We start from the raw sequence: 55,195 nt of genomic DNA, 5'->3' as shown, positions 1-55,195 counted from the left end.
GCGTGGAGTCGAGATAGCCCTGCGCCCACATCGCATCCTCAAGGAAGGCGAGCTGTGAGGCGTTGATGAAGAGTTGCAGCTCGCCCGCCTCGGTGAAATCGGTCTGCGCCGCCAACAGGGTGATGCTGGCCAGCCGCTCGTCATGCTCGCGCGCCATGGCGGCGGCGGCGATGCTGAGCAGCGTGCCGCCCAGGCAATAGCCGGTGGCGTGGATCTTCGGCGCGCCGCAGATCGTGGTGATGGCGTCGAGCGCCGCCATCACGCCGAGGCGGCGGTAATCATCGAGGCTGGTGTCGCGCAGGCTGATATCGGGGTTGCGCCAGGAGATGCAGAACACCGTGAAGCCCTGCTCGACCAGGTAGCGGATCATCGAGTTATGCGGCGAGAGGTCGAGGATGTAATATTTCATGATCCAGGCCGGCACGATCAGCACCGGCTCGGGGCGCACCTTGCCGGTGGCGGGGCTGTATTGGATCAGCTCGATCAGCTCGTTGCGGAACACCACATTGCCCGGGGTGATGGCGACATCCTTGCCCGGCTGCATCGGCAGGGTCTGGGTGGTGCCGCTGCCCGTGGCCTGCAGATCCTCGATGAAATGGCGCATCCCCTCGCGCAGGCTGTCGCCCGAGGTGGCCTGAAACTTGGCCAGCACCTCGGGGTTGAGCATCGGGAAGTTGGAGGGCGCCATCATGTCCATCAACTGGCGCGCGACGAAATTGACGATGCGGCCATTCTCTTTCGATAGCCCGTGTACGCCGGTGGTCGCCATGTCCCACAGCCGTTCGGCGCGCAGGAAGGCCTGCACCGCGAAGGCTGGCGGGCCGTGCTCCCAGTTTGGGCTGGTGAAGCGGTGATCCTCCGGCTCGGGGACCAGTTTTTCGGCGGGCAGGCCGAGGGCGAGGCGGGCCAGCTCCGCCCAATCGGCCGCCGCCTGCCGCGCCAGGCTCACCTGCCGGCCCGGCTGGTCGCCTAAATGCAGGAACCAATCCGCCCAGGCCAGCGCCAGCGATGACGGCGACAGCCCGCCGGTCAGCCGCGCTTGCGCGGCGTGCAGGGCGCGGTCCAGGTCGCGGTTATTCAGAGTGTTCTCGTTCATGGTCCGCTCCAGGCTTTAGGCGAGCAAATGTTGGCCGCCATCGACGGGGATGATGGTGCCGGTGAGCATCCCGGCGCCGCCGCCGGCCAGGAAGGCCGCGAGCGCGCCGACATCCTCGATGGTGGCGAGGCGCCGTTCCGGAGCATTTTCGGCGGCGTCCAAGAGCTCGTTAAATTTCTCGATACCGCTGGCGGCGCGGGTGGCGATGGGCCCGGGCGAGATGGCGTTGACCCGGATGTTCTTGGCCCCCAGCTCGGCGGCGGCGTAGCGCACTGCGCTTTCCAGCGCCGCCTTCACCGGGCCCATGACATTGTAGTTCGGCACCACATGCTCAGATCCCTGAAAGGTTATCGTCATCAGCGAGCCGCCATCCGGCATCAGCGGCTCGGCGAGCCTGGTCATGCGCAGGAAGGAGTGGCAGGAGATGTCCATGGCCTGGGCGAAGCCCTCGGGCGAGGTATCCACCACCCGGCCGTGCAGATCCGCCGCGGGGGCGAAGGCGATGGCGTGCAGCATGAAATCCAGCTTGCCCCAGCGTTGGGCGGCTTCGCCGAACACCGCTTCCAGCTCGCCTGGCTTTTCCACATCGCAGGGGAGCAGGAAGTCGCAGGGGAGCTCATCCGTCACCGCCTGCACGTGGGGCTTGGCCTTTTCGTTGAGATAAGTGGCGCCGAGCCGCGCGCCGCAGGCGGCGAAAGCGCGGGCGCAACCCGTGGCGATGCTGTGCTCGTTGGCGATGCCGACGACGAGCCCCCGCTTTCCGGCGAGGCTGAACGGGGAGGGCGTGCTGGTGATGCAGTTCATGGGGCCGACGTGTCGGGCTTATGGGCGGCGGCGCTTGGGCGTTCCTCGGGCTTGCCCGAGACCGCGGCCAGCGGGCGCTCCATCAGCGAGGCCATCAACGAGGCCTGGGCGCGCATCAGCGCCTGATTATAGGCGATCTGGGCCTGGGTGACATTGCGCATATATTCGGCCAGCTGCTCGAAAACCTTGCCCGAGGGCAGGAATTTTTGCTGCGCGGTCAACAGGTCGCGGGAGATCTGGAACATCTCGAACGGGTCGGTAGATTTGTCGCTCATGCCGCTCTCCTTTTTGGGCGTGGTCCGGCAACCGGTAATGCCCAGCCCCGGCGGACTTGGCGTTGACCTCCGTCAATCGGCGGCCCGTGTCACCCTAAATTCATGTTGCAGCGCGAAAGGTACTCCAGATCCGCCGCCAGATCAGCCACATCCGTGTGACAATTCGCTACAATTTTCCGGTCTTGGTCTCAAACTTATACGGGCTGGCGCTGGTGGTCTGCGGGTCGATGGAGAGCCGGTGCGCGATGGGCGGAAAGGCGCGGGAGCGGCAATCCTGGCGTTCGCACAGCCGGCAGGAGAGGCCGATGCCCACCGCCGCCGTGGCCAGGTTCAGCCCGTCGCCATAAACCAGCTCGCCGGCATGGGCGACATCGCAGCCCATGGCCACCACATGCACCGGCGGCGGCTCGCCCCAGCGGGCCGGGCGGCCGGTGATGGCGCGGGCGAAGCAGAGGAAGGTCTCAGTGGCCGAGAGCTGCGCCACCTGCACACGGACAGCGCCGGGCGTGGCGAAGGCGGAATGCACGATCCAGCGCGGGCAGGTGCCGCCGAAGCGCATGAACGGGAAGCCCGCCGCCGAGAAGCGCTTGCTGACATTGCCCGCGGCATCCACGCGCAGGAAGAAAAACGGCACGCCGCGCGCGCCCGCCCGTTGCAGGGTGGAGAGGCGGTGACAGGCCTGCTCATAAGACACGCCGAAGCGCGCGGTCAGGGCGTCCACATCGTAGCGGCGCTCGCGCGCGGCGGCGAGGGTCGGCTCATAGGGCATCAGCAGCGCCCCGGCGATGTAGTTGAGCAACCCGATGCGCAGCAGCTCGGCGGCGTCGCGCGTGGTCGGGTTGGCGCGTTTGACGATTTTTTCCACCGGCTCGCGCGCCTCCAGCAAGGCGAGCTGGAAGGCCATCTGAAACCCCCGGCTCTCGCGCGGCAGGTCTTCCGACAGGGTGAGCATGCGGCTGGCGGCGTCGTAAACGCGCAGCGCGCCGGGTAGGGGGCGTACGCTCACCACCAGCCCGTGCTGGCGGCGCAGGCGCTCGGCCAAGGCGTGGCTGGTGCCGACGCTGGCGGTTTCCAGCCCGGCGCCGATGCGCTCGGCCTCGTCCTCCAGCGCCGGGAAATGGTTTTCGTGATCGTGGAAGAAATCCCGCACTTCCTCGTTCGGCAACAGGATCTTGCGGCCCGAGGGCAGGGTGATGCCGCCGCCCGCCTCCTCGCGCGCCCCGGCCAGAGCGCGATGCAGGGCGAGCACGGCGCGCGCCGCGTTGGGGGCGGCGGCCAACGTCTGGATCTCGGCATCTGGCACCGGCTCGATCGCCAGTACCGGATCGGCGAAGGCCTCGCGCAGAGCCACCTCGTATTCACGCTCCTGCACGCCTGAGAGCGCGGCGAGATCGACCTTCAGGATGTCGGTGAGCTTGAACAACAGCGAGGCGGTGACATTGCGCTGGTCGTGTTCGACAAGATTCAGATAAGACGTTGAAATACCGAGCTTCTGCGCGAAGCCTTGCTGGGTGTAGCCTTGCTCCATGCGAAGCCGGCGAATGGTCTTGCCGATGGCTGCTTTTGACATATTTTACAAATAGCAAAAATTTACAGTAAAGTCACGCACAGATTTCGCGGAACTCCGTCAGATTCCGCTGTTCATCGCGCCGCAATGTAAATAGTTTGACCTCACGAGCTTCCCGCGGCGCCTCTCTCTCAATCGCAATCCCCCCCGGCGCCGTGGGAAGCCAACCACAAGAATTGATACAGGAGTTCATCATGCGTCATCAGCTGACCCCGACCTTCTCCCCGGATGGTTTTGGCGGACACGCCGCGGCCCAGCGCCAGCGCGAAGCTGGCAACGCGGCGGTGATCCAGGCCCTGAACGCCGCGAAGGAGGCACGCCATGACTCTGCTCGCCCTGAGCATCGCGATTATGACGACGGCCTCGTGCATGGCCATTACTGGGCCAAGACTTCAACCACGCGGTAATCAACAACCACAACGCCGAGTTTAGGGAGACTGCGCCCCGGGCCTCACGGCCTGGGGTTTTTTGCGGCCACATCACGGCGCTTGGCAAATTCCGCGCGGATATGCGAGGTCTTGGGCATGTCCGCGCGGCCCTTTCATCTCACCACCGATCTGCTGCTCCGCGCCTATCAGCTTGGCTTGTTCCCCATGGCCGAGGCGCGGGAGAGCCGCACCCTGCATTGGCTCGACCCGGATGCGCGCGGCGTGTTGCCGCTGCATGGGTTTCACATCCCCCACAGCCTGATGAAGACGCTGCGCGGCGCGCTCTTCACCGTGACCGCCGATGCCGCCTTCGCCGCCACCATCGCCGCCTGCGCCACCTCGCGGCCGCACCGGCCCGAGACCTGGATCAACGAGGAAATCGAGCGGCTGTTCAACGAACTGTTCACGCTCGGCTTCGCGCATAGTGTCGAGGCCTGGCGCGATGGCGAATTGGTGGGTGGGCTGTATGGGGTGGCGCTGGGTGGAGCGTTTTTTGGCGAGAGCATGTTTTCCACCGCCACCGATGCCTCGAAAGTGGCGCTGGTGCATCTGGTGGCGCGGCTGCGCCTGGGCGGATTCACGCTACTCGACACGCAATTCATCACCTCGCATCTCGCCCGCTTCGGCGCGGTGGAGATCCCGCGCGGGGAGTATCACCGCCGCCTCGCCATCGCCGTGGAGCTGCCGGCACGGTTTCCCGTCAGCCCTGATGCTGCCGCATTGTGGAGTGAAATAGAGGCGATGCGAAAGGAGGCCCCATGACCAACGCCATGAAACGCTCATTGTCCGCCGCCGTGCTGCTGGCGGCGCTGCCCGCCGCCGCGCTGGCCGCGCCGGTGATCCTGCCCTCGCGCGATGTGGCGGTGACCTATTCGCTCACCGCCCAGGGCAAGGCGCCGGCCACGTATCAGCTGGCCTACGACGCCACCGACCAACTGGCCCGCGTGCAGAGCCAGAGCGGCTATTATGTGCTCGCCAATCTGCCAGCCGGGCAGGCTCAGGTGGTGGTGCCGGCGCTGCACGCGGTGGTGCAAGCGCCGGATTTCTCGGCCCTGACCGGCGAGATCTACAATGCCGATGGTGCGCAATTCACGCCGCTGGGCACCGGGCATTACGCCGGGCTGGATTGCGAAAAATATCTGGTGATGGATCAGAAGGGCACCGGCACCGCCTGCATCACCCCAACCGGGGTGACGCTGCATTTCTCGGGCCATGATGCGCAGGGCAGCGCGGATTTGACGGCGCTGTCCGTCTCCTTCGCGCCGCAGCCCGCGGGTGATTTCACCCCGCCCACCGGCTATTCGCAGCTCAACCTGCCGCCCGGTGCGCTGCTGGCGCTGCTCAACCCGCAATGAGCGAGCGGCGCGCCCTTTGGCTGTTCATCCTGCTCACGCTGGGCGGCGGGCTGGGGGTGGGTGCGCTGAGCCTGCCGGGTGCCTGGTTCGCCGGGCTGCGCGAACCCGCGTTCAACCCGCCGGGCTGGGTGTTCGGGCCGGTATGGAGCGTGCTGTATGTGCTGATCGGCATCGCCGGCTGGCGGTTATGGCGCGTTCCGGGCGCGGGCCTGGCACGGCGGCTATGGTGGGCGCAGCTGGCGCTGAATTTTCTCTGGCCGCCGGTGTTTTTCGACGCGCATGATCTGCGCCTCTCGGTCGCGGTGATCGTCGCGCTGCTGCTGGTGGTGGCGGCGCTGGTGCTGGCCGCGCGGCGGCAGGATAAATTGGCGGCGTGGCTGCTGCTGCCGTATCTCGCCTGGGTCGGGTTCGCCACGGTGCTCAACAGCGCGGTGCTGGCGCTGAACTAGCCGAGCTCCGGCACCGCCACCGGCCCGGTGATCAGGAATTTCTTCTCGCGCGAGGTTGCTCCGGCGGTAAGGGTGATGGCGGCGGGTTTCACCCCCAGCCAATCGGCCAGCGCGGCGATGATCGCGGCATTGGCCTTGCCATCCTCGGGCGCGGCGTTGATGGCGATTTTCAGCCGCGCTTCCGGCCAGCCCGGCGCCGGGGCGGCGGGCAGCACGGGGCCGATCTGCACGCGCTTGGCCCCGGGCTGCGCCTTGACGGCGAGGATGAGCCCCGCCGCCGTTCGCAGGTGAAACGTCACACGCGTTCGAGGATGACCGCGATGCCCTGGCCGCCGCCGATGCACATGGTGACGAGCGCGTAGCGGCCGCCGGTGCGGTGCAGCTCATACATCGCCTTGATGGCGATGATCGCGCCGGAGGCGCCGATCGGGTGGCCGAGCGCCACGGCGCCGCCATTGGGGTTGACTTTGGCTGGGTCCAGCCCGAGATCGCGCGAAACCGCGCAGGCCTGGGCGGCGAAGGCTTCGTTGGACTCGATCACGTCGAGATCCGCAGCTTTCAGCCCGGCCTTGCGCAGCGCGTGCTGGCTGGCTGGGATCGGGCCGAGGCCCATCACCTCCGGCGCCACGCCGGCATGGCCATAAGACACGATGCGCGCCATCGGCTTCAGGTTGCGCGCCTTCACCTCGGCGCCCGAGGCCAGCACCAGCGCCCCGGCGCCGTCATTCAGGCTGGAGGCGTTGCCGGCGGTGACGGTGCCGTCCTTCTTAAAGGCGGGTTTCAGCCCAGCCAAAACGTCCTGCGTGGTTTCGGCGCGCGGATGCTCATCGGTGTCGAAAATGGTCACGCCCTTGCGCGCGGGCAGTTCCACCGGGCAGATCTGCTCCTTGAAATGCCCGGCGGCGATGGCGGCGGCGGCGCGGCGGTGTGATTCGGCGGAGAAGGCGTCCTGCTCCTCGCGGCTCAGGCCATATTGCGCGGCGATGTTTTCGGCGGTGATGCCCATATGGCCGTGGCCGAACGGGTCCTGCAGGGCGCCGACCACCATGTCCACCACCTTGCCGTCGCCCAGACGGGCGCCCCAGCGCTCGGCCGGGAGCAGATAGCCGCCCCGGCTCATCGACTCAGCGCCGCCCGCCACGGCCAGCGCGGCATCGCCCAGCATGAGGCTCTGCGCCGCCGAGACCACGGCCTGCAGGCCCGAGCCGCACAGGCGGTTCACGGTCATGGCCGGGGTTTCCACCGGAATCCCCGCATTCACCGCGGCGACGCGGGAGATGTAGGCGTCCTTGGGTTCAGTGTGGATCACATTGCCCAGCACCACGTGCTGGATGTCCTTGGCGTCGACGCCGGATTTGGCCAGGGCGGCGCGGATCGCGATTTCGCCCAGCTTGGTGGGCGGCACGTCTTTCAGCGCCTTGCCGTAATCACCGATCGCGGTGCGCTGGCCGGAGAGGATGAACACATCTGACATGACGGATCCTTATACTGTGTTTGTGCGTTGCGGCGAGAATAGACCCAAGTTTGACATGACGCAAATTCGGCAAAAACGGTAATTTAATTGAATTTTTGCGTAGAATTAGAGCTTTATTTTTATAGATATCGACAGAACAACGCCCATTCTCCGCAGATAAAAAAACCCGCCGGCACCTCATGGGCCAGCGGGTCAAGTCAACAGGGAGGCTTCACGTCTGGGAGACGTTGGGACCGAGGTCCCAATCCGGCTCCAAGAGCCGGACGATGCCCGGCTCGCACCGGGCATGTTGTATATAAGCCACATCGCGTAAAAATCTAAGTGTTAAAACCGTAATGCGCTTGCTTTTTTGTATCTATTTGTTCCAGCGCGGCGGCGGAATCTAGGAAAACCGCCGATTTCAGGGCTTTAGCGTGTTACGTTCGGCAAGAGAATTCACCAGAAAGTCACGGAATACGGCAACGCGCTTGGAGTTCCGCAACTCTTCCGGGTAGACGAAATACATCTCGATCGAGGGCTTCTTGATATCTGGCAGCACCGGAACCAGCCCGGTCGTGTCCTGCACCAGATAATCCGGCACCGAGCCGATGCCCACGCCGGAGCGGATGCAGGCGAGGATGGCCTGCAGCGAGTTGATCTCCAGCGCGCCGCGCCGCGCCGTGCCATCCTTGCGGCCGATCTCGCCCAGCCAGTTCACATCCGGCACCGGGGGCTTGCGGTCCCCGAACAGGATGAGCTTGTGCTTGTCGAGGTCATCCACCGTCTCCGGCAGGCCGTTGGCCTTCGCGTATTCGGGCGAGGCCCAGATCTGGCTGCGGATTTTGCCGAGATGGCGCTGGACCAGATCCGGCTGGCGCGGCGGATGCATGCGGATGGCGACATCGGCCTCGCGCATGGCGAGGTCGAGATCGGTGTCGTCGAGCAGCAGCGAGACGGTGACATCCGGGTGTGCGGACAGGAACTGCTTCAGCCGCGGCGCCAGCCAGGTCACGCCGAAGCTGTGCGTGGTCGTCACCTTCAGCCGCCCGGCGGGCTTTTCCTTGCTTTCGGCCAGCAGCGCCTCGGTCATCGCGAGCTTGGCGAATACCTCGCGCACGGTGCGGTTCAGCGCCTCGCCTTGCTCGGTAAGGATCAGCCCGCGCGCATGGCGGTGGAACAGCGGCACGGAGAGCGCTTCCTCAAGCGCTGAAATCTGCCGCGAAACCGCCGATTGGCTGAGGTTCAGCGTATCCCCCGCATGCGTGAAGCTGCCCGCCTCCGCCACCGCGTGGAACACTCTCAGCTTATCCCAGTCCATTTTTTGCCCGGTCATGTTATGCGGCCTCGTTCACGTGGAGCTCAATGTGGCTCAAATATTTCTCGGCTTCCAGTGCGGCCATGCAACCCGTGCCGGCCGCCGTCACCGCTTGACGGAAGATTTTGTCCTGCACGTCGCCCGCGGCGAACACGCCGGACACCGAGGTTTCGGTGCTGCCCGGGCGGGTGAGGATATAGCCCTCGGCATCGAGATCGACCTGCCCGGCAAACAGCGCCGTGGTCGGCGAGTGGCCAATGGCGATGAACACGCCCTCCACCCCAATCTCCTTGCTGGCCCCGGTCTTCACGTTTTTCAGCCGCAGGGCGGTGACCACCTCAGGCGCGCCGGCGCCGAGGATTTCGTCCACCGTATGGTCCCAGATGACCGAGATCTTGGGGTTGGCGAAGAGCCGCTCCTGCAGGATGCGCTCGGCGCGCAGGCTGTCGCGCCGGTGGATGAGGGTGACATGGCTGGCGTGGTGGGTGAGGTAGAGCGCTTCCTCGACCGCGGTATTGCCGCCGCCGATGACCGCCACCGCCTTGCCGCGATAGAAGAACCCATCGCAGGTGGCGCAGGCGGAGACGCCAGCGCCCTGATATTTCTGCTCGGAGGGCAGCCCCAGCCAGCGCGCCTGCGCGCCGGTGGCGATGATCACGCTCTCGGCCTCGAACTCGACGCCGCCATCAGTCCAGGCGCGGAAGGGGCGGGCGGAGAGATCGATCTTGGTGATCAGATCGTACATGATCTCGGTGCCGACATGCTCGGCCTGCTTGGCCATCTGCTCCATCAGCCAGGGGCCCTGGATCGGCTCGGCGAAACCGGGGTAATTCTCGACATCGGTGGTGATGGTGAGCTGGCCGCCTGGCTGCAGCCCGGCCACCAGCACAGGGCGCAGATTGGCGCGCGCGGCATAGATTGCCGCCGTGTAGCCCGCCGGGCCCGCCCCGACGATCAAAACCCTGGTCTTTCTCAACTCACCCATAGCCGTGTGTCTTCCGGAAAATTCTTTTGGATGACGTACATATCCGCTGCCTGCGCGCCGATACAAGAGCGCGCTGCCGTGAGCAGGCTCATGTTTTTCGTCCGCCAAGGTCGCAACGCGCGCGGCGGCGCCCATATCCGGGACATGAATTACCCGGTTTCCGATCATTCCGATGGCGAGAAGTTCTTCAACCCCGAACCAACTCTGCATGGCGGCCCGCGCCGCCGCAAGGGGTTTCTCGCCCTGCTGCGCGCCAGGCTGCGGCGCGACCCGCAAACCTGGGCGCGCTGGCCGCAATGGGTGGAGGACCCGGCCCCCGAGGCCGTGCCCGAGGATGGGCCGAGCGTGACCTGGGTCGGGCACAGCACGTTTCTGCTGCGCCTGCCGGAGCTGAATGTGTTGACCGACCCGGTGTTTTCCGCGCGCTGCTCGCCCAGCCAGATGGCCGGGCCGAAGCGGGTGCGCGCGCCCGGCTTGGCGCTGGAGGCGCTGCCGCGGATCGACCTGATTTTGCTCTCGCACAACCATTACGACCATCTCGACCTGCCCTCGCTGCGGCGGCTGCGGGCGGCGTTTCCGGCGGCGCGGATCGTCACCCTGCTCGGCAATGGCCGCTACCTTGACCGGCGGCGCGTGCATGAGGCGCATGAGCTGGATTGGTGGGAGACGCTGAGCCTGCATGGCGCGCATATCACCGCCACCCCGGCACGGCATTTTTCCGCCCGCACCTTATGGGATGGCAACCGCGCGCTGTGGGGCGGGTTTTATGTGCAGCACAAGGCGCACCGCATCTTCTTCGCGGGCGATACCGGCTACACCAAATTCTTCAGCGAGATCCGCCATCGGCTCGGCCCGCCCGATCTGGCACTGCTGCCCATCGGCGCCTATGCGCCGCGCTGGTTCATGGCCCCGGTACATATGGACCCTGATGACGCGGTGCGCGCCTTTGCCGATCTTGGCGCGGCGCGGGCGATCGGCATGCATTTCGGCACTTTCCAGCTCACCGCCGAGGGCATCGACGACCCGCCGCAGGCGCTGGCGGCGGCGCGGGCGCGCGCCGGGGTGGCGCCGGAGGCGTTTTTCACCCTCGGCATCGGCCAGAGCGCGCGGTTTTAAGCGTCGGCGCTGGGGGCGGGCGGCGGCGCCTCGGGCGGGGCCGGGCGGCGGGCGCGCAGGCGGCGGATGCGCCTCGCATCGGCCTCCAGCACCAGGAATTCGAGGCCCGAGGGGTGGCGGATGATCTCGCCGCGCGCGGGAACCCGCCCGGCGAGGTTGAACACCAGCCCGCCGACGGTCTCGATATCGGCGTCGCGCTCATCCTCGGCCAGCACGGGGCCGATTTTTTCCTCGAATTCCTCCACGGGCAGGCGGGCGTTGAGGTCGAACGTGCCGTCCGGGCGCTCGACCAGCATCGGACCCTCGATCTCGTCATGCTCGTCCGCGATGTCGCCGACGATGGTTTCCACCAGATCCTCGATCGTCACCAGCCCATCCACGCCGCCATATTCGTCCACCACCAGCGCGAGATGCGTGCGCGTCTGGCGCATTTGCAGCAGCAGGTCGAGCACCGTGATCTGCGGCGCCACGAGCAAGGGCTTGCGTAGGATCTTCTCCACCGAGAATTCCGCCGCCGGGCCGGTATAGGCGAACACGTCCTTGATATGGACCATGCCCGCGAGGTCATCGAGCTCCTCACGGTAGACCGGCAGGCGCGAATGCCCCTCGCGGCGGATTTGCGCCAGGGCTTGGTCCAGCGAGACATCGGCGCGCATGGCGATGATGTCCGGGCGCGGGACCATCACGTCATCGGCGGTGATCTCGCGCAGGCGTAGCACGTTGGCGATCAGCGCGCGCTCATGCGGCGACAGCCCGGCCGGCACCCCGGCGCCGCCGCTGGCGGCTTCGGCCTCGGCTTCCTGCACCAGCTCGGCGATGGAGTCGCGCACCGATTGCTCGGAGGTGCGCAGCCGGTTGAGCAGGCGGGTGAGGGCGCTGCTCATCGGTTTTTCCACGGGTTGGGCACGCCGAGCCGGGCCAGGATGCGGGTTTCCGCCGCCTCCATCTCCCGCGCCTCGCCGGCATGGTGGTGGTCGAACCCATGCAGATGCAGCGCGCCATGCACCAGCAGATGCTGCAAATGCCGGGCGATGCTCTTGCCCTCGCGCGCGGCCTCGGCCGCCACCACGCCGAAGGCGAGCAACATTTCCGGCGGGTTGGCGTAGGTGAGAACGTTGGTCGGCTTGTTCTTGCCGCGGTCGCGGTGGTTCAGCCGTTTGATCGTGCGGTCATCGGCCAGCACCACGCTGGCGCCGCTCTCGGCCGCGGCCAGGGTGCGGCGGATGAGCCACGGCAAATGCCGCACATGCCGGCGCCAGCGGCGGTCGGCGACGATGATTTCGGGCCCCCCGAAGGGGCTCGTACTTCCAGGTTCCATCTGTCCTTTAGCCCAGCTTCTGTTCGCGGGCATGTTCCTTCGCAGCGGCATAGCGCTGGTCGTAGGCTTCGACAATCCGTCCGACCAGCGGATGGCGCACCACATCGGAATTGCCGAAGCGGGCGACGCCGATGCCCTGGATGCCTTCCAGAGTCTCCAGCGCGTCGGCCATCCCCGAGCGGATGCCGGATGGCAGGTCGATCTGGGTGAGATCGCCGGTGATGACCATGCGCGTGCCCTCGCCCATGCGGGTGAGGAACATCTTCATCTGCACGGCGGTGGTGTTCTGGGCTTCGTCGAGGATGACGAAGGCGTGCGAGAGCGTGCGTCCGCGCATGAAGGCGAGCGGGGCGATCTCGATCTCGCCGGTGGTGAGGCGCTTGGTGAATTGCTCGCCGGGGAGCATTTCGTTCAGCGCGTCATAAAGCGGGCGCAGATAGGGGTCGACCTTCTCTTTCATGTCGCCGGGCAGGAAGCCGAGGCGCTCGCCCGCCTCCACCGCCGGGCGGGTGAGCACGATGCGGTCCACCTTGCCGGTGGTGAGCATGGCCACGGCCTGGGCCACGGCGAGATAGGTTTTGCCGGTGCCGGCGGGGCCGAGGGCGAACACCATCTCGTGCCGGGCCAGCAATTCCATATAGGCCGCCTGGCCGGGGCTGCGCGGGCCGACGGCGCCCTTGCGGGTGCGGATGGCGGGCAAATCGGAGAGCGGCAGGCGCGGCTCGCCCGCCGGGTCGGTCATGCGCAGCGCGGCATCCACTTTCGGGCCGTCGATCATCTCGCCGCGTTCCAATTGCCGGTAGAGCGCGGACAATGCCGCCTCTGCCGCGGCGATCTGCTCGGGCGTGCCGGAGATCGAGATCCGGTTGCCGCGGCAGGCCAGACGCACGCCGAGCCGTTGCTCGATGCGGGCGAGATGGCGGTCGTGATCTCCGAGCAGCAGCGGCAGCAGCGCGTTGTCGCCGAAGGTCATGGTGAGGGGCCGCGGCAGCGGGGCGGAATGGGTAGCCGAGGATGCGATGATCTGGCTCAAGCGGCGATTTGCTCCTTGCTCAAAAGAGTGGCCAAGAGAGAATTGGGGTTGCTGTGGGTGATTTTCACCTGGTGGATTTCGCCGGTCAGCGCCGTGGGATGCTCAACCACCACCGGCTGCAGCCAGAGCGAGCGCGCCGCGATCTGCCCCGGATGGCGCCCGGCGCCGGTGAACAGCACCGGGGTGGTCTGCCCGACCAGCGCCGCGTTGAACGCGTTTTGCTGGCGGCGCAGCTCGGCTTGCAGCTCGTAGAGCCGGGCGTCCTTGATGTCCTCGGCGATCTGCGGCAGGGCCGCGGCCGGGGTGCCGGGCCGGGGCGAATATTTGAAGGAATAGGCCAGGGCGAAGCCGGTCTCGCGCACCAGATCCATGGTCGCGGCGAAATCGGCATCGGTCTCGCCGGGATGGCCGACGATGAAATCGGAGGACAGGGCGAGGTCCGGCCTTGCCTCGCGCAGCTTGCCGACGATGCGGCGGAACGCCTCGGCCTTGTGCTTGCGGTTCATGGCCGCGAGGATTTTGTCCGACCCCGATTGCACCGGCAGGTGTAGGAAGGGCATCAGCTTGGCGTTGTCGCGATGGGCGAGGATCAGCGCGTCGTCCATGTCGTTGGGGTGGGAGGTGGTGTAGCGCAGCCGCTCCAGCCCCTCGATCTCGGCCATCTCGGCCAGCAGCCGGGCGAGGCCCCAGGTTTTCCCGTCTGGCCCCTCGCCGTGATAGGCGTTCACGTTCTGGCCGAGCAGCGCGATCTCGCGCGCGCCGCCCGCGACCATGCGCCGCGCCTCGGCCAGCACGCTGGCGGCGGGGCGGGAGGCTTCCGCCCCGCGCGTGTAGGGCACGACGCAGAAGGAGCAGAATTTATCGCAGCCTTCCTGGATGGAGAGGAAGGAGACCACGCCCTGGGGGGCGGCGTTGTCGGGCAGATGGTCGAATTTCTGCTCGGCGGGGAATTCGGTGTCGATCACCGCGCCCTGCTTGCGGTGGGCCTGGGCGATGAGTTCGGGCAGGCGGTGATAGGCCTGCGGGCCGACCACCAGATCGACGAACGGGGCGCGCCGGGTGATCAGCTCGCCCTCGGCCTGGGCCACGCAGCCGGTCACGGCGATCATCATCTCGCCGCCCTTTTCCTCCTTGAGCACGCGCAGCCGGCCGAGATTGGAGAAGACTTTCTCCTCCGCCCGCTCGCGGATATGGCAGGTGTTCATGATCACCATATCCGCGTCGTCCGGGCTGTCGACCGTGGTATAGCCCAGAGGGCGCAGGATGTCGGCCATGCGCGCGCTGTCATACACGTTCATCTGGCAGCCATGCGTCACGACATGCAGTTTGCGGAGTTTGCGGTCCGTCGCGTTCATACGTCTAAATCCATCCGGTTTTGCCGGATGGAAAAGCGCGGGGTGAAGTGACAGGTCAAGCGCAAATTGGCCGTATCTCCCTGAACCTGGCGTATTCTCGCGCCGTTTGGCCGCGCCGTGTCAAGGAAATTCGGGTTAAGGTGTTGTGAACGTTGGCGGGAGCGCGCCTAGCGCAGGCTGGCGTTGAGCCGCTCCAGCGCCGCCGCGCCGGGGCAGAGCTTGTCTTCGCCCAGGGTGTTGAGCGGGGTGGCGGTGGTGCCCAGGGCGTGGTGCAGCTCGCTGGCCTCGGGGTCGAGATAGAGCAGGCCGGTGACGATCTCGCCCGCGCGGCGGTGGCGCTCAAGGAAGGCGGCGGCGGCGGCGCGGTCGCGCGGGTCGTAATCATCCTCGCCCAGCTTGCGCAGGCGCAGCAGCGAGCCGTCATGCTGGCGCACGAGTTCGACCGCGCCGGGGGCGTAATCGACGGTGATCTCCTCCTGCCCGGCAATCACGTCGAGGAAATTCACCGCCTCGTTATGCTCGCGCACATAGTCGAAGCTCTTGGTCGAGCCCTGGTGGTTGTTGAAGGTGACGCAGGGGGAAATGACGTCGATGAACGCCGCGCCCTGATGGGTGAGGGCGGCCTTGATCAGCGGCACGAGCTGGGCCTTGTCGCCCGAGAAGGAGCGGGCGACGAAGCTGGCGCCGAGCTCGATGGCGAGGCCGACGAGGTCGATCGCCTCATCCTTGTTGACGGCGCCGCTCTTGTTCTTCGCACCTTTGTCGGAGGTGGCGGAGAACTGGCCCTTGGTGAGGCCGTACACCCCGTTATTCTCGACGATATAGGTCATGTTCACGCCGCGGCGCATGGCGTGGGCGAACTGGCCGAGGCCGATGGAGGCGGAATCGCCATCGCCGGAGACGCCGAGATAGATGAGCTCGCGGTTGGCGAGGTTGGCGCCGGTGAGCACCGAGGGCATGCGCCCATGCACCGAGTTGAAGCCGTGCGAGTTGCCCAGGAAATAGGTGGGGGTTTTGGAGGAGCAGCCAATGCCGGAGAGCTTGGCGATGCGGTGCGGCGGCAGGTCCAGCTCGAAACAGGCGCGCACGATGGCGGCGGAGATGGAATCATGCCCACAGCCGGCGCAGAGCGTGGAGATCGCGCCCTCGTAATCGCGCCGTGTATAGCCGAGCGTGTTGCAGGCCAGATGCGGGTGGTGCAGCTTGGGTTTGGGCAGGAAGGTCATGTCAGGCTCCAGGCCGGCATATGGGCCTCGATGGTCTCGATGATGCGGCGGGCGGTGATCGGCGTGCCGTCGTAATGCACGCAGCGCTTGAGTTTGGCGGGGTCGGTCTCCAGCTCGTTGATGAGCAGGGTGCGGAGCTGGCCGTCGCGGTTCTGCTCGACCACGAACACGGTGTCATGCGCGGCGATGAAGCGGCGGACATCGTCGTTGAAGGGGAAGCCGCGCACGCGCAGCAGGTCGAGATCGACACCCTGGGCGGCCATCAGGTCCTGCGCCTCGCGCATCGCGGCGCTGGTGGAGCCATAATAGATGGCGCCGAGCCTGGTTGGCTCCTCGGCGGAGCGGAGCTGCGGCGGGGGCACCAGCGTTTCGGCGGTGCGGAATTTGCGCAGCAGGCGCTCCATGTTGTCGACATAGGCGGCGCCGGCCTCGGTGTAGCGGGCGTAGCGGTCCTTGGAGGTGCCGCGGGTGAAGAAGGCGCCCTTGGTGGGGTGCGTGCCGGGATAGGTGCGGTAGGGGATGCCGTCGCCATCGACATCGAGATAGCGGCCGAACTCCTTGCCCGCCTCCAGCTCCGCCGCGCTCATCACCTTGCCGCGGTCCATGCGGCGGCTGTCATCCCAGGTGAAGGGGCGGGTGAGGCGCTCATTCATGCCGATATCGAGGTCGAGCATGAGGAAGACCGGGGTTTGCAGCCGGTCCGCGAGGTCGAAGGCGAGCGCCCCGAAGGTGAAGCATTCATGCGGGTCCTCGGGGAAGAGCAGGACATGCTTGGTGTCGCCATGCGAGGCATAGGCGCAGAGCAGGATGTCGCATTGCTGGGTGCGGGTGGGCATGCCGGTGGAGGGGCCGGCGCGCTGCACGTCGATGAGCACGGCGGGGATCTCGGCGAAATAGGCGAGGCCGAGGAATTCCTGCATCAGCGAGATGCCGGGGCCGGAGGTGGCCGTGAAGGCGCGCGCGCCATTCCACCCGGCGCCGATGACCATGCCGATCGAGGCGAGCTCGTCCTCGGCCTGGACGATCGCGTAGTTTTTGGCGCCGGTCTCGGGGTCGGTGCGCAGTTTGGCGCAATGTTTGGTGAAGGCTTCCACCACCGAGGTGGAGGGGGTGATGGGATACCATGCCGCCACGGTGGCGCCGCCATACACGGCGCCAAGGGCGGCGGCGGCGTTGCCGTCGATGGAGATGCGCTCGCCCACCGCGTCTGAGCGGCGGATGGTGAGGCCGAGCGGGCAGGGCAGATGGGTCAGCGCGTAATCACGCCCCATGTGCAGGGCGTGCAGGTTGGGGGCGATCAGCTTCTCCTTGGCCTTGAACTGCTCCTTGATCAGGGTCTCGATCACCTCGATCTCGATGTTGAGCAGGGCCGCGAGAGCGCCGACATAGATGATGTTCTTGAACAGCTGGCGCTGGCGCGGGTCGGCATATTCCTGGTTGCACAGCGCGGTCAGCGGCATGCCGATGATGTTGATATCCGGCCGGAACTTGCTGGGCGGGATGGCGCGGGTGGAATCATAGAACAGATAGCCGCCGGGCAGGATGGAGGCCACGTCCTGGTCCCAGGTCTGCGGGTTCATCGCCACCATCAGGTCGGTGCCGGCGCGGGCGCCGAGATAGCCGGCCTCTGAGACGCGGATCTCATACCAGGTGGGCAGGCCCTGGATGTTGGAGGGGAAGATGTTGCGCGGCGCCATCGGCACGCCCATGCGCAGGATGGATTTGGCGAAAAGCTGGTTGGCGCTGGCCGAGCCGGAGCCGTTGACGTTGGCGAATTTGACGACGAAGTCGTTGACCGCGGTGATGGCGGCGACCTCTTGTTTTACGGTCTGGAGCATGAAACCCCCGCTTTGGCGGTTTGAAACAGGAAGCGCTGCATGTCCCACGCGCCGGTGGGGCAGCGCTCGGCGCACATGCCGCAATGCAGGCAGACATCTTCGTCCTTGACCATGATGTTGCCGGTTTTCAGCGGGCCGGAGACGTACAAATCCTGCGCCGTATTGGCGGCGGGGGCGGCGAGGCGGGCGCGCAGCGCGGGCTCGTCGCCATCCTCGGTGAAGGTGATGCAGTCCACCGGGCAGATATCGGCGCAGGCGTCGCACTCGATGCAGAGCTTATCGGTGAACACGGTCTGCACGTCGCAATTCAGGCAGCGCTCGGCCTCGGCGAAGGCGAGGCCGGGGGTGAAGCCGAGCTCGACCTCGGCGGTGATGTTGGCGAGCGCCAGCGCCTTCTCGGCATGCGGCACGGGGAAGCGGTGGTCGTTGGAGACCTCGTTATCGTAGCTCCATTCGTGGATGCCCATTTTCTGGCTGGTCAGCGCGACATCGGGCGCCGGGCGGGCGGTGATGTCTTTGCCGCGGCAGAGCAGGTCGATGGAGATCGCGGCCTCGTGCCCATGCGCCACGGCCCAGATGATGTTTTTGGGGCCGAACGCGGCATCGCCGCCGAAGAACACCTGGGGATGGGTGGAGCGGAACGTGGTCTGGTCCACCACCGGCATGCCCCATTTATCGAATTCGAGGCCGAGATCGCGCTCGATCCAGGGGAAGGCGTTTTCCTGGCCGACGGCGATCAGCACGTCGTCGGCGGGGAGGTGCACATCCGGCTCGCCCGCGGGCACCAGACTGCGGCGGCCCTTGGCGTCGTATTCGGCTTTCACCTTCTCGAAGGTGACGCCGGTGAGGCGGCCTTGCTCGTGGGTGAATGCCTTTGGCACCAGGAAGTTGAGGATCGGGATGTCCTCGTGCATCGCGTCCTCCTTCTCCCAGGGCGAGGCTTTCATCTCCTTGAAGCCGGAGCGGACCACGACTTTTACATCCTCGCCGCCGAGGCGCCGGGCGGAGCGGCAGCAATCCATGGCGGTGTTGCCGCCGCCGAGCACGATGACGCGCTTGCCGATGGATGAGACATGGCCGAAGGAGATCGAGGAGAGCCAGTCGATGCCCAGATGGATGTTGGCGGCGGCTTCCTCGCGGCCGGGAATGTCGAGATCGCGCCCGCGCGGGGCGCCGGTGCCGATGAACACGGCGTCGTACCCCTCGGCCAGCAGCGCCTTCAGGCTGTCCACCCGTTGGCCATAGCGGGTGGTGATGCCGAGATGTTCGATATAGCCGCATTCCTCGTCCAGCACCGCGTCCGGCAGGCGGAATTTGGGGATCTGCGTGCGCATCATGCCGCCGCCGGCCTTGCCTTCGTCGATCACGGTAATGTCGTAGCCGAGCGGGGCGAGGTCGCGCGCCACGGTGAGCGAGGCGGGGCCGGCGCCGATCAGGGCGACGCGCTTGCCGTTGGGCATGGGCGCGGGCCGGGGCAGGCGGGCGGTGATGTCGTCTTTATAATCGGCGGCGACGCGCTTGAGCCGGCAGATCGCCACCGGCTGCTCCTCCACCCGGCCGCGCCGGCAGGCGGGCTCGCAGGGGCGGTCGCACACGCGCCCGAGAATGCCGGGGAACACGTTGGACTGCCAGTTGACCATATACGCGTCGGTATAGCGGCCCGCGGCGATCAGGCGGATATATTCGGGAACCGGGGTATGCGCCGGGCAGGCATATTGGCAATCGACGACTTTGTGGAAATGATCCGGAGACCGGATGTCGGTCGGGTGCAAATTTTTTCCTCCGTCAGCGCCTGTGCGCACCCGGAGGCCGGTTTGGTCCACGGTATTTATTTGCGTCAGGCCGTATTTTTTATGCCGCGGCCGAGCGCCTGCGCCGCGCGACTCGAAGCTTCGCAGAAAAATGACAGAGCGGCAATGGGAGGGGCGGAAGGGATTTGATTAGATCGAGCCGCCGCCTATATGGAAAACTTGAGCGGGCTTTGGCGGGCAAGGGAATCAACAAATCGTGAGCGAAGGGGCTGAGCAGCGGAGCTTGGCGGGCGGTGCCGCCCGTTGCCCTAAGGAGTGTGGCGAGCTGCCGTTTCTGATCAGGCGCGACGGGACTTGGCTGTATAAGGGCAGCCCGATCCAGCGCAAGGAGATGGTGTGCCTGTTTTCCTCGGTGCTGACCCGCGACGAGGCCGGGCGCTATATGCTGGAAACCCCGGCCGAGCGCGGCTGGATCGAGGTGGAGGACGCCCCGTTTGTGGCCGTGGAGATGAGCTGGAAGGGGCATGGGCGTGAGCAGGTGCTGTGTTTCCGCACCAATGTGGATAAATGCGTGACCGCGGGGCCGGAGCACCCGATCCGCATCGCGCATGATCTGCTGAGCTGCGAGCCGACGCCGTATCTGCGCCTGCGCGACGGCAAGGGGCGCTACCCGATCGAGGCGCGGATCAACCGCGCCACCTATTACGAGCTGGTGGCCCTGGCCGAGCCGGGGATGCTGCACGGGCGCAAGGTGCTGGGCGTGTGGAGCGGCGGGATGTTTTTCTCGCTTGGCGACCTGCCCGGCTGCGGCGAAGACTGAGCCGGTTTGCCCGTGACCCTGAGCGCCGAGGAGCTGCGCCGCCTGTTGCCGCCGGGGCTGGCGCGGATGCGTGCGGTGCCCGAGCGGCACCGGCCGGCGGCGGTGCTGATTCCGCTGGAGCCCGGGCGCGGCGTGTGGCTGACCCGGCGCGGGGCGAAAATGCCGAGCCATGCCGGGCAGGCGGCGTTTCCGGGTGGCAAGATCGAGCCGCAGGATGCCTCGCCCGAGGCGGCGGCACTGCGTGAGGCGCAGGAGGAAATCGGGCTCGACCCGCGGGACGTGGAAATTCTGGGCCGGATGGATGACCATGTCACCCTGACCGGATTTCATATCGCGCCGGTGATCGGGCTGGTGCCGCGCGGGGTGCGGCTGACGGCGGCGCCGGGCGAGGTGGAGGAAATTTTCTGCCTGCCCTTTTCTGCGTTGCTGGACCCGGCCCTGCCGCAGCGCCGCCGCGCCGTGCTGCACGGGATGGAGCTGGAATTCTCGGTGTGGCCGCATCCGGACCATGTGATTTGGGGCGCGACCGGGGAGATCTTGCGGCAATTGGCGCTCAGGCTGCGGGGGCGGGGGTGATCGAGCTGCCCGGCATGGCGGCGCTGTGGGACGCGCTGCCCGAGGCGCGCATGGTGGGTGGCGCGGTGCGCGACATGCTGGCCGGGCGGGCGGTGGCGGATGTGGATTTCGCCTCGCCGCTGCGGCCCGAGGTGGTGATGGCGCGGGCGCGCGCGGCGGGGCTGAAGGCGGTGCCGACCGGGCTGGCGCATGGCACGGTGACGGTGGTGGCGGCGGGCACCGGGTTCGAGGTGACGACGCTGCGCCGCGACGTGGCGACCGATGGCCGGCACGCGGTGGTGGAATTCACCGATGACTGGCGTGAGGACGCGGCGCGGCGGGATTTCACCATCAATGCGATGTCGGCCACGCGCGACGGCACGATTTATGATTATTTCGGCGGGCGGGCGGATCTGGCGGCGGGGCGGGTGCGCTTCGTGGGCGCGGCGGCGGCGCGGATCCGCGAGGATTATCTGCGCGTGCTGCGGTTCTTCCGGTTTTATGCGCGCTATGCCAGGGGCGTGCCGGATGAAGAGGCGGTGGCTGCGATCAGGGCGCTGCGCGAGGGCGTGCGCGGGTTGTCGGCCGAGCGGGTGTGGAGCGAGATCAAGCAGATTTTGCGCGCGCCGGACCCGCTGCCGGCGCTGCGGCTGATGGAGGAGACCGGCGTGCTGGCGCTGTTGCTGCCGGGGCGTGATCTGGCGCGGCTGGCGGCGCTGGTGGCGCGGGGCGCGCCGGTGGACCCGCTGCCGCGGCTGGCGGCGCTGCTGGTGGAGGATGCGGCGGGGTTTGCCGCGCGCTGGCGGCTGAGCCGGGCGGAGGCGGCGCGGCTGGCGGCGCTGCTGGTGCCGGGCATCCCGCGCCCGGAAGATGACGACGCGGCGCTGCGCCGGGCGCTGGCGCGCGAGGCGGCGGCGGAGTTGGTGGACCGGGTCTGGCTCCATGGCGGGGCGGGGCCGGAATGGGCGGGCCTGCGGGCGCGGCTCGCGGGCATGGCGCGGCCGGTGTTTCCGTTGCAGGGGCGGGATCTGACGGGGCTGGGAATCCCACCCGGCCCTGGCCTGGGCGCGGTGTTGCGTGAGGCCGAGGCGTGGTGGCTGGCGGGCGGCTGTGTGGCCGATGCCGCCGCCTGCCGCGCCTTTGTGGCGACGCGGCAGGGCGGGGCGGGTTAGACCGCGATGCGGACGCCGAGCTCGACCACGCGGTCGGAGGGGATGCGGAAGAACTCGGTGGCCGGGATGGCGTTGCGGGCCATGAACAGGAACAGCCAGCGGCGGATGAAGCGCAGCTTGGGCACCGAGGCGGGCACCACAGTTTCGCGCCCGAGGAAATAGCTGGCCTGCATCGGCTTGAAGTCGATGCCCTGGGCGGAGAGGCTTTCCAGCGCCTGCGGCACGTTCGGGCTCTCCATGAAGCCGTAATACAGCGTCACCTTGTAGATGCCAGGTGTGGCTTCCTCGACCTCGGCGCGCTCGTCCGGGGCGGCGTAGGGAACGTCGAGATTGCGGACGGTGACGAAGAACACCTGCTCGTGCAGAACCTTGTTGTGCTTGAGGTTGTGCAGCAGCGCGTTGGGCACGAAGTCGAGATTGCCGGTCATGAACACGGCGGTGCCGGGCACGCGCACGATGCGCGATTGCGGCAGGCGGCCGATGAAGGAGGCCAGCGGCAGCGAATCCTGCACCCAGCGGGCCATGATCAGGCCGCGGCCGCGGCGCCAGGTGGTGATGACCAGGATGATGCTGAGGCCGATGGCGAGCGGCACCCAGCCGCCTTCGAAGATCTTCATCGAGTTGGCGGCGAAGAAGGCGAAATCGACAATGCCGATGGCGCCGAAGAGGGCGATGACCATCCAGCGCGGCCAGCCGAACTCGCGCCGGTAGACGAAGGCGGCGAGCGTGTTGTCGCACAGGAAGGTGCCGGTGACGGCGATGCCATAGGCCGAGGCCAGCGAGGCGCTGGAGCCGAAGGTGAGGACCAGCAGCACCACGCCGAAGGCCAGGATCGCGTTGATCTGCGGCACGTAGATCTGGCCGCGCTCCAGCGCGCTGGTATGGCGGACCTCCATGCGCGGCAGCAGGCCGAGCTGCACGCACATGCGCGAGACCGAGAAGGCGCCGGAGATGACCGCCTGGCTGGCGATGACCGTGGCCATGGTGGCGAGGATGATGAGCGGCACCTGCAGCGCGGGCGGGGCGAGGTTGTAGAACGGGTTATTGGCCATCGCCGGGTTGGCGATGACCAGCGCGCCCTGACCGTAATAATTGAGCAGCAGGCAGGGCAGCACGAAGAACAGCCAGCTCACCCGGATCGGCCGTTTGCCGAAATGGCTCATATCGGCATAGAGCGCCTCGGCCCCGGTGACGGCCAGCACCACCGCGCCCAGCGCGGCGAAGGCGATGGCGTTGTGGCGGATGATGAACATGGCGCCATAAGTGGGGCTGAGGGCGACCAGCACCCGCGGGTCGTGCACGATCTGGTTGAGGCCGAGCAGGCCGAGGACCAGGAACCAGAGTGCCATGATCGGGCCGAAGGCGTTGCCGACCTTGCCGGTGCCGTGCCGCTGCACCAGGAACAGCACCATGATGACGGCGAGGGAGATCGGCAGCACGAGATGCGAGGTTTCGGGGGAGACGACCTCGATGCCTTCGACCGCCGAGAGGATGGAGATGGCCGGGGTGATCACGCCGTCGCCAAAGAACAGCCCGGCGCCGACGATGCCGATCAGGCCCAGGGCGGAGCGTGTGCGCTCGCTGCGCGAGACGCGGCTGGCCAGGGCCATGAGCGAGAGCGTGCCGCCCTCGCCGTTATTATCGGCGCGCATGATGAAGGTGACGTATTTCACCGTCACCGTGATGATCAGCGCCCAGGTGATGAGGGAGATCATGCCCAGCACGTCGTCGCGGACGAAGGTGGTGTGGGAGAAATAGGTGAGGCAGGTTTGCAGGGCGTAGAGCGGGCTAGTGCCAATATCGCCATAGACAACGCCGAGCACACCGATCAGCGTCGCAAGACGCAGGGGCGCGTTGGCGCCGGTGCCGTGATGCGCGTCAGAACTCATTCATGCCACCCTGTATGTTTTGACGAGGCGCTGTAGCCCTTTGCCCAGGGCCGGGCAAGCGCCGCGCCATTATGGGGCCGCCGGTTTGGGCAGCAGGACGTAGAGCTGGCCGGGTTGGCGCATGACGCCGGCGGTGGTTTCGGCATCCGGCCCGGCGCCGAAGAACAGGTCGGCGCGGTCGGGGCCCTGGATGCCGCCGCCCGTATCTTGCGCCACGGTCAGGCGGTCGAGCGGGGTCTGGGTGATCGGGTCGGTGGTGGCGACGAAGACCGGGGTGCCGAGCGGGATCACCGATTTGTCGATGGCCAGGGAGCGCCCGGCGGTGAGCGGCACGCCGAGCGCGCCGGGGGCGCCCTCGTCGTCGGGCAGATAGCCAAGGGGCTTGATGAACACGTAGCGCGCGTTCTGCTCCATGATGCCTTGGGCTTGGTCGGGGTGGGCCTTCAGCCAAGCGGAGATGCTCTGATAGCTGACATCATCTGGCGCCAGGTCGCCCTGTTGCACCAGGATGCGGCCGATGGGGGTGTAGGGCTGGCCGTTTTGGCCGCCGAAGCCGACGCGCAGGGTGCGCCCGTTGGCGAGCAGGATGCGCCCGGAGCCTTGGATTTGCAGCATGAAGGCGTCCACCGGGTCGGCCAGATAGGCGGTGACCGGGGTCTTGCGGTAGAGGGCGCCGTGGTCGATGGCGGCGCGGGGCAGGGCGGCGAGCGCGGGGTCGGCCGGTTTGGCGTAGAGCGGCACGGTGTAGCCGGGGGCGAGGTTTTTGGAGCCGGGGAATTCCGGCTCGAAATAGCCCGTGATCAGCGCCTGGCCGGAGACGGCATAAGGGATGAAATTGGCCTCGAAGAACTGGCGGGCGGCGGTGCTATCGCCAGGTGGCACCGCCTTGGCCGCGGCGCAGGCGGTGGCCCATTGCCCGGCCTGGCCGGCATCGGATTGCGCGAGACCGGCGCCGCCGAGCGGCTGGTCGGGCGGCATCAGGGTGATGCTCTTGCAGCCGGTGACGAAGGCCTCCAACGCCTCGCTGGTGTTGTCGGTGCTCCAGCCGGGCAGGGCCGAGAAGGAGACCGGGCTGCCGGGCGGAGTGCCGGGCAGGTTGAGCGTGCCGGTCTGCGGTACGGCGCAGCCGGTGAGCGCGGCGAGGGCGAGGCTGGGCCAGAGATGGCGGGCGGGTGGCTTGCGGGGCATGAGGTTAGCCGCTGCGGGCGGCGGCGAGGCGCCAGCCGGGCTCGGGGCCGTTGAGGTTGCGCTCGAAGGTCCAGAGGTCGGTGAGTTCGTTCACCCCCTCGGTGCCGGGCTTGGGGGTGCCCGTCGCGTCGAGCTCGGCGTTCACCTGGTCGGAGACGAAGCGCACGACGATGGCGGCGTGGTCGGCGAGGAGCTGCGCGTCTTCGATGCTGGCGGTGACGATGGTCTTGATCTCGGTGCGGTGGCGCTCGCCCGCAGCCTCGCGGGTGCGGATCGCGGCGTCGAAGGTCTCGAACACATGCGGCGAGAGCAGGGGGGAGAGGGTGGCGCGGTCGCCTGCGGCGAAGGCGGTGACAATCAGGCGGAAGGCGCTCTCGGCCTGGGACAGGAAATTCGGCGGGTCGAAATGCGGGTCGCGGTTGACGATCTGCATCAGCTTCTGGCCGAGGGGGGAGCTGGGGTCGGGCACCGGGCGGCCGGCTGGCGCGGGGGTGGCGCGGCCCTCGATCACCGGGCCCTGGGCATACAGCCCCGGCGGCGGCTGGGGCGGGCGCTCGAACCCGACGCGGCGACCGAGCACGCTGCGCAGGCGCAGGATGAGGAGGATCGCCACGCCCGCGAAAATGATGAGAATGACGGGAAACCCGCCTAGGGATTGGAACGCGTTGGTCTGCACTGAATCCTCTGCCGGGAAGTCTGCGCCAAGGGATAGATGAAAGCAAGCGGATGATCCAGGCTGGCCAACCCGGCCCCGAGTGGGACATAACGGCAACGCGCGCGCGGCGCGCGGGGAGCCGAAGGACGAGACATGTTTCTACTGCGCCATGGGCAAAGCTATTTCAACCTGCATTTCACCGAGACCCGGCGGGACCCCGGGATCGAGGATCCGGAACTGACGCCGCTGGGGCATGAGCAGGCGCGCAAGGCGGCGGCGCGGTTGCGCGCGGCCGGGCTGACGCGGATCATCGTGTCGCCCTATACCCGCGCGCTGCAGACGGCGCAGCCCTTTTTGGCGCTGCCGGGGGTGACGGTGGAGGTGTGGCACGAGGTGCGCGAGCGTACGGCGTTCGTGTGCGATATCGGCTCTCACCCCGAGGCGCTGGCGCGGCGGTTTCCGGCGCATGAATTCGGGCATCTGCCCGCGCGATGGTGGCATGACGAGACTGAAAGCGAGGCACAGACCACGGCACGGGCCGATGCGTTCCGCGCCGCCATGGCCGGGCGGGAGGATGAGGCGACCACGCTGCTGGTGAGCCATTGGGGCTTCATTCTGGCGCTTACCGGGGTGTCGGTGATGAATGGCGAGATGATCGAGTACGACCCGCGCGCGGCGGCGCCGGAGCAGATCGTGTGGAAGCCGTGAGATGAGCGCGGGGCTGTTGGGGGCGGATGAGGCGGCGCCGGCGGAGGTGCTGCGTCCGGAGGGGAAGAGCCGGTTTTTGCTGACGGCGGACCATGCGGGCCGGGCGATCCCGCGGGCGCTGGGGGATTTGGGCGTGAGCGCGGCGGAGATGGAGCGGCATATCGCCTGGGATATCGGCATTGCCGGGGTGACGCGGCGGTTGAGCGCGGCGCTCGACGCGCCGGCGGTGCTGCAGACTTATTCGCGGCTGGTGATTGACTGCAACCGCCAGCCGGGCGTGGCCAGCGCCTGCCCAGAGGTGAGCGAGGCGACGGAGATCCCCGGCAATAAGGGGCTCGACGCTCCGGCCAAGGCGGCGCGCCGGGCGGCGATTTTTGAGCCGTATCACGCCGCCATCGAGGCGCTGATCGGGGCGCGGCCGGGGTGCATCTATGTGGCGATGCATAGTTTTACCCCGGTTTACATGGCGCAGGCGCGGCCGATGCATGTGGCGGTGCTGTATAACCGCAACCCCAGGCTTTCCCTCGCGCTGGCGGCGCTGCTGCGGGCCGAGACGGGGCTGGTGGTGGGGGAGAACGCACCCTATCGGCTGACCGATGAGAGTGATTACGGCGTGCCGGTGCATGCCGAGACGCGCGGGTTGGACTACCTGGAGTTGGAAATCCGGCAGGATCTGATACAAACGGACGTTGGGCAGGCGGAATGGGCGGCGCGGCTGGCAAGGCTGCTGCCGTTGGCGGCGGCCCGATTGTGACAGGTGAACGGAAAGCGAAGTATGGCGACCAGGACAGGTACGGTGAGGACGGGCGCAAAACCTAAGGTGGCGGCGCGGGCGCGCCGGCTATTGTGTTTTTTCGACCGCATTGACGAGACCGCGGTGGGCGGCTGGGCGGTGGATTTCGAGGCGCCGGAGCAGAGCCTGCGGCTGCGCGTGATGATCGATGGCGTGATCGCGGATGTGGTGCCCTGCGACCTGCACCGCGACGATGCGAGGCTGGTGACGCCGGTGAATAGCCGGATCGGCTTTTATTATGAGATCCCGGCGCGCTACCGCGACGGGCTGCGGCACACCATCACCTTCGCCACCGTGGACGGGGAGGCGGTGCCGCTGAGCTCGCGTAATGGCGAGATGGGGGCGCTGAATTTCTGCCTGGCCAAGCCGACCCGTGTGGAGGCGGTGCTGGATGGGCTGGTTGGCGGGTTGATCCAGGGCTGGGCGCACCGGGTGGATGATGCCGCCGGGACTAGGCTGGGCGGCGTTAAGATTTTGATCACCGCCGCCGGGCAGCCGCTGGCCGAGGTGGTGGCGGAGCAGTTCCGCGCCGATGTGGCCGGGGCGACGGGGGGTGACGCAGCCTGCGGGTTTAGCGTGTATCTGCCCGAAGGGGTCAGGCAGCGGCGCATGACGCTGCAGGTGTTCGCCATGCCCGAGCGCCAGGAAATATTGGGTAGCCCGCTGGATATCGAGTTTCCCTCGGCCGGGGCGAGCGAGCAGATCGAGACGCTGATGGCGCGCACCGACGAGCTGTTTTCGTTTGCGTTTAATTTGCGCCGGGAGTTGCAATCGGCGCTGCCGCGGGAACGCTATTTCCTGGAGGATTACGCGCGCTGGGCCGCGGCCTCGCTGCCGCTGGCGCTGGCGCGGGCCGAGGCGCGCTATGGCGCGCTGCCGGAGCCGGGGCCGCTCGTGTCGGTGGTGTGTCCGGTTTATCGGCCGGCGATCGGAGAGTTTTTGGCGGCGGTGGACTCGGTGCGGGCGCAGACCTACCCGAACTGGGAGTTGCTGCTGGTGGATGACGCCAGCGGGGATGCGGCGCTGAGCGCGGCGATGCGGGAGTTGGCGGCGGCGGATAAGCGCATCCGCGTGCTGGCGCGCAAGCGCAATGGCGGGATCGCGCGGGCGACCAATGACGCGCTGGCGGCGGCCAAGGGCGAGCTGGTGGCGTTTTTTGACCATGACGATCTGCTAGAGCCGGGGGCGCTGGAGATTATGCTGCGGGCATGGCGGGCGACCGGCGCCAAGCTGCTTTATTCCGACGAGGACAAGGTGGAGCGGGGCGGGGCGCTGGGCGAGCCGCATTTCAAACCGGATTTCAATTACCGCTTTCTGCTGGAGATCAATTACATCTGCCATTTCGTGATGGTGGAGGCCGGGGCGTTGCGCGCGGCGGGCGGGCTGGACCCGGCGCTGGACGGGGCGCAGGACCATGATCTGCTGCTGCGGCTGTGCGAGCACCTGGCCCCGGCGGAGATCCACCATGTGCCGGAGGTGCTGTATCATTGGCGCAAGACCGGCAGCTCGACCGCCGCGGCCGGGGCGCAGGCCAAGCCGAAGGCGGTGACGGCCGGGGAGACGGCGGTGCAGGCGCATCTGGCGCGGCGCAAATTGCCGGCGAAGGTGAGCAGCCGCGAGGGCATGACCTGTTATGAGGTGGAATGGCAGTTCCGGCCCAAGGCGCGGCAGGGGGCGAAGGTGTCGATCCTGATCCCGTTCCGCGACCATATCGCGATGACGCGGGAATGCGTGGACGCCATCCGCACGCATACCAAGGACGTGGCGTATGAGATCATCCTGCTCGACAACTGGTCGAGCAAGGACGGAGCGGAGGCGTTCACCGCCGCCCAGGCCAACATGCCGAATACCAAGGTGATCAGGATCGCGGAGCCGTTCAACTACTCGCGTATCAATAACATCGGCGTTAGCGCGGCGGCGGGAGAGTACCTGCTGTTCATGAATAACGACGTGTTTGTGAGCGAGCCGGATTGGCTGCGCCGGATGCTGGATGAGTGTCTGGCCGACCCGAAGCTGGGGGCAGTGGGGGCCAAGCTGCTCTACCCCAATGGCACCGTGCAGCATGCCGGGGTGGTGCTGGGCGTGGGCGGGGTGGCGGACCATGCGTTCCGCGGGCTCGATGGGCGCGCGCCGGGCTATATGGCGCATGCGATGGCGGCGCAGGAGGTTTCCGCCGTGACCGCCGCTTGCATGCTGGTGCGCAAGCGGGCCTTCCTCGATGTTAGCGGATTTGACGAGGAATCGTTGAAAGTGGCGTTCAACGATGTGGATTTGTGTGCGAAGCTAACCAAAGCCGGGTGGAAAATTGTGTATTTGCCGGATGTGGTGGCGGAACACCGCGAGAGCATCAGCCGAGGTGATGATTTCGACAACACCAAACTTGGCCGGTTTATGTGGGAAAATGAGGTTATGCGGCAGCGTTATGCTAAGGTTCTGCCGAATGATCCACATTATAACATGCATTTCTCGCGCGAGGGCGGCGTGTATCATGAACTGCGTCTGCTCCGGCCGGAGCAGATTTGAACGGATCAGCCGCGCGCCAGACGGCGCGCGGTTTGCAGCAGGATGCGGCGGTCCTCGGCCGAACAGGCGCGGTATAGCCGCATTAATGCCAGCTCATCGCCCATCAGTGACCCGGTTTCACCCGAAACCAGGTAGCCGAGCGAGGTGTTAAGAACTTTCGCGATGCGCTCCATGTTTTCCCGCACCTGACCGGCGCGGTCCGTCTCCCACTGGGCGATGGCGGACCTGGAAACATTGAGTTTAGCGGCGAATTCATCCTGGGTCATGTTGGCTGCGAGACGCAGAGCCCGAATGCGGGCGCCGACGGTCTCGGCCGGAGGTTGTTTTTTAGAAGCCATGGCAAACTCTTAACACGCCCGTGGTCAAACTCAATGTTAGTTTTTCTTGACGCATAATGTTAGATATTCTAACTCGGCGGTGACAGCCGGGAAGGAGAGGGCATGCCGCAGGCGAGGCAGTGGACGGAAACAGCGGACAGGACGATTTGCGAGATGCGGGGGGCGGGGGAGACGTGGTCGGCCATTGGGCGCAGGCTGGGGCTGGCGAGAAGCACCGTAATCGAGCGTGGACGCCGCCTGCGGGCGGCGGCGCCGAAGAAAATGGCGGCGCCGCCGAAACGCGACGACCTGCTCGATGACGCTAACAGGCCGCCACTGCCCGCCGGGCACCCCCTGACATGGGGACTATTAACATCCGAACCATTTCCGGAAGGAGACAAGGAATGACGGCGGACGATTTGATCGCACGGTTTGAGGCGGCGGGCGCGACGATGTTGGCGTTGCCGTCGCGCGGGTATTCGACGCAATTGCGGACGACGAAATTCGACGTGCTGCAGAGCGCGATGGAGGCCTATGGCTGGCAGGCGGCGGCGGTGCGGCCGCCGATGCCGAGTGCCGCGGAGATCAGCCGCATGGACGAAGCGTTTGGCTGGCTAACAATGATCCCCGAAACGAAATATGTGCTGCGCCGGATTGTGGGGGCGCGGGCACTGGTGCATCCGATCAGTGGGCGGCATTTGTTTCCGTGGCGGCGAATTGGCGCGATGCTGGGGGCGGATCATAAATCGGCGCAGCGCTGGCATGGGCAGGGGATTGAGCTGATTGTCGATGGCTTGAACGCACGGCGAAAATAATTCTAACATTATGTTATTTTTTCCTTGCCCACATGCCCGGGTTTGACGTATAGATTTGGGTATACTGGTTCTACAACACACACAGACGGGTTAGGCTGAACATTGACGGCGGCGGGCGGGTTTCTTGAGTTTGCCCGGCTGGCGATGGCGGCCAAGGGGCAGGCGCCGGCGCGGCATCATGAATTGCTGATCGGCAAGTTGCAGGATGTGGCGGATGGGGTCTGCGACCGGCTGATGGTGCAGATGCCGCCGGGATCGGCGAAATCGACTTATGGGTCGGTGTTGTTCCCGGCGTATTTTCTGGCCGCGCAGCGGCGCGCGCAGGTGATTGCCGCGGGGCATACCGCATCGCTCGCCAATTATTTTGGCGGGCGCGTGCGGGCGGCGGTGGAGGAGCATGCGGGCTGGCTGGGCCTGGCGATCCGCAAGGATAGCAAGGCGGCGTCGCGCTTCGCGCTGGAGGGCGAGCGGGAGTATTTCGCCGCCGGGGTGCGTGGGCCGATCACGGGGCGGCGGGCGGATCTGATCATCATTGACGACCCGGTTAAGTCGTGGGCGGAGGCGGAAAGCCAGACGGCGCGGGAGGCGCTGTATGATTGGTATCGCGGCGAGCTGACGGCGCGGCTGAAGCCGGGGGGGCGGATCGTGCTGATCATGACCCGTTGGCATGAGGATGATCTGGCCGGGCGGCTATTGGCGGCGGAGGCGGGGTGGCGATGCCTGCGTCTGCCGGCATTGGCGGAGCCCGGTGACGAATTGGGCCGGGCGCCGGGTGAGGCGCTGTGGCCGGAATGGCAAGGGCGCGCGGAATTGGAGCGGCGGCGCCGGGAAGTGGGCGAGCGGGCATTTGCGGCAATGTATCAGCAGGCGCCGCTGCCGCCGGACGCGGCGTTTTTTAACGCCGCGCGGGTGCGGATTTTGCCCGAGGCGCCGCCGCTGCGCCAGGTGATGCGCGGATGGGATCTGGCGGCGAGCGCGGCTTCGGCCGGGAAGGCGCCGGATTATACGGTGGGGTTGAAGCTGGGCGTGACCGCCGAGAATCTGCTGGTGGTATTGGATGTGGCGCGGCTGCAGGCGGCCCCGGCGCAGGTGGAGGCGAAGATTATCGAGATGGCGCGGCTGGATGGGCCGGGCACGGTGATCGCGCTGCCGCAGGACCCCGGCCAAGCGGGGGCGGCGCAGATTGCCATGCTGACACGAAGCTTGGCGGGCTACAAGGTGATGGCGAGCCCGGAGCGGGATGCGAAGACGATTCGGGCGATGCCGGCGGCGACGCAGATGGATGCCGGGAATTTGGCGATGGTGGCGGCGCCTTGGAATGATGCGTTGCTGGCGGAGCTGCGGGCGTTTCCGCACGCGGGGAAGGATGACCAGGTGGATGCGCTCTCGCGCGCGGTGAACTCGCTGGCGACGATGGCCGGGCAGCCAGCGCGGCGGCTGCATCTGCCGCTGATGCAACGGTGAAGATCTAACCGAAGAGAACTGCATGTTTGAAACGATTTGCGGCACGATCCAGGCGGATACGAGCCTGCCGCCACGCGTGGCGAAGCTGGATATATTGCGCCGGGTACTGGATGGCACGTTGTATGACAATCTGCCTTATCAATTCCATGAAGAGCGCAATACGGCGGGTGAATATATACCGTTGCGGCTGCGCCGGCCCTCGGTGCGCTATGGGCTGTGCCGGGTGGTGGTGGAAGATTCGGTGGCGCTGCTGTTCAGCGCGGGGCATTTTCCGGCCATCGATGCGGATGATCCGGCGCTGGTGCGCTGTTTGCAGGATGTGATCGCGGAGACACGGCTGAACGAGGTGATGATCGATGCCGCGATCAAGGGCTCGGTCGGCTCGGTGGCGCTGCTGTTCCGGGTGCTGCAGGGGCGGGTGTTCTTCTCGGCGTTGGAGAGCTTGTATCTGACGCCGGTGTGGAGCGCGGTGGCACCGGATACGCTGGAGCGGGTGAGCGAACGCTATAAGGTGAGCGGCGCGGATCTGGCGGCGCAGGGTTATGAAAATATCGATCCGCAGGGCATGTATTGGTTCCAGCGGATTTGGGATGCCGAGGCGGAGACCTGGTATCTGCCATGGGCGGTGAATGATCCGCTTGGCGGGCCGGTGAAGGATGAGCAGCGCAGCGTGACGCATGGCCTCGGCTTTGTGCCGGTGGTGTGGATCCGTAATCTGCCTGGTGGCGAGGGGGTGGATGGGGCGTGCACCTTCCGGACTGCGATCGATACGAATATCGAGATCGATTACCAGTTGAGCCAGGCGGGGCGGGGGCTGAAATATAGCTCGGATCCGACGCTGCTGATCAAGGAGCCGGCCACCAGCGATACCGAGATCGTGAAAGGGGCTGGGAACGCGCTGGTGGTTTCGGAAAAGGGCGATGCCAAGCTGCTGGAGATTGGCGGCACGGCGGCGGAGGCGGTGATCTCTTATGTGCGGACACTGCGGGAGTTTGCGCTGGAGAGCGTGCATGGCAACCGCGCCAGCGCCGACCGGCTGACGGCGGCGCAATCGGGCCGGGCGCTGGAGTTGATGAATCAGGGGTTGATCTGGCTCGCGGATAATTTGCGCATTGCTTACGGCGAGGGCGGGATTTTGCCGTTGCTGAAGATGGTGGTGCGGGCGTCGCAGATATTTCCGCTGGTGGTGATGGGGCAGCGGGTTGGGGCGCTGGATGGCACGCAGCGGCTGAAGCTGCGCTGGCCGCGCTGGTATCCGCTCTCGGCGGATGACCGGCTGAAGGAGGCGCAGGCGATCTCGACGCTGGTGAATGCGGGGCAGCTCTCGCGCGAGACGGCGGTGAAGAGCGTGGCGGCGGCGCATGGGATTACGGATGTGGAGGCGGAGTTGGAAGCCATTGACCAGGATGCGCAATGACTGAGGACAGCGAAAATACCGAGGAGTGGCGCGCGCGCGCGGAAAGCGCGGAGGCGGCGCTGAGCCAGATGCAGGCGGAGATGGCGCGGCGGCTGGCGCAGGCGGAGCTGAAGGCGGAGGCGGTGAGGGCCGGGATGATCGATCTGGATGGACTCAAGCTGATCGATCCGGCCAGCTTGCGGGTGACCCAGAGCGGCGAGGTGGAGGACGCGGCCAGTGTTTTGGCGCGGATGAAGCGCGAGAAGCCGTGGCTGTTTGGGGCGGGGGCGTCGTCTTCCGCCGCGGCGAATCCGCCAAGGCCGGAGCCGCCGCGCACGCGCCACGCCAATGAACTGAGCCATGAGGAATGGCTGAGCGCGCGCGCGGCGCTGATCCGCCGCCGCTGAGGGTGTCGTTACAATTTGCGCCTGAAAGGCCGGTTGCGGAAGGACTTCCGCTGGCCGCGGGTGAGTCGTGTCTTAACAGAGGAATGGGTAAAAGATGGGGATTCAGAATTTCCCGGCTGTGCTGCAGCCGATCATTCAGCAGGGTTTTCTTGAGCGCGAGTTTGAGACGGCGCTGACATCGCGCCTTGGGTACCGGCTGGTTGCCGACCGCGAGGAATTTGCCGTGGGTATTGGTGAGACGCTGACCAAGACCCGCGCCGGGCTGAAGCCGAGCGTGACCACGCCGCTCGCCGCCGCGACCAACACCAATCTGGATAATGGTCTGACCGCCGCCAATTGGGGCGTGGAGCAGTATACGATCTCGCTGAATTTCTATGCGGCGACGCAGGATTTGAACATGGTGACCAGCCGTGTCGGCATCGCGTCGCAGTTTTTGCAGAACGCCGCGATCAATGGCGAGCAGGCCGCGCGCAGCCTGGATGAGCTGGCGCGAAATGCGCTGTTTGCGCCGTATTTCGGCGGTAATACGCGGGTGAACACGACGTTGAGCAGCGCCGGGGCGGCGGTGTCGGTGGATGATATCCGCGGCTTCCAGACCGTGTTTGTGAATGGCGTGCAGCAGGCGGTGTCGTCGACTTATCCGCTCACCGTGACGGTGGGGGCCAACCTTTACAACGTGGTGGGCGTGACCGTGGATGCGACCAATGTGTCCACCGCGCCGAATGGCATTTCGGGGCAGTTGCTGTTTTCGGGCAATGTGACGGTGGCCGATGGCACCGCGGGCAATGCCGTGCAGGCCGCCACCGCCAGCGCCATCGTGCGCCCGGCGCAACGCAAGACCACCGCCGCGCTGCAAGCCACCGACATGCTGACCATGGCGAACCTGCTCGACGCGGTGGCGCTGTTGCGGCGCAATGCGGTGCCGCTGGTGGATGGCCTGTATAATTGCTATCTCGATCCGGTTTCCGCCCGGCAGCTGTTTTCGGACCCTGATTTCAAGCAGCTCTTCCAGGGCAGCACCTCGGCCAACCCGGTGTTCCGCCAGGGCATGGTAAGCGACTTCCTGGGCCTGCGCTTCATTACCACCACCGAGGCGTATGTGCAGGGCCATCCCAGCATCACCGGGCTGTATGTGCGCCGCCCGATCGTGTGTGGGCAGGGCGCGCTGATCGAGGGCGATTTCGCCGGAATGGCCGATAGCGATGTGGCGCCGAAGGATAGCCTGGTGCAGGTGATTGACGGCGTGGCGATGGTGACGCGCGAGCCGATCGACCGGCTGCAGCAGATTATCGCGCAATCCTGGTATTGGATTGGCGGGTTCTGTGCGCCCTCGGACACCACCACGACCCCGAACACCGTGCCGACGGCGACCAACGCGAATTACAAGCGCGCCGTGATGATCGAGCATATCGGTTAAGGGGGCGGGGATGTCCACGGGTGCAAACCAGCCTTTCCGGCCCGCGGGGACGGTGGCGGCCGCGGCCTCCACCACCGCGGCCAATGTGGCGCTGGCCGGCGGCGGGGGCGCGCTGCTGGTGTATAACGCGTCGGGCGCGATCGCGTTTTTCCGCCTCGGCATGGCGGCGGGACTGACCGCCACCACATCTGACACCCCGGTGCCGCCGGGGAGCCGGATGCTGGTGGATGCGGGGCCGTTTGTGAACACGGCCTCGGTGGTGCTGAGCAGCGGCACCGGGAGCGTGTATTTCACGCTCGGCGACGGGGATACGTACTGAGATGTCCGGCACTGTGGCGGCCGGATTTACCGACGCCCAGAAGGCCGAGATCCGCCGCTATTGCGGGTATCCGGCTTATGGCGCGGGGGCGGCGGGGTTCAGCTCGTGGCGGTTCTTCCAGGCCTATGGGACGCTGGAATACCGGCTGAACAACCTCGCCCCGGCGGAGAGCGCCGTCGCGCTGCAATATGTGACGACGCTGGGGACGATCGAGGCGGCGATTCCGCGCATCTCGGACAACCTGGACACCGAGAGCGCGGCCGCGTGGACGCATAATGCCAACGAGCTGAAGGACCGCGAGGCGCTGTTCGATAGCTGGCGGCGGCGGTTGTGCGGATTTCTGGGGGTGCCGCCGGGCCCGGCGCTGGGCCAGGCCGGCGTGACGCTGGTGGTGTGAGCATGGATGGGGTGAAGCTGGCTGACCGCCTGGCCTATGGGGCGGGCTGCGCGGCGCGGCGCCTGGGCTTTGTGCATGACGCGTTCCGCCCGGACGGGCCGGAGGGGCCGCTTGACCCCGCCAGGCGGTTTCTGCGCTTGGCTGTGGCCTATGTGCTGCCCGGGGGCGGGGTGAGCGCGCCGGGCGGGTTTGGCGTGCCCTTCCGGCAGGCCTGGGCGGATTGGAGCTATCTCCGGCCCGGCGATTATCTGGCCGGGCCGGAGGGGGTGGCGTTTGTCGCGCAGATCGAGCCGCCGAAGCCGATGCTGGTGGTGATGACCAATGCGGTGGTGACGCTGGCGCGGCCCGCGGCGCCAGTGCTGGCGGGGCTGAACCCGTATGGCGCGGCGGTGCGGGCGACCGAGGCCGTGCTGGTGCGGGGGTTTCCGGCGAGCGTGCTGGCCGGGGGCGGCGCGGAGCGGGCCAAGGCAGGGCTGCCGGATGATGCGCGGCTGCCGGGCTTCACCGCCCTGCTGCCGGTTGCTGAAGGCGTGCAGCCGGGCGTTGACGATGTTCTGGTGGATGAGCAGGGCGGACGCTTTGTGCTGACGGCGGTGGAGCGTGTGGGCGCGGTGTGGCGGTTGTCCTTGGTGCAGGCGGTGAGCTGATGGCGGATCAGGCGGATGTGGAAAATGCGCTGGCGGCGCTGATCGCCAATGCGCTGTATCCGAATGGCACCGCCGCGCTGAGCGCGGTGGGGGCCGTGTGCAAGGTGTATCGGGGCTATCCGAACGCGCCGGCGCTAGATGAGGATCTTGCCCGCGGAATCGTGCATGTTTCGATTGCGCCGGCGGCGGCCGCGGTACGCAATGTGACGCGGTATCCGCGCCAATGGCGGGAGGTGAAGCCGGTGGCGCAGGTGCTGGACGTGATCGTGCAGGGCGTGAGCGCCAGCTTCGCGGGGGGGTGCGCGGTGGGGCAGCTCGCGGGGGTGCTCGTGAATGAGCAGAGCTTTGCCTACGCCGTGCAGGCCAGCGACAGCCCGGCAACGGTGGCGAGCAATCTGGCGGCGCTGATCCGAACGGCGGGGTGGATCGTGAATTATGCCGGGTCGGGATTGAGTGTGCCGGCGGCGCGGCGTTTTGACGCGCGTGTCGTGGCCGGGGCGGGGGCGTTGCAGGAGATCAGGCGGCAAGTGCAGGAGTTTGGCGTGACCATGTGGTGCGCTGATCCTGTGATGCGCGATGCCGTGGCGCCGGTGATCGATGAAGCGCTGGGCGCGCTGAAATTCATTCCGATGGCCGATGGCTCGTTTGGGCATATGAATTTCGCGGGGACGGCGACGCAGGATGGCGGGGCGGAGACCAGCCTGTTCCGGCGCGAGGTGATCTATGCGGTGGAGTATCCGACCACGCTGGCGCAGATGGCGCCGGCGATGCTGTTCGGCACGGTGACGGCGAGCGCGGATGCGGTTGTGCTCGGCAATTTTCAGAGTTGAGGGAAAACATGACATTTCATTTGGTGGTGCTGAAGCCCTTTGCCGGGTATCAGCGGGGTGAGCTGATTACCGATGCGGCGGCGGTGAAGACGATTCTGGCGGGGAATGAGGCCGGTTTTGTTGTGCGCGTGATGGCGAAGGGGGGCTGACCATGCCGATTGTGCAGCAGGGCGCGCTGAACACCACCGCGCTGATTGTTCCCGACCTTTATGTGCAGATCGTGCCGCCGCAGTCTTTGTTGATGAATGGCGTGCCGACGGATGTGATGGGCGTGGTCGGCACCGCGAGCTGGGGGCCGGTGGGTGAGCCGACGATTATTGGCAGCATGAGCGATTATGCCGCGAGCTTCGGCCCGGTGATGGCGCGCAAATATGACATGGGAACGCAGGTGGCGACCGCCGTGCAGCAGGGGGCGGCGAATTTCCGATGCGTGCGCGTGACCGATGGGACGGATACCGCGGCGTCGCTGGGCGTGCTGGGCGCGATCACGTTTACCGCCATGTATACGGGCAGCCTTGGCAACCGGTTGAGCCTGACCTTTTCGCCGGGATCGGCGGCGAATAGCTGGCGGCTGACCATCGCCATGCCTGGGCTGAGCCCCGAGATTTTTGACAATATCACCGGGACTGGTCTTGCGTTTTGGACCAATCTCGCCAACGCCGTGAACAATGGCAATGGCGCGCTGCGCGGGCCGTCGCAGCTGGTGGTGGCGGGCGGGTTGGGCGGCACTGCCACGCCGGTGGCCGGGGTGTTTCTGTTCGCTTCCGGGAATCCGGGCCTGGATGGCGCGACGGGGGTGAATGCCGCCATGCTGGTCGGCAGCGATGCGCTGCCGCGCGCGGGCATGTATGCGCTGCGTGGGCAGGGCTGTGCAATCGCGCTGCTGGCGGATGCGGATAACTCGACGCAGTGGAGTGTGCAGACGCAATTCGGCTTGTCGGAGAGCGTGTATATGATTCTGACCGGACCGGCGGGCGACACCATCGCCAACGCGGTGAAGGTGAAGGCGCAGGCGGGGATCGACAGCTATGCCGCGAAGCTGATGTTTGGCGACTGGGTATATTGGTTTGACCAGGCCAATGCGATGACGCGGCTGGTGTCGCCGCAAGGGTTTGTAGCGGGGCGGTTGGCGAATCTCTCACCGGAACAATCCTCGCTGAACAAACCGCTTTATGGCGTGATCGGGACGCAGAAATCGGGCCAGCCGGGCGGTGGTACGGTGACGACCTATGCGAGCGCGGATCTCGCCGTGCTGCTGGGGGCGGGGGTTGACGTGATCGCCAATCCGCAGCCGGGCGGCGCGTATTGGGGGGTGCGCGGCGGGCATAATTCGTCGTCGAACGCGGCGGTCAATGGCGATAATTATACGCGCCTGACCAATTACATCGCCGCGACGCTGTCGGCCGGTATGGGGCAGTATGTGGGGCGGGTGGTGAACGCCACGCTGTTCCAGAATATACGTGGTACGCTCTTGGCATTCTTGAATGGATTGCTCGCGCAGGGGCTGCTGGGCAGCGCCGATGGCAGCCTGCCTTTTGCCGTGGTGTGCGATGCCAGCAATAATCCGGCGAGCCGCACGGCGCTGGGCTATGTGCAGGCGGATGTGCAGGTGCGCTACCAGGCGATCAATGAGAAATTCATCGTGAATGTGCAGGGCGGGCAGACGGTGCAGGTGAGCGCACAGACCGTTTCCGTCACCAACTGAGTGAGGATGCAGAAAGATGCCGTATAATACATTCACGGTTGGCAGCGATTGCCAGCTCGTGGTGATGGGGCCGTTTGGGCGGGTGGATCTGGCGCATGTGACCGGATTTGAGGCGCAGCAGATGACTGCCACGGTGAGGGTGGACCGGCTGGATGGCGTGCAGCTCGGCGCGGAACTGCCAAAGGGCTGGAGCGGAAGTTTCAGTTTGGACCGCGGTTCATCGGCGGTGGATGACTTCATCGCGCAGATCGAGCAGGCTTATCTCGCCGGGCAGAGCATCCAGGGCGGCGCGCTGTATCAATATGTTAATGAAACCGACGGGTCGGTATCGACTTATCAGTTCAGCGGCGTTGTGTTCAAGCTGACCTCGGCGGGGGCATATCGCGGTGACGCGGCGGTGACGCAGAGGCTCGATTTTTTCGCCTCCAGCCGGAAGCGGGTGTGATGGACGGGGACGTCACGGATAAGGTGGGGCGGCGGATCGGGCTGCGGCGGGTCGGCATCGTGGACCAGCTGCGCTTGTTCAAGGCGCTGGGGCCGGAGCTTTCGGAGAACCGGGCCTATTATGGCTTGGCGAAACTCGCCGCCAGCGTCGCCATGATTGACGATGTTCCAGTGCCGTTTCCGGCCAATGAGGCGGGGATTGAGGCGGCGCTGGAACGGCTTGGCGAGGACGGTGTGGAGGCAGTGGGCGCGTATCTCACCGCCGAAGCCGGGCGCGACGTGGTGGCTGAAGCGGGAAACTGAGCCGGCACCCCGGGCTGGTGGATTGTTTGTATCTTGTCAGTTGCGGGGTGCCGTATGAGGTGGCGTTCGGCCTTGATGATGCCGAGCGCATCGCGCATGTGGTTGTGTTTGGCACCATGGCTGGTTTGAATTTCGACTGGCATAGCCTGCGCTGGACCGAAAGTTGAGGCGGTAGAGAAGGTAGCGCGATGAGCAAGGTGACTTTGACGCTGGGCGGTGTCGCCTTCCGCGACATGGAGGTGCCGGAGGCGATCGGTTTCGGCGGTCGGCAGAGGGTGGCGGTGCAGGAACTGCTTGGCGGCGGCCGGGCGGTGCAGGTGCTGGGTGTGGATGAGGGGGTGATCACCTTCTCGGGTATCTTCTCGGGGGGGATGCGGCGGCGCGGGCGCAGTTGTTGGACGCGGCGCGGGCGGCGGGGGCGACGCTGCCGCTGGTGTGGGACAGTTTTGCCTATCAAGTGATCGTGCAGCGTTTTGCCGCTGAATACCGCAAGGCGAATTTGATTCCGTTCGAAATTGTCTGCATTGTTGTTAACGACGAGATGAGTGCGGTGGTGGCGCCGGTGGCGTCGCTGGTGGCGGCGGATCTGGGGACGGCGGGTGGGTTTGCGGCGCAGGCTGGTGTGTCGCTGCTGGGGCTGGGAACGGGGAGTGTGACCGGATATGCGGCGGCGCAGGCGGCGGTGGAAAGCGTTATGAGCGATGCCGGCGCCGTGGTGATTGGCGGCGCCTGGGTGTTGGATCGGACGAGCGATGCGGGTGACGCTGTTAGCGTTATTAACGGGATGAATGCCGGTGCGGCGCAGCTCGCGGCAGCGGGGGCTCTGCGCGGCTATGTCAACCGGGCGGTGGTGAATCTGGGAATGGCAGCGGCATGACGAATAGGATCGTGGTGGTCGCCGGTGGCAATTTATTCGCGCTGGCGGCGAAATATCTGAATGACGCGACGCAGTGGATCAGGATCGCGCAGGCGAATCAATTGTCTGATCCGGTGTTAAGCGGGGTGATGACGCTGGTGATTCCGCCTGTCGATTCGGCGGCGGGAGGTGGCGTTGTCAGCTGAGACGCCGCTTGTGCGGCTTAGCATTGGCGGGATGCCAGTGGCGGGCGTGGTGGCGGTGGAAGTGGAGTCGGTGGGCTATTTCGCGGCGGATCGATTCAGCGTGATCTGCGCGCTGGCCGGGCAGATTGGCTATTTCGCCGCGCTGGGCAAGCAGGATGTAACGCTGGAGGTGGCGGCGGATGGCGTTGGTTTTGTACCGCTTCTGGTCGGGCAACTGGATCATGTGCGGCTTGATGTGGCGCGGAATGAGGTGGTGCTGGCGGGGCGGGATCTCGCGGCGCGACTGATTGATGCCGAAATAGCCGAGACCTTTGCCAATCAGACGGCGAGCGAGATTGCGGAAACGCTGGCGGGGCGGCACGGGTTGGCGGCGAATGTGACTGCCACCTCGACGCCGGTGGGCCAGTATTATGAGCTGGACCATGCGCGTAGCGCGCTCGCCCTGCATGCGCGCAGCACCACGGAATGGGGCCTGCTGGTGCAACTGGCGCAGACGGAGGGGTTTGCCGCCTGGGTGAGTGGCGAGGTGCTGAATTTCGGCCCCTGGCCGCAGGGCGTGCCGATGCTGGTGACGCCGGCGAATTTCTCGGCGCTCACGTTCGACGTGATCAATGTGTTGCCGGGGGCGGTGACGGTAAAATCGTGGAACAGCCGCAACAAGGCGGTGGTGTCGCAAAGCCAGGGTACGGGAGCGGGCACGACGCTGGTGCGGCCGAATCTGACCGCCGCGCAGGCGACGGCGGCGGCGGCGGCGCAATTGGCGGCGCTGGGGCAGCACCAAGTGGTGATGAGCGCCACCATGCCTGGCGACGTGACGTTGCGGCCGGGCATGACGCTGGCGCTCGCGGGGACCGGATCGGCACTCGACCAGAGCTATGCAGTGGCGGGGGTAACGCGGCGGCTGATTGAGGCGCGCGGATTTGAACAGCAGGTGACGGCCTATGCCGTGAATTAGGAAGGCGCATGGATCAGTTCTGGAACATGGTGAAGGCGAAGGCCGCCGGGCTGGATGGCCAGGGCGGTGTGGCGCGGTTCGGGCTGGTGTCGAGCTTTGATCCGAATGCCTATGCGGCGCGGGTGCTGATCCAGCCGGAGAACGTGCTGACCGGATGGTTGCCGGTGATCTCGCCCTGGGTGGGGGCGGGATGGGGGTTTGCGGCGCCGTTGACGCCCGGCGCGCAAGTGCTGGTGGTGGCGCAGGAAGGCGACGCGGAGCATGGCGTGGTGCTGGGGGCGGTGTGGTCGGCGGTGGATGCGCCGATGCCGGCCCCGGCTGGAGAGCTGTGGCTGCGTCACCAGAGCGGCAGTTTCGTGAAGCTGCTGAATGACGGCACGATCGCGTTGCAGGCGAGCACGGTGAGGATTGCAGGCGATTTGGTGGTGAGCGGGAATATCTCGGACCAGAACGGCGCCCATGGCACGCTGGCGGCGCTGCGCACGGCCTATGACCAGCACCAGCACGCGGATGCGACGGGCGGAATGACGGGTGGACCGTCGGAGATTGTATAATGGCAGATCTAGCCTTGCAGTTTGGCGGTGACTTGGCGGTGGGGCCCACCGGGGATTTGTTGCTGAGTGACGGCGCGGCGCTGACGCAGCAGCGTGTGCTGCGGCGGTTATTGACCAACCCTGGAGATTACATCTGGCAGCTCAGTTATGGCGCCGGACTTGGGCAGTATGTCGGGCAGCCTGGCGCGCCGGCGGCGATCGCAGGGGTGGCGCGCACACAGGTCTTGCGCGAAGCCGCGGTGGCGGCCAGCCCGGCGCCGCGCGTGACCGTGGCGGCGCAGGCGGATGGAACGGTGAATCTGTCGCTGAACTATACGGATGCGGCGGCGGGCGAAACCTCGGCACTTACGTTTTCGCTGTAGGATCAAATGAAATTAACGCTTCAGAATTTCTCCACGCTGGTGGAGGGGATGGCGGCTGCCGTGCAGGGCGCGGCGGCAAGCCTGCTGGATTTGACCGTGGGCTCGGTGCTGCGCGCGATTTTGGAGGCCAACGCGTCGGTAGCGCTGTGGCTTCAATGGCTGATCGTGCAGGTGTTGGCGACCACCAGGCTGGCGACCAGCACGGGCGCTGATTGTGACAGTTTTGGCGCGGATTTTGGCTTCACGCGGCTGCCTGCGGTGGCGGCGAGCGGGCAGGTGACGTTTTCGCGCTTCACACCCAGCGTGGCGGCGCTGGTGCCGGTGGGCACGCAGGTTTCTGCTGTTGGCAATGGGCAGGGTTTCGTTGTGGTGGCGGATGCGGGCAATGCCGCGTATAGCGCCGCGAACAATGGTTATCAGTTGGCGGCGGGGATCGCCAGCGTGACCGCGACCGTGGCGGCGCTGGTGCCGGGTAGCGCGGGGAATGTGCAGCCGGACGCGATTTCTGTGGTGAACAGCGCGATTGCCGGGGTGGACGTTGTGAGCAATGCGCTGGCCTTGACCGGCGGCATGGATGCGGAGAGCGACGCCGCGTTCCGTGCCAGGTTTGGCAATTATCTGGCGAGTTTGAGTCGGGCGACGGCGCAGGCGATCGGCAGCGCGATTGCGGCCATTCAGCAGGGGTTGAGCTTCGTCATCACCGAAAACATCAATCAGGCCGGGGCCACGCAGATGGGGCATTTTGTGGTGACGGTGGATGACGGCACTGGTAATCCGCCGGCCAGCCTGCTGGCTACGGTGCAGCAGGCGGTGAACGCGGTGCGCCCGGTGGGCAGCAGTTTTGCGGTGCAAGGGCCGGTGGTGGTGCCGGCGAATGTGGCGCTGACGCTGGTGACGGCCAATTCCGCAGTGCATGCGGCAGCGATCGCGCGCGTGGCGGCGGCGCTTGAAAACTATATTGCCGCGCTGCCGGTGGGGGCAACGTTGAGCTACACGCGGCTGGCGCAGCTGGCTTATGACGCCTCGGGTGCTGTGACGAACATCTCCACCTTGTTGCTGAACGGCGGCGCGGTGGATTTGGTGCCGCCGCTATTCGGCGCGGTGCGCGCTGGCACGGTGACGGTGGCCTGAGATGATTGGCGATACGAGCGATATGCTGGCCCGGCTGAAGCAGGTGCTGCCGGGGCGGTGGTTTTCGGACAGCGCCTCGCCGGTGCTGGATGCGCTGCTGGGCGGGTTGGCCTCGTCCTGGAGCGGGCTGTATGGGCTGCTCGGGCAAGTGAAGGGGCTGGCCCGGCTGGCCACGGCGAGCGGGGTGTTTCTCGACATCGCGGCGCAGGATTTTTTTGGCGGCAATCTGCCACGGCGCGTGGGGGAGGCGGACGCAGCGTATAGCGCCCGGCTGCGCGCCAACTTGGTGGCGCCGAGGGCGACGCGCGCCGGGCTGGCGCAGGCGTTGCAGACATTGACTGGGCGGATTCCGAAAATTTTTGAGCCGCTGAATGCCGGGGATACGGGCGGCTATAATGTGAATCTCGGTTATAACGCGATGGGTGGATATGGCAGCATGAATCTGCCGTATCAGTTTTTCGTCACCGCATATCGGCCGAATGACCTGCCGATCAGCAATGCGGGCGGCTACAATGAGGGGCCCGGCGGGTATGGCGCCGGGCTGCTTGCCTATGCCACTACCGAGGAGTTCGCCGGGAATATCGGCGACGATGAGATTTACGCCAGCATCGCGGCGGTGATTCCCGTCGCCTGCATCGCCTGGACGCATATTTCCAACTGAGGACCGTTTATGGATCGTAATATTGTCTATCCCGGGAGCATCCCGCTGGATACGGATATACTTTACCCGAACCGCAACGCGATGATCGGCCTCGCGGCGCTGACTGCGGCGACGCTGGGCAGCAACACGGTGGTGGATGGGCTGGCTTGTACGCCGACATCGCCCGCCTCGATGACCGTGGTGGTGGGGCCGGGCAGTATCACGCAGCTCTCGCCGCTGGACGCCACGGCCTATGGCTCGCTGGCGGCCGACGTGACCGACCAGATTGTGAAGACCGGCATCAACTTGCAGGCAACGAATTTCATGCTGGCGGTGCCGGCGAACTCGGGGCAGGCCATCAATTACCTGATCGAGGCGGCGTTTGCGGAGACCGATACGGCGGCGGTGGTGCTGCCTTATGTGAACGCGGCGAATCCGGGCCAGCCTTATTCGGGGCCGAATAATGCGGGCACCGCGCAGAACACCCAGCGCGTGCAGCGCGTGCAGTTGCAGGTGAAGCCAGGCGCCGCGGCCTCGGCCGGAACGCAGACCACGCCCGCTGTGGATAGCGGTTGGGTGGGGCTGTATGTGGTGACGGTGAATTATGGACAGACGGCGATTGCCGCCGCCAATATCGCCACGCTGCCGGGTGCGCCATTTCTGGCTTATAAGCTGCCCGCGCTGCGGCCTGGGTTTGCGAACATGCAGGTGTTCACGCAGTCAGGCAATTTCGTGGTGCCGAATGGCGTGAGCACGGTGAAAGTGACCGTGATCGGCGGTGGTGGCTCGGGCGGGTATCACAGCACCATGCCGAGCGGCGGCGGCGGCGCGGGCGGGCGGGCCAAGGGCATCGTGACCGGGCTCACGCCGGGGCAGGTGATTGCGGTGACCGTGGGCGCGGGTGGCGCCGCGCCGACCGGCCCGCAGAATGGCAACACGGGCGGGACGTCGAGCTTTGGCGGCTATATGTCGGCCAGTGGCGGCGTGGGCGGCAATGGCGGCACGGCGGCGAACTTCTCCAATGCCGGTGGCGCTGGCGGCACAGCGTCGGGCGGGCAGCTGAACATGACCGGCTCCGACGGCTCGGATGCGATCGTGGCGGGTTCGCATGGTGGCGATGGAGGCGGGCCAGGCAATGGGCGTGGGGCGAGCGGGCCGCTGTCGGGCTTCAGCGGCCACAGCTATGGCGGCGGCGGTGGTGGTGGCGGGATGACCACCAGCGGCACCCCCGTGGGCTCGCCGGGCGGGGCGGGCGCCGCCGGCGTCGTGATTGTGGAATATTAACGGGAGAGCGGAATGCCCACGGTTGCAAACCATTTATGGCGCCCCTCCAACGCGCGCTATGTGCAGATTGATGGGTTCGTGCCGACGCCGCGCGGGGCGGTGGTGGCGCCGCCCCTGGCGCTGGCTTGGCCGGTGAAGGACCCCGGCGACACGCTGGATTATGTTTTTGATATCGCGCCGGCGCTGGCGGCGAATCCCGGTGATACGATCGCGACGCTGGATGTCGGCATCAGCCCCGGTAACCCAGGCGATCTGACATTGGCCTCGGCGGCGGCGGATGGCGCGCGGGCGGTGATGTGGCTGACCGGCGGGCAGGCCGGGACGCTCTATACGGTGACGGTGAGCGTAACCACCGCGGGCGGGCGGGCGCTGGTCCGCAGCATCGCTCTGCCGGTGCAGGCGCTCTCGACCGCGCCGGTGGCGGTGGACGCGTTGCAGATACCAAGTGGCCAGGCTCTTACGGGGCCCGCGGGTCTGCCGATCACCACGAACTGAGGATATTGCATGACCACGATTGCACAATTACCGCCCGCGGCGTCGGTGTCGGACAGCGACGAGATCGCGATTTATCAGAACGGGCAGACGCTCTCGGCCACGCGTGGGCAGATGATCGCCGGGACGCAGCCGGCATTGTCACTGCCGGCCAACACGCTGTTGGGCAATGTGACGACGGGCACGGCGGCTCCATCGGCGATCACGATCGGGGCGAATCTTGCTGTCTCGGGCACGACATTATCGGCCACGGCGCCGCCGTTCGTGATTCCGCAGCTCGCGGCGGGGGCGACGCCGGGGGCCGCCGATATCGTGCCGCTTGGCCAGGGCGGGGCGAATGTCGGCGTCTCCTATGCTAATTTCATGGCGGGTTTGGGTGGGCTGCCGGGTATCCCGGGCGGGGCGCTGACGGCCACGGCCAGCGGCGCGAACACGGCGCGGACGATTGCGGCGCTGGCGGCCAATGCGGTGTCGATCGAGGATTTCGGCGCCAAGGGCGACGGGGTGACCGATGATAGCGCGGCGCTGCTGGCCGCGATTGCCAGCGGCGCGCCGGTGCGCTTCGGCCCGAAGACCTATGCCATTGCCGGGGAGTGCGACATGGCCGGCACGAGTTGCACGCTGCTCGGCGTGCCGGGGATGACGGTGCTCACCCGTCCGGGGCAGAGCAAGGCGGGCACGGCCACGACGGCGGCGTGGATAAGCGTTTCGGCGGCGAATTTTTTCGCTGACGGTATCATCTTTGATGGCAATGCGGCAGTGACGAATGACACCATGGGCGTTGCGGTGCAGGCCGGGTGCACGAAATCGCTGATGACGCGCTGTGTGTTCCGCAACATGAAGGGCGCCAGCAATGGCAGCGGCCTGACCTATCTGGCAAATGATCCGGCGGTGACGCAGCACCATGTGGATAATTGCGAGTTTACTGGCAATGCGGTGCATGGTTTCTACGCCTATGCGCTGGACGCGTTGAGTGTGACGAATTGCCGTGCGCATGACAATGGCGTGAATGGCATCCATGTGGATAGCGAGGATCCGAATTTCGTTCTCAAGATCCGCGAGCTACAGATCGTCAGCAACACATGCTGGAATAATAATGTCGGCATTCTGGTGGGCAATTTTATCGCCAACAACATCAGGGTGCAGCCATTTGTTTATGGCAACGCCAACCCCGATGTGCTGGATGCTGTGGTCGCCAGCAATAATTGCTATTCGAATGTGCGGTACGGGATTTTTATCTCGGGCCGGAATATTCTGGTCTCTGGCAATCTGTGCACCAATAACAGCTCGATCGCGATGAGCGGCGCGGGGATTTTGTGCGATACCGGATATTGCAAGATCACCGGCAACATGATCAGCGGCGCTTCGGCTTTTGGCATTGATTGCGGCGGCTCGATTTATACCGAGGTGGATAACAACTATATCAACGGCGCGCTGATCGGGCTGAATATCGGCGGCGGGCAGTATTGCACCGCGCGGGCGAATTTTATCCAGGATTGCACGGGATCTTCGATCGCGGTGCAGAATGTGGAGTCTAACGGCGCTGGGGATAATTTTGGTTTGGCCTGCACGGGGCTGTCGATTGTCGGCAACTGGATTAATTACAGCGGCAATGTGTCGGGCATTGTGATCCGTGACGGCGCGCAGAACGTGGTGGTGGAGGATAATATCATCGTCGGCCAGCCGGGGGCGAACCTGGCTAATGCGATCTCGGCTTACACGGATTCGATCACGATCAGGCGCAACCTGTTGAACTATACCAAGCGCTGGGCGGTGAATCCGGCGACGGTGAACGGGGTGTATACGCTGAAGATCCCGGATATCGCGGATGTGGTGACGATTGCGCAGGCCAGCGCGCCAATCGCCAGTATCGTGACGACCCAGGCGGCGGCGGCGGCTGGGCAGATCACTTTTGCGAAAGTGGCCAATGGCGGCTCGGGGTATACGACCGCGACGGTGGCGTTCTCGGGCACGGGCACCGGGGCGGCTGGCACGGTGTGGGTGTCGGGCGGGGCGGTGATCGGCATTCAGATGACCAGTTTCGGCACGGGCTACGGTGCGGGCACGACCGCGACCATCACGGGCGATGGCACGGGCGCCACGGCGAACGTGCAGGTGGGGCTGCCAGCCTGGAACAATAAGGAGTTGGCGATTGATTGCCTGGCGGCGGCGACGTTTGCCACAACCGGATCTTCGCCGACGCAGAGCAATTGGACGGGGGCGCCGATCACCGTGCCCGCGGGGGCAACGATCGATTGGCTGGGCACGGGGGACGGCTGGCGCGCCGCGCGGTTTTCGCAGAGTGATTATGTTTCGCCCAATGGCGATGGCAGCGTGACGCTGAAGACACGCGCGGGTGATATTTCGCTGCATCCGGCGGGGGGCGGCATGGTCCGGATCATCTCTGATACGGAACCGACCGGTGCGGTGGAGCTGATTGGCCGGGGCTCGCCGCTGAACGCGGTGGCGGCGCCGCCTGGCTCGACCTTCAGGAACCTGAATGGCGGCGCGGGCGGCACGTTTTGGGTGAAGCAGGCGGGCACCGATGCTTCCAACTGGGTGGCCGTGGCCTGAGGCATCGGGCGCAATATTTAATAACGTAAGGTTGTTTTGAATGACAACGATTGCACAATTGCCGTCCGCGCCGTCGGTCGGCAGCGGCGACCTACTGCCAATTTCGCAGGCCGGGACGGTTTATGCCGCGACCGTGTCGCAGGTGGTTGCGGGGCTGCAGACGCAGATCAGCGTGCCGACCGGCGAATTGCTCGGGCGGGTGAGCACCGGCGCGGGCGGGCCGGAGAGCGTGACGCTTGGCACCGGCCTGGCCATGAGCAATGGCGCGTTGTTCGCCAATGGTGGTGATCATGCGGGGTTTCCCGTGCAGGCGGCGATGACGCTTGCGGACGAGCTCGTGGTGAATGCCAATGGCGAGCCTAGCCTGCTGCCGGTGACGGCGTTGCGCGGGCTGTTTTCGGCGGGCAATGGCGTGTCGATCAGTGGCGATGGCGTGATCGGGGTGACGGTGTCGTCCGTCGCCGGGCCAGCGGGGCCGCAAGGGGCGGCGGGGCCAGTTGGCCCGGCTGGTCCGGCCGGACCAGCCGGGGTGGGGCTGTCCGGGCCGACCGCAGGGTCGTCGGCCAGCTCGGTCGGGGCGGCGGATTATGTGGCGCTGTGGCAGAACGGGGCTTTGGCCTGGATGCCGTATGGGCAGTTCCTGGGCGGCCAGACCATTGATCAGCTGCCTGCGGCGGGGCCGGTCGCCGATGGCGACCAGCTATTGGTGGCGCAGGGTGGCAACACCATGAGTGTGCAGAATTTCGGCGCACTGTGGAGCTATGTGCAGAGCAAGCTGCCGGGCGTGATGCCGCAGGTGGTGGAGCTGACCGCGAACACCGTGCTGGACGCGACCGACCATAATAACCGTGTGCTGGTGGCTAGCGCGCCGATTACGCTGACCGCGAATTTCGCCAATATCGGGGCGGGATTTTCCTGCACGCTGATCAATCTGGCTCCCGGCGTGGTGACGATGGGCACGGGGATCGCCTCGGGTTCGGGGACCGCCGTGCTGCCGCCCGGCGCCGCCACTGAGCTGCTGGGGCTGACGTATTCGGGTGGCTCGATGGTGTGGTGGAGCGGCGTGGTGCCAAACGCGCCGACGATTACGGTGGGCTCGATTAGCCCGCCGATGATGAATACCGCGTTCACCGTGAATGGCGGCATCTTCAACGATGCGCCGACGGCGCTTGATTATTCGACCGATGGCGGCAACACCTGGACCGCCGCGCCCAGCCCGGTGATCACGCTGAACGCTTACAGCTTGGTTATTCCGGGCTTGGCCGCGGGCACGTATACGGTGCGCGTGCGCGACCACAACAATGCGGCTGTGGTGGGCGTGTCGAACAGCTTTACCGTGGCGGCGCCGACGATCACGCTTGGCAACGTGCCATCGAGCGTGGCGGTAAATGCCGCGTTGGCGCTGACGGGCACGGTGTCTCCGGCCAGCAGCGCGGTGCAGGTGGGGCTCTCGGCCATTGCGACCACGGCGCCCGCTGCTTGGGTGAACACCGTGACGAATAATGGCATTTGGACCGCCAGCCTGACGCCGACGGCGGCGGGAACCGTGTATGTGTGGGCGCGGCAGGATGTGAATACGTCGGTGCAGGCGGTCTCGGGCGCGGTGAGTGTGGTGGTGCCGGCGCTGAGCGTGACCGCGCCCAGCACCGGTACGGCGGGCACCGCGCTGGCCGTGACTGGCAGCGTGGCGCCGGTAGCGGATGCGGTGAATGTGCAGCTGGCGACGCAAAACAGCGCGGCGCCGAGCACGGGCTGGACGGCGGCTACGAATGCCAACGGCACCTTCTCGGCGGCGCTGACCTCGGCGGCGGCGGGCACATATTATGTGTGGGCGCAGGATCCGGCGAGCGGGCTAACGGCGGTGTCCGGCGCGATCAGCGTGGCGGCGGCGAGCAACGGGCTGACCTATGGCATTAACGCGCCGACCGGCAGCTTTACGCATGGTAGCGGCACGATTCCGCTGAATGGCGCGATTACGCCAGCGCAGAACGTGGCGACGCAGGTGGCGCTCTCGACCTCGAACACCGTGGCGCCGGGCACGGGTTGGCAGGCGGCTTCGGTCATCAATTCGAACTCGCTATGGGCGATCTATTATACAACGCCAGCCACGGCGGGCAGCTACTACGTGTGGGTGCAGACCACGGCGGGCGCGAACACGACGGTGAGCAGCTTCACCATTGCGGTGAGCTGAACCATGAGCATGCTGTTCAACATACCCGGCGCGCCACTGGCTGCCGGGCTGGGCCGGCGCGTGCTGACGGGGCCGATGCCGGCGGGGACGCCGCCGCCCGTGGGCTTGTTTGCCGGGCCTTATCCCTCCGCCATCAGCGGGCTTTCCGGCTGGTGGGATGCGGGGCTGCCGGGCGGGTTGCTGGATGCGAATGGGGCGACGCTGCTGGCCAGCAACAGCGTGGTGGGCGCGGTGCAGGACAAATCAGGCAATGGCGTTCGGTTGTTGCCCTACCACATCGCCGCGGACACAAGCCCGGCGGCGACGATGGCGGTGCCGCGCGTGAATGGGTATCTGGGCGCCGTGGGCGCGCCGGATGCGGCCCTCGTGAATTATGGGCCGACGCTGGATGCGGATTGGGGGCTGTCTCACCCCGCGCTGGAGCTGGGCTCGGGGGTGGCGTGGACGCGCTATCTGGTGTGGACGCGGCCGAATTGGCGGCAGGGGACGTATTACGTCAACAACCAGCCGGTTCCGCTGCTCCATACCATGGCGGGCGCGGGGGCTACGATTTTGCAGGCCGACAGCGCCGAGGGGAGCAACTTGACGCTGTTCCCCGGCACGGCGAGCCAGACGGTGCTCTCCGGCAGCCTGGCGCGGCGGCATAGCCATGCGGTGATCCTGCGCAATACGCCGGGCAGCGGTGTGGATGTGTGGCTGGATGGCGTGCAGGTGGCGGCGGGGGTGGCAAACCCGCTGGCGGCGAGCGCCAAGGCGCAAGCGCTGCTGCTGCATGACGGCACGGTGCAAGGTTCGGCGCAATGCTGGTTCCATGAGGCGGCGGCGTGGGAGCGGGTGCTGAGCGCGGGCGAGATCGGCACGCTGATCGCGGCGCAGGGGCGTTGGGCGCTGGGCACGCGCCGCGGCGTGAATCTACTGGTGATGGGGCAATCCAACGCCGCCTGGTTCATCAATGCGGGCGGGCCGCAGGCGTTGGCGCAGGGCGTGGCCTGGTATCTGGGCGCGGTGGCGTATAGCCATGTCTCGGCGTTGGCGGGGACGTATCTCTCACCCAGCCGGTATTCGGTGATACCGGGGCATCCAATCTCCAACTCCTCGCCGCCGTTGTTTGCGCCCGGCGGCACGGGCGGCACGTTCCTGACCAATCCGGGCGATGGGTCTGACCCCTTGACCTGGGCGGCGGGGCCGGATTTCGCGGCGCTGAGCGCGTATCTGACCGGCAGCAGCGCGGTGGTGAGTGCTGCGGATGAGGGCGACATCGCGTTTCTGGTCTGGCCGTGGTCGGAGCAGGACAGCACCATGCCTTATGCCAGCAAGGCGCTTTATAAGAGCAGCGTGCTGCGCCTTTTGGGGCTAACGCGAAGCTTGTTGGGGCGCAGCGCGGCGAATTTGCCGCTGCTGGCGTGGAACGCGATTCCGTATGAAACCAGCGCTGGTGTGCAGATGGTGCGGGAGTCGGTCGCGGATTTGGCGGCGAACCCGGCGAACAACATCGTGGTGTTTGCCGCGCAGACGGCGGATTCCAACCCGCTGAACGCGACCTACAACGCGGCGACGGGGGTGTTTTCGGGCGGCGATCCGGAGCATCGCGACGAGCCGGATCTGCTGCGCTATGGACGGATCGGCGCGCATGCGGCGGCGCGGGCGGCGCTGGCGATGGGGTTGAGCGACACCATACCCGCCGCGCAGGTGCCGGCGAGCGGGCTGCCGCTCGCGGGCGGGCCGCGGATCACGCATGTGTACCGGGCGTCGAACACCAGCCTGATCCTGACCATCGCGCATGATGCGGGCAATGATCTGCTGGTGCCGCTGCAGGCGGCGAATGGCGCGGGGTTCGCGGTGATGGATGGCGGCTCGGTGGCGGTGCCGGGTACGGTTATCAGCGCCATTGCGGCGGCGCGCGTGGATGCCACGCATGTCGTGGTGACGCTGGCGGCGCCGATTACCAATCCGTCCGCCGCGGTGTCGTTTTTCTATCCGTATGGCAGCACGCAGATCGGCCGCGGCAACGCTGTGACCGACAATGCTGCCAGCCTGGCGCCGCCGGTGAACTGGAACATCGGCAATGATCTCGGCTCTGCCTGGAACATCAACTTTCCGCTCCAGGCGACGACCTATCCCATTACCTTGTCTGACACCCCGGGCTGAGGAGCCGCCATGGACACTGACAATATCGCGCTGCTGCGAACCGATATCGCGGGGCTGCGCAATGACATCAACGGCATCAGGCAGGATATCGGACTGCTGGAAGCAAAGGCGGATGCTTTGGAAACCTGGCGGGTGAGGTATCTCGCGCAAGAGGATCAGCTGATCGCCAAGATGTTTTCGAAAATCGATGAACTGGTCGCGAGCCTGAGCAAGATGCGGAGCGATCTGGCGCGGATGCGCGGCGAGCGCGATGCGGAGCGGCGGATCAGCATGATGGTGATCAGCGTGCTGTCGGCCGCCTGTGGCGGATTATGCGCGAGTTTGCTGCATGGATAATTTCTCTCGTTGTTTCACCTTCACTCTGGGGGTGGAGGGTGGGTACACCGATAATCCTGCCGATCCGGGAAATTGGACTGGTGGCGCGATGGGCCGCGGCCAGTTGCGCGGGACCAAATATGGGATCAGCGCCGCGACGTATCCGGCGTTGGATATTGCCGCGCTGACCGAAGCGGACGCGCAGGCGATTTATCGGCGCGACTACTACACGCCGCTGCGCGGTGACGAGTTGCCGCTACCGGTGGCGATGGTGGCGTTTGATGGCGCAGTGAATGCCGGGGTGCGGCGCTCGATCTGCTGGCTGCAGCAGGCGGCGGGGCTGCCGGCTGACGGGGTGCTGGGGGCGCGGACACTGGCGGCGATCAACGCTGCGGATGCGCTGGGGCTGGCGCGCGAGGCGCTGGCGCGGCGGCTCAGTTTCTACAGCACGTCACCGGGGTGGGGGAATTTTGGCCTTGGCTGGACCCGGAGGGTGATCGCCCTGGCGGGTGAAATTTTGCGATGAGGTGATGTGGCCTGAGTGCCACCATGAATTTCCTGCAATCGCCGACAAACCGCGCCGCTACTGCCGGCGGCGGTGGATTTCATAACGACAATCAAAACAAAAAAATTCAGCCGTAATCGGAACGGTTGCGGCGGATAGGGGCGCAATCATGACCGGGGTGAGGGCCGGGCGCGGTTGAGCAGATGCCGTGCGGCGCGGATCGCCGTGTTGAAGGAAGGAGTTCGCGATGAGTGAAGTATCGAAGATTGAGACCGGGCTGAACGCCGCTGCCGCCATTGGCGCTGCCGCGGGCGGCCCCATTGGGGCGGAGGTGGCTACCGGTCTGCAGGTGGGCGAGGCGGTGCTGAATTCGGTGCTGGCCAGCCAGTCGGATCATGCCACCGCGCTGGCCACGGCCACCGCTGCCGCCAGCACCTTGGCCACTGCGGCTCAGCCGGTGCTGGCCACGCTGCCCACCGCTACGGCGACCAAGGCGAAGGCGGGGCTGGACCTGCTGCAGATGATCCTGGCTGATCTGAAGTCGGTCTTCGGCCTGTAACGGAGCGGCAGATGGCGGTGTTGACAGGGGAAGACCTTGCCAGCCTGCCGGTGCTCCGTGCCCAGCTGCGGGCGGCGGGGGCCGCGCGCAGCCTGAGGCGGGCCGGGGTGCAGGAGCTTGCCCTGCGCCTTGGCGCGCTGCGGACGGCGGGGGTGGCGCCAATGCTGGCGCGTCGCCTGCCCAAGCCAGGGGGGCGCGCGGGCGAGGCGTCTGGCGGGATCGCGCCGCTGGCGCCGATGAGGCGGGCGGCGACGCGGGGGGCGGCCTTGGCGGCTGTCTCTTATACACATCTCCG

The 55,195-nt window shown here is 66.4% G+C and carries 60 protein-coding genes (1 of these 60 cut by a window edge); 41 read left to right on the top strand and 19 right to left on the bottom strand.

Annotated features, from left to right (window positions below):
* The 4 genes from LI953_RS05320 to LI953_RS05305 form a co-directional block, all read right to left on the bottom strand.
* Nucleotides 1-1,096: the 5' portion of an alpha/beta hydrolase gene (locus LI953_RS05320; RefSeq protein ID WP_227074999.1), read on the bottom strand. The gene continues 614 nt to the left of window position 1, outside the view; 1,096 of the gene's 1,710 nt are visible here — the first part of the coding sequence; it begins with the start codon at nt 1,094-1,096; its stop codon lies off the left edge, out of view.
* Nucleotides 1,097-1,111: 15 nt separating this feature from the next.
* The gene (fabI, locus tag LI953_RS05315) at nt 1,112-1,900 is read right to left on the bottom strand and encodes an enoyl-ACP reductase FabI (protein ID WP_227074998.1); all 789 of its coding nucleotides are present in this window, start codon (nt 1,898-1,900) and stop codon (nt 1,112-1,114) included.
* Nucleotides 1,897-2,175: a hypothetical protein gene (locus tag LI953_RS05310; protein WP_227074997.1), complete on the bottom strand. Its 279-nt coding sequence runs from the start codon at nt 2,173-2,175 to the stop codon at nt 1,897-1,899. Before LI953_RS05310 ends, fabI begins: the two co-directional genes overlap by 4 nt.
* A gap of 166 nt (nt 2,176-2,341) precedes the next feature.
* Complete coding sequence (locus LI953_RS05305) at nt 2,342-3,745, bottom strand: short-chain fatty acyl-CoA regulator family protein (RefSeq protein WP_227074996.1); 1,404 nt, start codon at nt 3,743-3,745, stop codon at nt 2,342-2,344.
* A gap of 191 nt (nt 3,746-3,936) precedes the next feature.
* Between LI953_RS05305 and LI953_RS05300 the strand changes: the two genes are divergently transcribed.
* The 4 genes from LI953_RS05300 to LI953_RS05285 all read left to right on the top strand — a co-directional run bounded on the left by LI953_RS05300 (nt 3,937) and on the right by LI953_RS05285 (nt 5,974).
* On the top strand, nt 3,937-4,149 hold the full coding sequence (locus LI953_RS05300) for a hypothetical protein (RefSeq protein ID WP_227074995.1): 213 nt from the start codon (nt 3,937-3,939) through the stop codon (nt 4,147-4,149).
* A gap of 117 nt (nt 4,150-4,266) precedes the next feature.
* Nucleotides 4,267-4,932, top strand: a complete 666-nt coding sequence (gene aat, locus LI953_RS05295) for a leucyl/phenylalanyl-tRNA--protein transferase (protein ID WP_227074994.1) — start codon at nt 4,267-4,269, stop codon at nt 4,930-4,932.
* On the top strand, nt 4,929-5,525 hold the full coding sequence (locus LI953_RS05290) for a hypothetical protein (protein WP_227074993.1): 597 nt from the start codon (nt 4,929-4,931) through the stop codon (nt 5,523-5,525). The genes aat and LI953_RS05290 overlap by 4 nt, the downstream gene beginning before the upstream one ends.
* Nucleotides 5,522-5,974: a TspO/MBR family protein gene (locus tag LI953_RS05285; RefSeq protein ID WP_227074992.1), complete on the top strand. Its 453-nt coding sequence runs from the start codon at nt 5,522-5,524 to the stop codon at nt 5,972-5,974. The genes LI953_RS05290 and LI953_RS05285 overlap by 4 nt, the downstream gene beginning before the upstream one ends.
* On the opposite strand, the gene LI953_RS05280 is transcribed toward LI953_RS05285, so the two are convergent.
* The 4 genes from LI953_RS05280 to trxB form a co-directional block, all read right to left on the bottom strand.
* Nucleotides 5,971-6,273: a DUF167 domain-containing protein gene (locus LI953_RS05280; protein WP_227074991.1), complete on the bottom strand. Its 303-nt coding sequence runs from the start codon at nt 6,271-6,273 to the stop codon at nt 5,971-5,973. The genes LI953_RS05285 and LI953_RS05280 overlap by 4 nt on opposite strands.
* A complete protein-coding gene (locus LI953_RS05275; RefSeq protein ID WP_227074990.1) occupies nt 6,270-7,448 on the bottom strand; it encodes an acetyl-CoA C-acyltransferase family protein in 1,179 nt (392 codons plus the stop codon). The genes LI953_RS05280 and LI953_RS05275 overlap by 4 nt, the downstream gene beginning before the upstream one ends.
* 400 nt (nt 7,449-7,848) lie before the next feature.
* Nucleotides 7,849-8,760 (bottom strand): LysR family transcriptional regulator, encoded by a 912-nt coding sequence (locus LI953_RS05270; protein ID WP_370635765.1) that lies wholly within the window; start codon nt 8,758-8,760, stop codon nt 7,849-7,851.
* 1 nt (nt 8,761) lies between these two features.
* Nucleotides 8,762-9,727 (bottom strand): thioredoxin-disulfide reductase, encoded by a 966-nt coding sequence (trxB, locus tag LI953_RS05265; protein ID WP_227074989.1) that lies wholly within the window; start codon nt 9,725-9,727, stop codon nt 8,762-8,764.
* Between the two features lie 78 nt (nt 9,728-9,805).
* Between trxB and LI953_RS05260 the strand changes: the two genes are divergently transcribed.
* A complete protein-coding gene (locus LI953_RS05260) occupies nt 9,806-10,843 on the top strand; it encodes an MBL fold metallo-hydrolase (RefSeq protein ID WP_227074988.1) in 1,038 nt (345 codons plus the stop codon).
* Here LI953_RS05260 and LI953_RS05255 read toward each other — a convergent pair.
* From LI953_RS05255 to LI953_RS05225, 7 genes are all read right to left on the bottom strand, one after another.
* Nucleotides 10,840-11,727 carry a hemolysin family protein gene (locus LI953_RS05255; RefSeq protein WP_227074987.1) on the bottom strand — a complete coding sequence of 296 codons (888 nt, stop codon included), beginning with the start codon at nt 11,725-11,727 and terminating at the stop codon, nt 10,840-10,842. The two genes, LI953_RS05260 and LI953_RS05255, sit on opposite strands and share 4 nt — an antisense overlap.
* Nucleotides 11,724-12,161: an rRNA maturation RNase YbeY gene (gene ybeY, locus LI953_RS05250; RefSeq protein WP_227074986.1), complete on the bottom strand. Its 438-nt coding sequence runs from the start codon at nt 12,159-12,161 to the stop codon at nt 11,724-11,726. The genes LI953_RS05255 and ybeY overlap by 4 nt, the downstream gene beginning before the upstream one ends.
* A gap of 7 nt (nt 12,162-12,168) precedes the next feature.
* A complete protein-coding gene (locus tag LI953_RS05245) occupies nt 12,169-13,194 on the bottom strand; it encodes a PhoH family protein (RefSeq protein ID WP_370635764.1) in 1,026 nt (341 codons plus the stop codon).
* On the bottom strand, nt 13,191-14,549 hold the full coding sequence (gene miaB, locus LI953_RS05240; protein WP_227074985.1) for a tRNA (N6-isopentenyl adenosine(37)-C2)-methylthiotransferase MiaB: 1,359 nt from the start codon (nt 14,547-14,549) through the stop codon (nt 13,191-13,193). The genes LI953_RS05245 and miaB overlap by 4 nt, the downstream gene beginning before the upstream one ends.
* Nucleotides 14,550-14,716: 167 nt before the next feature.
* Nucleotides 14,717-15,775 (bottom strand): 2-oxoacid:ferredoxin oxidoreductase subunit beta, encoded by a 1,059-nt coding sequence (locus tag LI953_RS05235; RefSeq protein WP_227074984.1) that lies wholly within the window; start codon nt 15,773-15,775, stop codon nt 14,717-14,719.
* Nucleotides 15,772-17,613 carry a 2-oxoacid:acceptor oxidoreductase subunit alpha gene (locus LI953_RS05230; RefSeq protein WP_227074983.1) on the bottom strand — a complete coding sequence of 614 codons (1,842 nt, stop codon included), beginning with the start codon at nt 17,611-17,613 and terminating at the stop codon, nt 15,772-15,774. Before LI953_RS05230 ends, LI953_RS05235 begins: the two co-directional genes overlap by 4 nt.
* A complete protein-coding gene (locus LI953_RS05225; protein ID WP_227074982.1) occupies nt 17,598-19,385 on the bottom strand; it encodes an FAD-dependent oxidoreductase in 1,788 nt (595 codons plus the stop codon). The genes LI953_RS05230 and LI953_RS05225 overlap by 16 nt, the downstream gene beginning before the upstream one ends.
* A 235-nt stretch (nt 19,386-19,620) precedes the next feature.
* On the opposite strand from LI953_RS05225, the gene LI953_RS05220 reads away from it, so the two are divergent.
* From LI953_RS05220 to LI953_RS05210, 3 genes are read left to right on the top strand one after another with little or no spacing between them, the layout of a single operon-like run.
* The gene (locus LI953_RS05220) at nt 19,621-20,184 is read left to right on the top strand and encodes a DUF1285 domain-containing protein (RefSeq protein ID WP_227074981.1); all 564 of its coding nucleotides are present in this window, start codon (nt 19,621-19,623) and stop codon (nt 20,182-20,184) included.
* A 12-nt stretch (nt 20,185-20,196) separates the two neighbouring features.
* Nucleotides 20,197-20,760: a CoA pyrophosphatase gene (locus LI953_RS05215; RefSeq protein ID WP_227075089.1), complete on the top strand. Its 564-nt coding sequence runs from the start codon at nt 20,197-20,199 to the stop codon at nt 20,758-20,760.
* 14 nt (nt 20,761-20,774) lie between these two features.
* On the top strand, nt 20,775-21,911 hold the full coding sequence (locus tag LI953_RS05210) for a CCA tRNA nucleotidyltransferase (RefSeq protein WP_255643070.1): 1,137 nt from the start codon (nt 20,775-20,777) through the stop codon (nt 21,909-21,911).
* Here LI953_RS05210 and LI953_RS05205 read toward each other — a convergent pair.
* From LI953_RS05205 to LI953_RS05195, 3 genes are all read right to left on the bottom strand, one after another.
* Nucleotides 21,908-23,800, bottom strand: a complete 1,893-nt coding sequence (locus LI953_RS05205; protein WP_227074979.1) for a potassium transporter Kup — start codon at nt 23,798-23,800, stop codon at nt 21,908-21,910. The genes LI953_RS05210 and LI953_RS05205 overlap by 4 nt on opposite strands.
* Before the next feature lie 69 nt (nt 23,801-23,869).
* On the bottom strand, nt 23,870-24,988 hold the full coding sequence (locus LI953_RS05200; RefSeq protein WP_227074978.1) for a murein transglycosylase A: 1,119 nt from the start codon (nt 24,986-24,988) through the stop codon (nt 23,870-23,872).
* Nucleotides 24,989-24,992: 4 nt separating this feature from the next.
* Nucleotides 24,993-25,664 carry a Tim44/TimA family putative adaptor protein gene (locus LI953_RS05195; RefSeq protein ID WP_227074977.1) on the bottom strand — a complete coding sequence of 224 codons (672 nt, stop codon included), beginning with the start codon at nt 25,662-25,664 and terminating at the stop codon, nt 24,993-24,995.
* 132 nt (nt 25,665-25,796) lie between these two features.
* Between LI953_RS05195 and LI953_RS05190 the strand changes: the two genes are divergently transcribed.
* Genes LI953_RS05190 through LI953_RS05180 form a run of 3 tightly spaced genes read left to right on the top strand, consistent with a single transcriptional unit; the run spans nt 25,797 to nt 29,667 of the window.
* Nucleotides 25,797-26,351, top strand: a complete 555-nt coding sequence (locus LI953_RS05190; protein ID WP_227074976.1) for a histidine phosphatase family protein — start codon at nt 25,797-25,799, stop codon at nt 26,349-26,351.
* Nucleotide 26,352: 1 nt separating this feature from the next.
* Complete coding sequence (locus LI953_RS05185; RefSeq protein ID WP_227074975.1) at nt 26,353-27,105, top strand: N-formylglutamate amidohydrolase; 753 nt, start codon at nt 26,353-26,355, stop codon at nt 27,103-27,105.
* Nucleotides 27,106-27,126: 21 nt separating this feature from the next.
* Entirely contained in the window at nt 27,127-29,667 is a 2,541-nt protein-coding gene (locus tag LI953_RS05180; RefSeq protein WP_227074974.1) for a glycosyltransferase, read from the top strand.
* A 5-nt stretch (nt 29,668-29,672) separates the two neighbouring features.
* On the opposite strand, the gene LI953_RS05175 is transcribed toward LI953_RS05180, so the two are convergent.
* A complete protein-coding gene (locus LI953_RS05175; protein WP_227074973.1) occupies nt 29,673-30,005 on the bottom strand; it encodes a helix-turn-helix domain-containing protein in 333 nt (110 codons plus the stop codon).
* A gap of 383 nt (nt 30,006-30,388) precedes the next feature.
* Here LI953_RS05175 and LI953_RS05170 point away from each other — a divergent pair, with 383 nt between their 5' ends.
* The 30 genes from LI953_RS05170 to LI953_RS05025 form a co-directional block, all read left to right on the top strand.
* Nucleotides 30,389-30,799, top strand: coding sequence for a DUF6362 family protein (locus tag LI953_RS05170; RefSeq protein ID WP_227074972.1), 411 nt, complete (start codon nt 30,389-30,391; stop codon nt 30,797-30,799).
* Nucleotides 30,800-30,901: 102 nt separating this feature from the next.
* Complete coding sequence (gene terL / locus LI953_RS05165) at nt 30,902-32,263, top strand: phage terminase large subunit (protein ID WP_227074971.1); 1,362 nt, start codon at nt 30,902-30,904, stop codon at nt 32,261-32,263.
* Nucleotides 32,264-32,285: 22 nt separating this feature from the next.
* Nucleotides 32,286-33,680 carry a phage portal protein gene (locus LI953_RS05160; protein ID WP_227074970.1) on the top strand — a complete coding sequence of 465 codons (1,395 nt, stop codon included), beginning with the start codon at nt 32,286-32,288 and terminating at the stop codon, nt 33,678-33,680.
* The gene (locus LI953_RS05155; protein WP_227074969.1) at nt 33,677-34,066 is read left to right on the top strand and encodes a hypothetical protein; all 390 of its coding nucleotides are present in this window, start codon (nt 33,677-33,679) and stop codon (nt 34,064-34,066) included. Before LI953_RS05160 ends, LI953_RS05155 begins: the two co-directional genes overlap by 4 nt.
* A gap of 94 nt (nt 34,067-34,160) precedes the next feature.
* On the top strand, nt 34,161-35,483 hold the full coding sequence (locus LI953_RS05150; RefSeq protein ID WP_227074968.1) for a DUF4043 domain-containing protein: 1,323 nt from the start codon (nt 34,161-34,163) through the stop codon (nt 35,481-35,483).
* Nucleotides 35,484-35,493: 10 nt separating this feature from the next.
* The gene (locus LI953_RS05145) at nt 35,494-35,802 is read left to right on the top strand and encodes a hypothetical protein (RefSeq protein WP_227074967.1); all 309 of its coding nucleotides are present in this window, start codon (nt 35,494-35,496) and stop codon (nt 35,800-35,802) included.
* Between the two features lies 1 nt (nt 35,803).
* The gene (locus LI953_RS05140) at nt 35,804-36,199 is read left to right on the top strand and encodes a hypothetical protein (RefSeq protein ID WP_227074966.1); all 396 of its coding nucleotides are present in this window, start codon (nt 35,804-35,806) and stop codon (nt 36,197-36,199) included.
* 2 nt (nt 36,200-36,201) lie between these two features.
* Nucleotides 36,202-36,846, top strand: coding sequence for a hypothetical protein (locus LI953_RS05135; RefSeq protein ID WP_227074965.1), 645 nt, complete (start codon nt 36,202-36,204; stop codon nt 36,844-36,846).
* Nucleotides 36,846-37,676: a hypothetical protein gene (locus tag LI953_RS05130; RefSeq protein ID WP_227074964.1), complete on the top strand. Its 831-nt coding sequence runs from the start codon at nt 36,846-36,848 to the stop codon at nt 37,674-37,676. The genes LI953_RS05135 and LI953_RS05130 overlap by 1 nt, the downstream gene beginning before the upstream one ends.
* Before the next feature lie 8 nt (nt 37,677-37,684).
* On the top strand, nt 37,685-37,825 hold the full coding sequence (locus LI953_RS05125; RefSeq protein ID WP_227074963.1) for a hypothetical protein: 141 nt from the start codon (nt 37,685-37,687) through the stop codon (nt 37,823-37,825).
* Between the two features lie 2 nt (nt 37,826-37,827).
* A complete protein-coding gene (locus LI953_RS05120; protein WP_227074962.1) occupies nt 37,828-39,381 on the top strand; it encodes a phage tail protein in 1,554 nt (517 codons plus the stop codon).
* 16 nt (nt 39,382-39,397) lie between these two features.
* Complete coding sequence (locus LI953_RS05115) at nt 39,398-39,826, top strand: hypothetical protein (RefSeq protein ID WP_227074961.1); 429 nt, start codon at nt 39,398-39,400, stop codon at nt 39,824-39,826.
* Nucleotides 39,826-40,128, top strand: a complete 303-nt coding sequence (locus LI953_RS05110; RefSeq protein ID WP_227074960.1) for a hypothetical protein — start codon at nt 39,826-39,828, stop codon at nt 40,126-40,128. Before LI953_RS05115 ends, LI953_RS05110 begins: the two co-directional genes overlap by 1 nt.
* 188 nt (nt 40,129-40,316) lie before the next feature.
* Nucleotides 40,317-40,589 carry a hypothetical protein gene (locus LI953_RS05105; protein ID WP_227074959.1) on the top strand — a complete coding sequence of 91 codons (273 nt, stop codon included), beginning with the start codon at nt 40,317-40,319 and terminating at the stop codon, nt 40,587-40,589.
* The gene (locus tag LI953_RS05100; protein WP_227074958.1) at nt 40,523-41,005 is read left to right on the top strand and encodes a hypothetical protein; all 483 of its coding nucleotides are present in this window, start codon (nt 40,523-40,525) and stop codon (nt 41,003-41,005) included. Before LI953_RS05105 ends, LI953_RS05100 begins: the two co-directional genes overlap by 67 nt.
* Nucleotides 41,002-41,190 (top strand): LysM peptidoglycan-binding domain-containing protein, encoded by a 189-nt coding sequence (locus LI953_RS05095; RefSeq protein WP_227074957.1) that lies wholly within the window; start codon nt 41,002-41,004, stop codon nt 41,188-41,190. Before LI953_RS05100 ends, LI953_RS05095 begins: the two co-directional genes overlap by 4 nt.
* Nucleotides 41,180-42,145 carry a hypothetical protein gene (locus tag LI953_RS05090; protein WP_227074956.1) on the top strand — a complete coding sequence of 322 codons (966 nt, stop codon included), beginning with the start codon at nt 41,180-41,182 and terminating at the stop codon, nt 42,143-42,145. Before LI953_RS05095 ends, LI953_RS05090 begins: the two co-directional genes overlap by 11 nt.
* A gap of 8 nt (nt 42,146-42,153) precedes the next feature.
* Nucleotides 42,154-42,699, top strand: coding sequence for a phage baseplate assembly protein V (locus LI953_RS05085; RefSeq protein ID WP_227074955.1), 546 nt, complete (start codon nt 42,154-42,156; stop codon nt 42,697-42,699).
* On the top strand, nt 42,699-43,061 hold the full coding sequence (locus LI953_RS05080) for a hypothetical protein (RefSeq protein ID WP_227074954.1): 363 nt from the start codon (nt 42,699-42,701) through the stop codon (nt 43,059-43,061). The genes LI953_RS05085 and LI953_RS05080 overlap by 1 nt, the downstream gene beginning before the upstream one ends.
* 6 nt (nt 43,062-43,067) lie before the next feature.
* Complete coding sequence (locus LI953_RS05075; RefSeq protein WP_227074953.1) at nt 43,068-44,192, top strand: baseplate J/gp47 family protein; 1,125 nt, start codon at nt 43,068-43,070, stop codon at nt 44,190-44,192.
* A 1-nt stretch (nt 44,193) separates the two neighbouring features.
* On the top strand, nt 44,194-44,853 hold the full coding sequence (locus tag LI953_RS05070) for a hypothetical protein (protein ID WP_227074952.1): 660 nt from the start codon (nt 44,194-44,196) through the stop codon (nt 44,851-44,853).
* Between the two features lie 9 nt (nt 44,854-44,862).
* Nucleotides 44,863-46,116: a glycine-rich domain-containing protein gene (locus tag LI953_RS05065; RefSeq protein WP_227075097.1), complete on the top strand. Its 1,254-nt coding sequence runs from the start codon at nt 44,863-44,865 to the stop codon at nt 46,114-46,116.
* A gap of 12 nt (nt 46,117-46,128) precedes the next feature.
* Complete coding sequence (locus LI953_RS05060) at nt 46,129-46,611, top strand: hypothetical protein (RefSeq protein ID WP_227074951.1); 483 nt, start codon at nt 46,129-46,131, stop codon at nt 46,609-46,611.
* 9 nt (nt 46,612-46,620) lie between these two features.
* Nucleotides 46,621-49,182: a right-handed parallel beta-helix repeat-containing protein gene (locus LI953_RS05055; RefSeq protein ID WP_227074950.1), complete on the top strand. Its 2,562-nt coding sequence runs from the start codon at nt 46,621-46,623 to the stop codon at nt 49,180-49,182.
* A gap of 40 nt (nt 49,183-49,222) precedes the next feature.
* On the top strand, nt 49,223-51,373 hold the full coding sequence (locus tag LI953_RS05050) for a collagen-like protein (protein WP_227074949.1): 2,151 nt from the start codon (nt 49,223-49,225) through the stop codon (nt 51,371-51,373).
* Between the two features lie 3 nt (nt 51,374-51,376).
* Nucleotides 51,377-53,521, top strand: coding sequence for a hypothetical protein (locus tag LI953_RS05045; RefSeq protein ID WP_227074948.1), 2,145 nt, complete (start codon nt 51,377-51,379; stop codon nt 53,519-53,521).
* Between the two features lie 9 nt (nt 53,522-53,530).
* Nucleotides 53,531-53,857, top strand: a complete 327-nt coding sequence (locus LI953_RS05040; RefSeq protein WP_227074947.1) for a hypothetical protein — start codon at nt 53,531-53,533, stop codon at nt 53,855-53,857.
* On the top strand, nt 53,850-54,362 hold the full coding sequence (locus LI953_RS05035) for a glycoside hydrolase family 108 protein (protein ID WP_227074946.1): 513 nt from the start codon (nt 53,850-53,852) through the stop codon (nt 54,360-54,362). Before LI953_RS05040 ends, LI953_RS05035 begins: the two co-directional genes overlap by 8 nt.
* A 226-nt stretch (nt 54,363-54,588) precedes the next feature.
* The gene (locus LI953_RS05030) at nt 54,589-54,900 is read left to right on the top strand and encodes a hypothetical protein (protein WP_227074945.1); all 312 of its coding nucleotides are present in this window, start codon (nt 54,589-54,591) and stop codon (nt 54,898-54,900) included.
* Nucleotides 54,901-54,911: 11 nt separating this feature from the next.
* Nucleotides 54,912-55,195 (top strand): hypothetical protein (locus LI953_RS05025; protein WP_227074944.1); only part of this gene is annotated, 284 nt, incomplete at its 3' end.

It is taken from the genome of Acidocella sp. KAb 2-4 (genome assembly GCF_020567705.1).
Lineage (GTDB): Bacteria > Pseudomonadota > Alphaproteobacteria > Acetobacterales > Acetobacteraceae > Acidocella.
Note: the sequence above shows the minus strand (reverse complement) of the source record. Positions and strands in the feature narration are given on the sequence as shown.

Excerpts from the sequence above, each read along its gene's own strand:
- LI953_RS05290 (WP_227074993.1), top strand. The coding sequence starts at position 4,929 with ATGACCAACGCCATGAAACGCTCATTGTCCGCCGCCGTGCTGCTGGCG.
- LI953_RS05095 (WP_227074957.1), top strand. The coding sequence starts at position 41,002 with ATGACGAATAGGATCGTGGTGGTCGCCGGTGGCAATTTATTCGCGCTG.
- LI953_RS05105 (WP_227074959.1), top strand. The coding sequence starts at position 40,317 with ATGAGCAAGGTGACTTTGACGCTGGGCGGTGTCGCCTTCCGCGACATG.
- LI953_RS05125 (WP_227074963.1), top strand. The coding sequence starts at position 37,685 with ATGACATTTCATTTGGTGGTGCTGAAGCCCTTTGCCGGGTATCAGCGG.
- LI953_RS05300 (WP_227074995.1), top strand. The coding sequence starts at position 3,937 with ATGCGTCATCAGCTGACCCCGACCTTCTCCCCGGATGGTTTTGGCGGA.
- LI953_RS05200 (WP_227074978.1), bottom strand. The coding sequence starts at position 24,988 with ATGCCCCGCAAGCCACCCGCCCGCCATCTCTGGCCCAGCCTCGCCCTC.
- LI953_RS05135 (WP_227074965.1), top strand. The coding sequence starts at position 36,202 with ATGGATGGGGTGAAGCTGGCTGACCGCCTGGCCTATGGGGCGGGCTGC.
- LI953_RS05065 (WP_227075097.1), top strand. The coding sequence starts at position 44,863 with ATGGATCGTAATATTGTCTATCCCGGGAGCATCCCGCTGGATACGGAT.
- LI953_RS05170 (WP_227074972.1), top strand. The coding sequence starts at position 30,389 with ATGACGGCGGACGATTTGATCGCACGGTTTGAGGCGGCGGGCGCGACG.
- LI953_RS05155 (WP_227074969.1), top strand. The coding sequence starts at position 33,677 with ATGACTGAGGACAGCGAAAATACCGAGGAGTGGCGCGCGCGCGCGGAA.
- LI953_RS05190 (WP_227074976.1), top strand. The coding sequence starts at position 25,797 with ATGTTTCTACTGCGCCATGGGCAAAGCTATTTCAACCTGCATTTCACC.
- LI953_RS05160 (WP_227074970.1), top strand. The coding sequence starts at position 32,286 with ATGTTTGAAACGATTTGCGGCACGATCCAGGCGGATACGAGCCTGCCG.
- LI953_RS05175 (WP_227074973.1), bottom strand. The coding sequence starts at position 30,005 with ATGGCTTCTAAAAAACAACCTCCGGCCGAGACCGTCGGCGCCCGCATT.
- LI953_RS05085 (WP_227074955.1), top strand. The coding sequence starts at position 42,154 with ATGGATCAGTTCTGGAACATGGTGAAGGCGAAGGCCGCCGGGCTGGAT.
- aat (WP_227074994.1), top strand. The coding sequence starts at position 4,267 with ATGTCCGCGCGGCCCTTTCATCTCACCACCGATCTGCTGCTCCGCGCC.
- LI953_RS05055 (WP_227074950.1), top strand. The coding sequence starts at position 46,621 with ATGACCACGATTGCACAATTACCGCCCGCGGCGTCGGTGTCGGACAGC.
- LI953_RS05110 (WP_227074960.1), top strand. The coding sequence starts at position 39,826 with ATGGACGGGGACGTCACGGATAAGGTGGGGCGGCGGATCGGGCTGCGG.
- LI953_RS05285 (WP_227074992.1), top strand. The coding sequence starts at position 5,522 with ATGAGCGAGCGGCGCGCCCTTTGGCTGTTCATCCTGCTCACGCTGGGC.
- LI953_RS05270 (WP_370635765.1), bottom strand. The coding sequence starts at position 8,760 with ATGACCGGGCAAAAAATGGACTGGGATAAGCTGAGAGTGTTCCACGCG.
- fabI (WP_227074998.1), bottom strand. The coding sequence starts at position 1,900 with ATGAACTGCATCACCAGCACGCCCTCCCCGTTCAGCCTCGCCGGAAAG.
- LI953_RS05035 (WP_227074946.1), top strand. The coding sequence starts at position 53,850 with ATGGATAATTTCTCTCGTTGTTTCACCTTCACTCTGGGGGTGGAGGGT.
- LI953_RS05210 (WP_255643070.1), top strand. The coding sequence starts at position 20,775 with ATGGCGGCGCTGTGGGACGCGCTGCCCGAGGCGCGCATGGTGGGTGGC.
- LI953_RS05045 (WP_227074948.1), top strand. The coding sequence starts at position 51,377 with ATGAGCATGCTGTTCAACATACCCGGCGCGCCACTGGCTGCCGGGCTG.
- LI953_RS05050 (WP_227074949.1), top strand. The coding sequence starts at position 49,223 with ATGACAACGATTGCACAATTGCCGTCCGCGCCGTCGGTCGGCAGCGGC.
- LI953_RS05140 (WP_227074966.1), top strand. The coding sequence starts at position 35,804 with ATGTCCGGCACTGTGGCGGCCGGATTTACCGACGCCCAGAAGGCCGAG.
- LI953_RS05275 (WP_227074990.1), bottom strand. The coding sequence starts at position 7,448 with ATGTCAGATGTGTTCATCCTCTCCGGCCAGCGCACCGCGATCGGTGAT.
- LI953_RS05205 (WP_227074979.1), bottom strand. The coding sequence starts at position 23,800 with ATGAGTTCTGACGCGCATCACGGCACCGGCGCCAACGCGCCCCTGCGT.
- LI953_RS05070 (WP_227074952.1), top strand. The coding sequence starts at position 44,194 with ATGATTGGCGATACGAGCGATATGCTGGCCCGGCTGAAGCAGGTGCTG.
- miaB (WP_227074985.1), bottom strand. The coding sequence starts at position 14,549 with ATGAACGCGACGGACCGCAAACTCCGCAAACTGCATGTCGTGACGCAT.
- LI953_RS05120 (WP_227074962.1), top strand. The coding sequence starts at position 37,828 with ATGCCGATTGTGCAGCAGGGCGCGCTGAACACCACCGCGCTGATTGTT.
- LI953_RS05080 (WP_227074954.1), top strand. The coding sequence starts at position 42,699 with ATGGCAGATCTAGCCTTGCAGTTTGGCGGTGACTTGGCGGTGGGGCCC.
- LI953_RS05030 (WP_227074945.1), top strand. The coding sequence starts at position 54,589 with ATGAGTGAAGTATCGAAGATTGAGACCGGGCTGAACGCCGCTGCCGCC.
- LI953_RS05235 (WP_227074984.1), bottom strand. The coding sequence starts at position 15,775 with ATGACCTTCCTGCCCAAACCCAAGCTGCACCACCCGCATCTGGCCTGC.
- LI953_RS05145 (WP_227074967.1), top strand. The coding sequence starts at position 35,494 with ATGTCCACGGGTGCAAACCAGCCTTTCCGGCCCGCGGGGACGGTGGCG.
- LI953_RS05115 (WP_227074961.1), top strand. The coding sequence starts at position 39,398 with ATGCCGTATAATACATTCACGGTTGGCAGCGATTGCCAGCTCGTGGTG.
- LI953_RS05255 (WP_227074987.1), bottom strand. The coding sequence starts at position 11,727 with ATGAGCAGCGCCCTCACCCGCCTGCTCAACCGGCTGCGCACCTCCGAG.
- LI953_RS05040 (WP_227074947.1), top strand. The coding sequence starts at position 53,531 with ATGGACACTGACAATATCGCGCTGCTGCGAACCGATATCGCGGGGCTG.
- LI953_RS05305 (WP_227074996.1), bottom strand. The coding sequence starts at position 3,745 with ATGTCAAAAGCAGCCATCGGCAAGACCATTCGCCGGCTTCGCATGGAG.
- LI953_RS05130 (WP_227074964.1), top strand. The coding sequence starts at position 36,846 with ATGGCGGATCAGGCGGATGTGGAAAATGCGCTGGCGGCGCTGATCGCC.
- LI953_RS05060 (WP_227074951.1), top strand. The coding sequence starts at position 46,129 with ATGCCCACGGTTGCAAACCATTTATGGCGCCCCTCCAACGCGCGCTAT.
- LI953_RS05185 (WP_227074975.1), top strand. The coding sequence starts at position 26,353 with ATGAGCGCGGGGCTGTTGGGGGCGGATGAGGCGGCGCCGGCGGAGGTG.
- trxB (WP_227074989.1), bottom strand. The coding sequence starts at position 9,727 with ATGGGTGAGTTGAGAAAGACCAGGGTTTTGATCGTCGGGGCGGGCCCG.
- LI953_RS05150 (WP_227074968.1), top strand. The coding sequence starts at position 34,161 with ATGGGGATTCAGAATTTCCCGGCTGTGCTGCAGCCGATCATTCAGCAG.
- LI953_RS05230 (WP_227074983.1), bottom strand. The coding sequence starts at position 17,613 with ATGCTCCAGACCGTAAAACAAGAGGTCGCCGCCATCACCGCGGTCAAC.
- LI953_RS05310 (WP_227074997.1), bottom strand. The coding sequence starts at position 2,175 with ATGAGCGACAAATCTACCGACCCGTTCGAGATGTTCCAGATCTCCCGC.
- LI953_RS05180 (WP_227074974.1), top strand. The coding sequence starts at position 27,127 with ATGGCGACCAGGACAGGTACGGTGAGGACGGGCGCAAAACCTAAGGTG.
- ybeY (WP_227074986.1), bottom strand. The coding sequence starts at position 12,161 with ATGGAACCTGGAAGTACGAGCCCCTTCGGGGGGCCCGAAATCATCGTC.
- LI953_RS05075 (WP_227074953.1), top strand. The coding sequence starts at position 43,068 with ATGAAATTAACGCTTCAGAATTTCTCCACGCTGGTGGAGGGGATGGCG.